At 71.5% G+C, this 48,193-nt stretch carries 53 protein-coding genes and 1 tRNA gene; 19 read left to right on the top strand and 35 right to left on the bottom strand.

Annotated features, from left to right (window positions below; translation table 11 throughout):
- Positions 1 to 2,161: DUF4153 domain-containing protein (locus ABD205_RS14825; protein ID WP_344046001.1), on the top strand; the 2,161-nt coding region annotated here is incomplete at its 5' end.
- A gap of 10 nt (positions 2,162 to 2,171) precedes the next feature.
- Entirely contained in the window at positions 2,172 to 2,543 is a 372-nt protein-coding gene (locus ABD205_RS14820) for an FKBP-type peptidyl-prolyl cis-trans isomerase (RefSeq protein WP_344045999.1), read from the top strand.
- A 64-nt stretch (positions 2,544 to 2,607) separates the two neighbouring features.
- Here ABD205_RS14820 and ABD205_RS14815 read toward each other — a convergent pair whose 3' ends face one another.
- Positions 2,608 to 2,820 carry an RNA-binding S4 domain-containing protein gene (locus ABD205_RS14815; RefSeq protein ID WP_425573060.1) on the bottom strand — a complete coding sequence of 71 codons (213 nt, stop codon included), beginning with the start codon at positions 2,818 to 2,820 and terminating at the stop codon, positions 2,608 to 2,610.
- 96 nt (positions 2,821 to 2,916) lie between these two features.
- On the bottom strand, positions 2,917 to 4,161 hold the full coding sequence (locus ABD205_RS14810) for a DUF445 domain-containing protein (protein ID WP_344046444.1): 1,245 nt from the start codon (positions 4,159 to 4,161) through the stop codon (positions 2,917 to 2,919).
- 76 nt (positions 4,162 to 4,237) lie between these two features.
- On the opposite strand from ABD205_RS14810, the gene ABD205_RS14805 reads away from it, so the two are divergent.
- Positions 4,238 to 4,633 carry an FAD synthase family protein gene (locus ABD205_RS14805; protein WP_344045997.1) on the top strand — a complete coding sequence of 132 codons (396 nt, stop codon included), beginning with the start codon at positions 4,238 to 4,240 and terminating at the stop codon, positions 4,631 to 4,633.
- Positions 4,634 to 4,679: 46 nt separating this feature from the next.
- On the opposite strand, the gene ABD205_RS14800 is transcribed toward ABD205_RS14805, so the two are convergent.
- Positions 4,680 to 5,024: a bifunctional 3-phenylpropionate/cinnamic acid dioxygenase ferredoxin subunit gene (locus ABD205_RS14800; RefSeq protein ID WP_344045996.1), complete on the bottom strand. Its 345-nt coding sequence runs from the start codon at positions 5,022 to 5,024 to the stop codon at positions 4,680 to 4,682.
- Between the two features lie 48 nt (positions 5,025 to 5,072).
- On the opposite strand from ABD205_RS14800, the gene purU reads away from it, so the two are divergent.
- Entirely contained in the window at positions 5,073 to 5,933 is an 861-nt protein-coding gene (gene purU, locus ABD205_RS14795; protein ID WP_344045995.1) for a formyltetrahydrofolate deformylase, read from the top strand.
- A 60-nt stretch (positions 5,934 to 5,993) separates the two neighbouring features.
- On the opposite strand, the gene ABD205_RS14790 is transcribed toward purU, so the two are convergent.
- The 7 genes from ABD205_RS14790 to ABD205_RS14760 all read right to left on the bottom strand — a co-directional run bounded on the left by ABD205_RS14790 (position 5,994) and on the right by ABD205_RS14760 (position 13,536).
- Positions 5,994 to 6,566: a GTP-binding protein gene (locus ABD205_RS14790; protein WP_425573056.1), complete on the bottom strand. Its 573-nt coding sequence runs from the start codon at positions 6,564 to 6,566 to the stop codon at positions 5,994 to 5,996.
- Positions 6,567 to 6,589: 23 nt separating this feature from the next.
- A complete protein-coding gene (locus ABD205_RS14785) occupies positions 6,590 to 6,949 on the bottom strand; it encodes a DUF742 domain-containing protein (RefSeq protein WP_344045993.1) in 360 nt (119 codons plus the stop codon).
- Positions 6,950 to 6,974: 25 nt separating this feature from the next.
- The gene (locus ABD205_RS14780; protein WP_091119210.1) at positions 6,975 to 7,379 is read right to left on the bottom strand and encodes a roadblock/LC7 domain-containing protein; all 405 of its coding nucleotides are present in this window, start codon (positions 7,377 to 7,379) and stop codon (positions 6,975 to 6,977) included.
- Positions 7,376 to 11,059, bottom strand: coding sequence for a sensor histidine kinase (locus ABD205_RS14775; RefSeq protein WP_344045991.1), 3,684 nt, complete (start codon positions 11,057 to 11,059; stop codon positions 7,376 to 7,378). Before ABD205_RS14775 ends, ABD205_RS14780 begins: the two co-directional genes overlap by 4 nt.
- Before the next feature lie 254 nt (positions 11,060 to 11,313).
- Complete coding sequence (gene fdhD / locus ABD205_RS14770) at positions 11,314 to 12,150, bottom strand: formate dehydrogenase accessory sulfurtransferase FdhD (protein WP_344045990.1); 837 nt, start codon at positions 12,148 to 12,150, stop codon at positions 11,314 to 11,316.
- Between the two features lie 10 nt (positions 12,151 to 12,160).
- Positions 12,161 to 12,397 carry a DUF6457 domain-containing protein gene (locus ABD205_RS14765; RefSeq protein WP_344045989.1) on the bottom strand — a complete coding sequence of 79 codons (237 nt, stop codon included), beginning with the start codon at positions 12,395 to 12,397 and terminating at the stop codon, positions 12,161 to 12,163.
- 8 nt (positions 12,398 to 12,405) lie between these two features.
- Positions 12,406 to 13,536 carry a molybdopterin molybdotransferase MoeA gene (locus tag ABD205_RS14760; RefSeq protein WP_344045987.1) on the bottom strand — a complete coding sequence of 377 codons (1,131 nt, stop codon included), beginning with the start codon at positions 13,534 to 13,536 and terminating at the stop codon, positions 12,406 to 12,408.
- Positions 13,537 to 13,581: 45 nt separating this feature from the next.
- On the opposite strand from ABD205_RS14760, the gene ABD205_RS14755 reads away from it, so the two are divergent.
- Positions 13,582 to 14,346, top strand: coding sequence for an MOSC domain-containing protein (locus ABD205_RS14755; RefSeq protein ID WP_344045985.1), 765 nt, complete (start codon positions 13,582 to 13,584; stop codon positions 14,344 to 14,346).
- Here ABD205_RS14755 and ABD205_RS14750 read toward each other — a convergent pair.
- Positions 14,343 to 14,900 (bottom strand): hemerythrin domain-containing protein, encoded by a 558-nt coding sequence (locus ABD205_RS14750; protein WP_344045983.1) that lies wholly within the window; start codon positions 14,898 to 14,900, stop codon positions 14,343 to 14,345. The two genes, ABD205_RS14755 and ABD205_RS14750, sit on opposite strands and share 4 nt — an antisense overlap.
- A 44-nt stretch (positions 14,901 to 14,944) precedes the next feature.
- Positions 14,945 to 16,534, bottom strand: a complete 1,590-nt coding sequence (locus ABD205_RS14745) for a phospholipase D-like domain-containing protein (RefSeq protein ID WP_344045981.1) — start codon at positions 16,532 to 16,534, stop codon at positions 14,945 to 14,947.
- Positions 16,535 to 16,605: 71 nt separating this feature from the next.
- Between ABD205_RS14745 and ABD205_RS14740 the strand changes: the two genes are divergently transcribed.
- Genes ABD205_RS14740 through ABD205_RS14720 form a run of 5 tightly spaced genes read left to right on the top strand, consistent with a single transcriptional unit; the run spans position 16,606 to position 21,827 of the window.
- Positions 16,606 to 16,899 carry a hypothetical protein gene (locus ABD205_RS14740; RefSeq protein ID WP_344045979.1) on the top strand — a complete coding sequence of 98 codons (294 nt, stop codon included), beginning with the start codon at positions 16,606 to 16,608 and terminating at the stop codon, positions 16,897 to 16,899.
- Positions 16,900 to 18,015, top strand: coding sequence for a cupin domain-containing protein (locus ABD205_RS14735; protein ID WP_344045977.1), 1,116 nt, complete (start codon positions 16,900 to 16,902; stop codon positions 18,013 to 18,015).
- On the top strand, positions 18,012 to 18,941 hold the full coding sequence (locus ABD205_RS14730) for a ferredoxin family protein (RefSeq protein ID WP_344045975.1): 930 nt from the start codon (positions 18,012 to 18,014) through the stop codon (positions 18,939 to 18,941). The genes ABD205_RS14735 and ABD205_RS14730 overlap by 4 nt, the downstream gene beginning before the upstream one ends.
- A 40-nt stretch (positions 18,942 to 18,981) precedes the next feature.
- Positions 18,982 to 20,403, top strand: coding sequence for a serine/threonine-protein kinase (locus ABD205_RS14725; RefSeq protein WP_344045973.1), 1,422 nt, complete (start codon positions 18,982 to 18,984; stop codon positions 20,401 to 20,403).
- A 44-nt stretch (positions 20,404 to 20,447) separates the two neighbouring features.
- A complete protein-coding gene (locus ABD205_RS14720; RefSeq protein WP_344045971.1) occupies positions 20,448 to 21,827 on the top strand; it encodes an FAD/NAD(P)-binding protein in 1,380 nt (459 codons plus the stop codon).
- 16 nt (positions 21,828 to 21,843) lie between these two features.
- Here ABD205_RS14720 and ABD205_RS14715 read toward each other — a convergent pair whose 3' ends face one another.
- Positions 21,844 to 25,191, bottom strand: a complete 3,348-nt coding sequence (locus ABD205_RS14715) for a SpoIIE family protein phosphatase (protein WP_344045969.1) — start codon at positions 25,189 to 25,191, stop codon at positions 21,844 to 21,846.
- A 6-nt stretch (positions 25,192 to 25,197) separates the two neighbouring features.
- Positions 25,198 to 25,578, bottom strand: coding sequence for an STAS domain-containing protein (locus ABD205_RS14710; protein WP_344045968.1), 381 nt, complete (start codon positions 25,576 to 25,578; stop codon positions 25,198 to 25,200).
- Positions 25,579 to 25,704: 126 nt separating this feature from the next.
- Between ABD205_RS14710 and ABD205_RS14705 the strand changes: the two genes are divergently transcribed.
- Positions 25,705 to 27,408, top strand: coding sequence for an alpha-amylase family protein (locus tag ABD205_RS14705; RefSeq protein ID WP_344045967.1), 1,704 nt, complete (start codon positions 25,705 to 25,707; stop codon positions 27,406 to 27,408).
- 9 nt (positions 27,409 to 27,417) lie between these two features.
- Here the strand turns inward: ABD205_RS14705 and ABD205_RS14700 are convergent, their stop codons facing one another.
- Together ABD205_RS14700 and ABD205_RS14695 are read right to left on the bottom strand one after the other, a co-directional pair.
- A complete protein-coding gene (locus tag ABD205_RS14700; RefSeq protein WP_344045966.1) occupies positions 27,418 to 28,215 on the bottom strand; it encodes an SGNH/GDSL hydrolase family protein in 798 nt (265 codons plus the stop codon).
- Positions 28,212 to 28,817, bottom strand: coding sequence for a hypothetical protein (locus ABD205_RS14695; RefSeq protein WP_344045965.1), 606 nt, complete (start codon positions 28,815 to 28,817; stop codon positions 28,212 to 28,214). Before ABD205_RS14695 ends, ABD205_RS14700 begins: the two co-directional genes overlap by 4 nt.
- A gap of 215 nt (positions 28,818 to 29,032) precedes the next feature.
- Between ABD205_RS14695 and ABD205_RS14690 the strand changes: the two genes are divergently transcribed.
- Positions 29,033 to 30,115: a ScyD/ScyE family protein gene (locus ABD205_RS14690; protein WP_344045963.1), complete on the top strand. Its 1,083-nt coding sequence runs from the start codon at positions 29,033 to 29,035 to the stop codon at positions 30,113 to 30,115.
- 68 nt (positions 30,116 to 30,183) lie between these two features.
- Here the strand turns inward: ABD205_RS14690 and ABD205_RS14685 are convergent, their stop codons facing one another.
- Positions 30,184 to 30,486 carry a hypothetical protein gene (locus ABD205_RS14685; protein WP_344045961.1) on the bottom strand — a complete coding sequence of 101 codons (303 nt, stop codon included), beginning with the start codon at positions 30,484 to 30,486 and terminating at the stop codon, positions 30,184 to 30,186.
- A gap of 75 nt (positions 30,487 to 30,561) precedes the next feature.
- On the opposite strand from ABD205_RS14685, the gene ABD205_RS14680 reads away from it, so the two are divergent.
- On the top strand, positions 30,562 to 31,221 hold the full coding sequence (locus ABD205_RS14680; protein WP_344045959.1) for a hypothetical protein: 660 nt from the start codon (positions 30,562 to 30,564) through the stop codon (positions 31,219 to 31,221).
- Positions 31,222 to 31,237: 16 nt separating this feature from the next.
- Here the strand turns inward: ABD205_RS14680 and ABD205_RS14675 are convergent, their stop codons facing one another.
- Genes ABD205_RS14675 through ABD205_RS14665 form a run of 3 tightly spaced genes read right to left on the bottom strand, consistent with a single transcriptional unit; the run spans position 31,238 to position 32,533 of the window.
- On the bottom strand, positions 31,238 to 31,624 hold the full coding sequence (locus ABD205_RS14675; RefSeq protein ID WP_344045957.1) for a VOC family protein: 387 nt from the start codon (positions 31,622 to 31,624) through the stop codon (positions 31,238 to 31,240).
- Between the two features lie 16 nt (positions 31,625 to 31,640).
- Positions 31,641 to 31,853, bottom strand: coding sequence for a hypothetical protein (locus tag ABD205_RS14670; protein ID WP_344045955.1), 213 nt, complete (start codon positions 31,851 to 31,853; stop codon positions 31,641 to 31,643).
- Entirely contained in the window at positions 31,850 to 32,533 is a 684-nt protein-coding gene (locus ABD205_RS14665; protein ID WP_344045953.1) for a DedA family protein, read from the bottom strand. Before ABD205_RS14665 ends, ABD205_RS14670 begins: the two co-directional genes overlap by 4 nt.
- 133 nt (positions 32,534 to 32,666) lie before the next feature.
- Between ABD205_RS14665 and ABD205_RS14660 the strand changes: the two genes are divergently transcribed.
- Both ABD205_RS14660 and ABD205_RS14655 read left to right on the top strand, forming a co-directional pair.
- Positions 32,667 to 32,740 (top strand) — tRNA-Met (locus ABD205_RS14660).
- Positions 32,741 to 33,005: 265 nt separating this feature from the next.
- Positions 33,006 to 33,425: a hypothetical protein gene (locus ABD205_RS14655; protein ID WP_344045951.1), complete on the top strand. Its 420-nt coding sequence runs from the start codon at positions 33,006 to 33,008 to the stop codon at positions 33,423 to 33,425.
- A gap of 84 nt (positions 33,426 to 33,509) precedes the next feature.
- On the opposite strand, the gene ABD205_RS14650 is transcribed toward ABD205_RS14655, so the two are convergent.
- From ABD205_RS14650 to ABD205_RS14630, 5 genes are all read right to left on the bottom strand, one after another.
- Positions 33,510 to 34,061 carry a hypothetical protein gene (locus ABD205_RS14650; RefSeq protein WP_344045949.1) on the bottom strand — a complete coding sequence of 184 codons (552 nt, stop codon included), beginning with the start codon at positions 34,059 to 34,061 and terminating at the stop codon, positions 33,510 to 33,512.
- Between the two features lie 146 nt (positions 34,062 to 34,207).
- Positions 34,208 to 34,693, bottom strand: coding sequence for a DUF6328 family protein (locus ABD205_RS14645; protein WP_344045947.1), 486 nt, complete (start codon positions 34,691 to 34,693; stop codon positions 34,208 to 34,210).
- Between the two features lie 36 nt (positions 34,694 to 34,729).
- A complete protein-coding gene (locus ABD205_RS14640) occupies positions 34,730 to 35,095 on the bottom strand; it encodes a hypothetical protein (RefSeq protein ID WP_344045945.1) in 366 nt (121 codons plus the stop codon).
- Positions 35,096 to 35,146: 51 nt separating this feature from the next.
- Positions 35,147 to 36,655, bottom strand: a complete 1,509-nt coding sequence (locus tag ABD205_RS14635) for an MFS transporter (protein WP_344045943.1) — start codon at positions 36,653 to 36,655, stop codon at positions 35,147 to 35,149.
- Positions 36,652 to 36,894, bottom strand: a complete 243-nt coding sequence (locus tag ABD205_RS14630) for a hypothetical protein (protein WP_344045941.1) — start codon at positions 36,892 to 36,894, stop codon at positions 36,652 to 36,654. Before ABD205_RS14630 ends, ABD205_RS14635 begins: the two co-directional genes overlap by 4 nt.
- Before the next feature lie 22 nt (positions 36,895 to 36,916).
- Here ABD205_RS14630 and ABD205_RS14625 point away from each other — a divergent pair, with 22 nt between their 5' ends.
- Positions 36,917 to 37,408, top strand: coding sequence for a hypothetical protein (locus tag ABD205_RS14625; RefSeq protein ID WP_344045939.1), 492 nt, complete (start codon positions 36,917 to 36,919; stop codon positions 37,406 to 37,408).
- Positions 37,409 to 37,422: 14 nt separating this feature from the next.
- Here the strand turns inward: ABD205_RS14625 and ABD205_RS14620 are convergent, their stop codons facing one another.
- The 8 genes from ABD205_RS14620 to ABD205_RS14585 form a co-directional block, all read right to left on the bottom strand.
- The gene (locus ABD205_RS14620) at positions 37,423 to 37,866 is read right to left on the bottom strand and encodes an SRPBCC family protein (RefSeq protein ID WP_344045937.1); all 444 of its coding nucleotides are present in this window, start codon (positions 37,864 to 37,866) and stop codon (positions 37,423 to 37,425) included.
- A 1-nt stretch (position 37,867) separates the two neighbouring features.
- Entirely contained in the window at positions 37,868 to 38,239 is a 372-nt protein-coding gene (locus ABD205_RS14615; protein ID WP_344045935.1) for an ArsR/SmtB family transcription factor, read from the bottom strand.
- Positions 38,236 to 38,709: an SRPBCC family protein gene (locus ABD205_RS14610; protein ID WP_344045933.1), complete on the bottom strand. Its 474-nt coding sequence runs from the start codon at positions 38,707 to 38,709 to the stop codon at positions 38,236 to 38,238. Before ABD205_RS14610 ends, ABD205_RS14615 begins: the two co-directional genes overlap by 4 nt.
- Before the next feature lie 87 nt (positions 38,710 to 38,796).
- Positions 38,797 to 41,697, bottom strand: coding sequence for a UPF0182 family membrane protein (locus tag ABD205_RS14605; protein WP_344045931.1), 2,901 nt, complete (start codon positions 41,695 to 41,697; stop codon positions 38,797 to 38,799).
- Positions 41,694 to 42,248: a PPA1309 family protein gene (locus tag ABD205_RS14600; RefSeq protein WP_344045929.1), complete on the bottom strand. Its 555-nt coding sequence runs from the start codon at positions 42,246 to 42,248 to the stop codon at positions 41,694 to 41,696. The genes ABD205_RS14605 and ABD205_RS14600 overlap by 4 nt, the downstream gene beginning before the upstream one ends.
- Positions 42,245 to 43,300, bottom strand: a complete 1,056-nt coding sequence (locus ABD205_RS14595; protein WP_344045927.1) for a YlbL family protein — start codon at positions 43,298 to 43,300, stop codon at positions 42,245 to 42,247. Before ABD205_RS14595 ends, ABD205_RS14600 begins: the two co-directional genes overlap by 4 nt.
- Before the next feature lie 61 nt (positions 43,301 to 43,361).
- Complete coding sequence (locus ABD205_RS14590; protein WP_344045925.1) at positions 43,362 to 43,595, bottom strand: hypothetical protein; 234 nt, start codon at positions 43,593 to 43,595, stop codon at positions 43,362 to 43,364.
- Between the two features lie 34 nt (positions 43,596 to 43,629).
- Complete coding sequence (locus ABD205_RS14585; RefSeq protein WP_344045923.1) at positions 43,630 to 44,070, bottom strand: molybdenum cofactor biosynthesis protein MoaE; 441 nt, start codon at positions 44,068 to 44,070, stop codon at positions 43,630 to 43,632.
- Between the two features lie 47 nt (positions 44,071 to 44,117).
- Here ABD205_RS14585 and ABD205_RS14580 point away from each other — a divergent pair, with 47 nt between their 5' ends.
- Both ABD205_RS14580 and ABD205_RS14575 read left to right on the top strand, forming a co-directional pair.
- Entirely contained in the window at positions 44,118 to 45,443 is a 1,326-nt protein-coding gene (locus tag ABD205_RS14580) for a zinc-dependent metalloprotease (RefSeq protein ID WP_344045921.1), read from the top strand.
- Positions 45,440 to 46,018 (top strand): NUDIX hydrolase, encoded by a 579-nt coding sequence (locus tag ABD205_RS14575; protein WP_344045919.1) that lies wholly within the window; start codon positions 45,440 to 45,442, stop codon positions 46,016 to 46,018. Before ABD205_RS14580 ends, ABD205_RS14575 begins: the two co-directional genes overlap by 4 nt.
- On the opposite strand, the gene ABD205_RS14570 is transcribed toward ABD205_RS14575, so the two are convergent.
- Both ABD205_RS14570 and ABD205_RS14565 read right to left on the bottom strand, forming a co-directional pair.
- Entirely contained in the window at positions 45,965 to 46,498 is a 534-nt protein-coding gene (locus tag ABD205_RS14570; RefSeq protein ID WP_344045917.1) for a M48 metallopeptidase family protein, read from the bottom strand. The two genes, ABD205_RS14575 and ABD205_RS14570, sit on opposite strands and share 54 nt — an antisense overlap.
- Before the next feature lie 9 nt (positions 46,499 to 46,507).
- On the bottom strand, positions 46,508 to 47,551 hold the full coding sequence (locus ABD205_RS14565) for a PHP domain-containing protein (protein ID WP_344045916.1): 1,044 nt from the start codon (positions 47,549 to 47,551) through the stop codon (positions 46,508 to 46,510).
- Positions 47,552 to 48,032: 481 nt separating this feature from the next.
- On the opposite strand from ABD205_RS14565, the gene ABD205_RS14560 reads away from it, so the two are divergent.
- Positions 48,033 to 48,191, top strand: a complete 159-nt coding sequence (locus ABD205_RS14560; RefSeq protein ID WP_091119258.1) for a DUF5679 domain-containing protein — start codon at positions 48,033 to 48,035, stop codon at positions 48,189 to 48,191.
- Positions 48,192 to 48,193 lie beyond the last annotated feature (2 nt).

The raw sequence follows: 48,193 nt of genomic DNA, 5'->3' as shown, positions 1-48,193 counted from the left end.
CGACGGTGTCGCCGACGCGACGAGGCTCGAGTCGGCGCTGGCGCAGACCGAGCGGCTCGGCGACCTCGTCGCCGACCTGCTCGACCTCGCTCGTGTCGACGCCGGCAAGGCACCGCTCTCGCCCCAGCCCGTCACACTCGGACCGCTGCTGGTCGATGCCGTCAGCGACGCGGAGACGGCGGCTGGGGCGCTCGGCCGCGACGTCACGTACGACGTCCGGGTGCCCGACGGTCTCCTCGTCCGCGCCGACCCGGACCGGCTGCACCAGCTCGTCGCGAACCTGCTCGACAACGCCTCGCGCCACAGCCCGGCCGGTGGCGTCGTCTCGGTCGCGGTGTCGACCGACCGTGTCGAAGCTGTCGACGGCGCGGGTTGGTATCGCCTCGAGGTGGCCGACTCCGGTCCCGGCATCGCGCCGGCCGACCGGGAGCGCGTGTTCGAGCCGTTCGGGACGCTCAGCACCGCGAGCGGGACGGGCGGCACCGGCCTCGGCCTCGCCATCGCGCGCTGGGTGACCGAGCTGCACGGCGGCTCGATCAGCTTCGTCGAACCCGAGCACGGAGTCTCCGGTGCACGGGTCCGCGTCGATCTCCCCCTCCGGCCGCCCGACCGTCCCGCCGACCGCCAGGAGGTCTCCATGACACAACCGCCACCGACCGACGTGGCCACGACGCCGGACCCACAGCTCGTGCCGGCACCTGCTCCGCCTGCTGGGACGCCGGTCCCGCCGCGGCCGCTGCTCGACGACATGTTCGGGTCGTTCTGGCCCGAGCACGCCGTCCCGGCGCGCCTGCCGATCCTCGGTGCCGCCGTCGCGGTGGGCCTGTTCGCCGCCCTCGTGCTGCCCTTCCGCGACCTGGGCGCGGGCACCGTGCTGGTGCTCCTCGCCGCGGGAGCGGTCGTCCTGGCCGGCGCCCGCGACCGGCGCGACCCGTTCACGCTGGGCTGCGCCCTCCTCTGCGCCCTGCTTGCGCTCACCGCGGCAGTGCGGGCCGCGGACTGGATCGTCCTCCTGAGCCTGCTGGCCGGCGCCGTCGTCTGCGCCTGCGGCCTCACCCGCGGCCGCACCTTGCCCGGCTTCGTCCTCTCCTGCGTCTCGTGGCCGCTCGCCGGGCTCCGGGGTCTCCCCTGGCTCGGGCGCACCGCGGCCCGGGTGACAGGTCTGGGTCACGGCGCCGCGCTGCTGCGCACGCTCGTCCTCTCCATCGCCGGTCTGCTCGTCTTCGGGCTGCTGCTCGCGTCCGCCGACGCCCTCCTGGCCGAATGGGTCGACGCCCTCCTGCCGAACCTGACGATCGACACGGTCGTGCTCCGGGCGTTCGTCACGGTCGCGGTCGGCGGCACCGTGCTGGCGGCGGCGTACCTCGCCCTCAACCCGCCGCACGTCGATCGTGTCGCCCCTGCGGCCCGGCCCGTGAAGCGGCGCTACGAGTGGCTCGCTCCCGTGCTCGTCGTCGACGCGGTCTTCGCCGCGTTCCTCCTCGCGCAGGCCGCCGCCTTCTTCGGTGGCCACGACTACGTGCAGCGCAGCACCGGGCTGACCTACGCCGAGTACGTCCACCAGGGCTTCGGCCAGCTCACCGTCGCCACCGCGCTCACCCTGCTGGTGATCGGCGTCGCCGCCCGCAAGGCGCCCCGCGCGACGGCGTCCGACCGGCTCTGGCTACGAGCCGCGCTGGGCGTGCTCTGCGTCGAGGTGCTCGTCGTCGTCTGGTCGGCGCTCTACCGGATGCACCTCTACCAGCAGGCCTACGGCTTCACCCGACTCCGGCTGCTGGTCGACGTCTTCGAGGGCTGGCTCGGCGTACTGATCCTGCTGATGGCCGTCGCCGGCGTCGGGCTGCGCGGCTCGTGGCTCCCCCGCGCCGCTCTGCTGACCGGTGTCGCCGCGCTCCTGGGTCTCTCCGCCCTCAACCCCGACGCTTGGATCGCGGAGCACAACCTGGACCGGTACGCCGACACGGGCAAGGTCGACTGGGCCTACCTCCGGCTCCTCTCCGACGACGCTGTTCCCACGCTCGCCGACCACGGCGGCGCGTGCGCGCTCGTCGACCGGCAGCCGTCCGACGACGACTGGCTCGAGTGGAACCTCGGGCGCGCTCGCGCGGCCGATCACGTGCCGCTGCGACAGGCCGTCGAGGGCTGTGTGTCACAGGACTAGGGTGAGCCGCATGACTGAGAAGCCCGAGATCGACTTCTTCGACCCCGAACCGCCCGCAGACCTCGTCGTCACCGACGTCACCGAGGGTGAGGGTCCCGAGGCGACCGCCGGTAACACCGTGACGGTCCACTACGTCGGCGTCGCGCACTCCACCGGCGAGGAGTTCGACGCCTCCTACAACCGCGGCGAGCCGCTCCGCTTCCGCCTCGGCGTCGGTCAGGTCATCTCCGGCTGGGACCAGGGCGTGCAGGGCATGAAGGTCGGCGGTCGTCGCCAGCTCGTCATCCCGCCGCACCTCGGGTACGGCGACCGCGGGGCGGGCGGCGTCATCAAGCCCGGAGAGACGCTGATCTTCGTCGTCGACCTGCTCGGCATCTCCTGACCCTTGTCGCCGGACGTCATACGACTTGGTGGCTCCTGCGGCCAGGTCGTATGACGTCCGATGCCTACCAGGGGAGGTCGTCGGTGAACGTGGCTTCGTCCGCGACCCGGGCCGCCTGACCGCGCAGCCGTACGACGTCCCCGACGTGCAGCTGCCGACCCCGGCGCGTCTCGCTCTCGCCGTTGACGAGCACGTCACCGGCGGCGATGACCTCCTTGGCCTCGCCCCCGTGCTCGACGAGGCCGGCCAGCTTGAGGAACTGACCGAGCCGGATCATGTCCTCGCGGATCGGGACGTCCTGAGGCTCCGGCTCCTGCGACTTCGACCTATTCCGTCCGAACACGGGCATCAGTGAACCACCTCGTCCGAGCCGTCATCTGACCAGCACCGTGACGGCGTGGATGAACACCCCGACGAGACCGCCGACGATGGTGCCGTTGATGCGGATGAACTGAAGGTCGCGGCCGACGTGCAGCTCGATCCGCCGGGCGGCCTCCTTGCCGTCCCAGCGCTGGATGGTGTGCGTGATGATCGCGGTGACCTCGGCGCCGTACCTGTCCACGGCGAAGACGGCTGCGTCCGCGGCGAGCCCGTCGAGGCGGTTGCGCAGCTCCTCGTCGTCGAGCAGTCGCTCGGCGAACGTGGACAGCTCCCGGCGGATCCGCTCCATGAGCGCGCCGTCGGGGTCCCGGAGCGACGACGTGAGCACCCGGCGCAGCGCGTTCCAGACCGAGATGCTGGAGGCGAGCACCTGCGGGTGGTCGAGAAGCCGCTCCTTGAGCCGCTCGGCCCGCTCCTGGGTCGGCGGGTCCTCCTGCAGGTTCGTCGCCAACGTGACGAGCATCGAGTCGAACGCGGCGCGGGCGCGGTGGTAGGGGTCCTCGCGGATGTCCTCGACCCAGCGCACCAGCTCCAGGTGGATACGCGAGGCGACCCGGTCGTTGAGCGCCGGCGGCGTCCACCATGGCGCCCGCTCCCCGAGGACGTCGGTGACGGTCTCCTCGTTGGCGAGCAGCCACGCATGCAGCTCGACCAGCGCGAGGTCGACCAGCCCGCGCTGCAGGTCGTCGTCGATCGCCTCCTCGAGGAGGCCGCCCAGCAGCGGCGCGATCGACTCCTCCCGCAGCCGCGGGAAGAGCGCCTCGCTGAACAGGGCCGCGACGTGCTCGTCGCGCACGCGGGACAGCGCGGTCGCCGCGATGAGCGACAGCTCGTCGACGACCCTGCGCGCGTTGTCCGGCTCGCTCAGCCACCGGCCGACCCGCCGTGAGACGTCTGCGACCTGCATCCGGTCGCGGATGACCTCCTCCTGCAGGAAGTTCTCTCCGACGAACTCCTCCAGGCCGCGGCCGAGCTCGTCCTTGCGCTTCGGGATCAGCGCGGTGTGCGGGATGGGCAGGCCCAGGGGGTGGCGGAAGATCGCGGTGACGGCGAACCAGTCCGCGATGGCACCGACCATCGACGCCTCCGCGCCCGAGTTGACGAACCCGAGGAACCCGTCCTGGCCGAGCGTGATCAGGTAGATCACCGCGGCCAGCAGGAGCAGGCCGAGGGCGACGCTGCGCATGCGCCGCAGCGCCGTGCGGCGTACGTCGTCGGCTACGGGGTCGCCCACCATGAGACTCACGGGGCCGATTGTGCCTGGCCACCCGATAATTCAGCCCCGTCACACCCCGCGTGGGACACTCCACCCCATGGTTCGCACGGTCATCACCTTCGGAACGTTCGACGTCTTCCATGTCGGACACCTCCGGATCATCGAGCGCGCGGCGTCGTACGGCGACCGCCTGGTGGTCGGTGTCTCGGCCGATGCGCTCAACCGCGTGAAGAAGAACCGTGAGCCGGTGTTCACCGAAGGCGAGCGTCTGGCGATCGTCGGCGCGCTCAAGGCCGTCGACGAGGTGTTCGTCGAGGAGAGCCTCGAGCTGAAGCGCCACTACATCGAGAAGTACTCCGCAGACGTCCTGGTCATGGGCGACGACTGGGCCGGCCGCTTCGACGAGCTCACCGACATCTGCGAGGTCGTCTACCTGCCGCGCACACCGGCGATCTCGACCACGGCCCTCATCGAGAAGATCTCGAACGGCTGAGGCTTGAGTGCCTCGTTCACCCCGCGGTGGCCGAGACGCTCAACGGTCAGAAGCTGACGCCCGGCGGGAGGTTCGGGCGCTCGTCGGAGAGCGACACGTGGACGACCCCGTCGACGATCTCCACCGCGTGCGTCCGGATGGGCATCGTCGCGGGCAGGATGTCGACCTTGCCGGTGCGCAGGTCGAACGCCGAGCCGTGCAACGGGCACTCGATCTCGCAGCCCTCGACCCAGCCCTCGGACAGGGACGCGTTCTGGTGGCTGCAGGTGTCGTCGACGGCGTACACCTCACCGTCGTCGGCGAGCACGACGCAGATCGGGACGTCGCCGTCCGGCTCGAAGCGGATCGGCTCGTCGGGCACGAGGTCGGACAGCGGGCATACCGGGATCACAGCCGAGACAGTAGCGGCCGCCTCCAGCACTCGTGACACACTCCCGATGTGTCCGACCGAGCGACGTACGTGCTCACCGTCGACTGTCCCGACGGGCCCGGGCTGATCCACGCGGTGTCGGGCTTCCTCTTCGAGCGGTCGGGCAACATCCTCGAGCTGCAGCAGTACGAGAACCACCAGGCGGGGCGATTCTTCCAGCGCATCGAGTTCGAGACCCTCGACGGTGCGGTGACGATCGACCGGCTGCGCGCGGAGTTCGCCACGGTGGCGGCGCGCTACGGCATGCACTGGCAGCTGCGGGCGGCGGCCGCACCGTGCCGGACGCTGATCATGGTGTCCAAGGACGGCCACTGCCTCAACGACCTGCTCTTCCGCTGGCGCAACGGAGCGCTCCAGATCGAGGTCCCGGCGATCGCCTCCAACCACCGCGACCTCGAGCCGCTCGCGACGTCGTACGGCGTCCCGTTCCACCACATCCCCGTCACGACGGCGACGAAGGCCGACGCCGAGGGGCGCCTGCTCGAGCTCGTCGAGCGGGAGCGGATCGACCTCGTGGTGCTCGCGCGCTACATGCAGGTGCTGTCGGACGGTCTCTGCGAGACGTTGGCGGGCCGGGCGATCAACATCCACCACTCGTTCCTGCCGAGCTTCAAGGGCGCCAAGCCCTACCACCAGGCCTTCGACCGCGGGGTGAAGCTCGTGGGCGCCACCGCGCACTACGTCACCGGCGAGCTCGACGAGGGACCCATCATCGAGCAGGACGTCGTCCGCGTCGACCACCGTGCCAGCACCGACGACATCGTCGCGGCCGGCCGCGACGTCGAGGCCCAGGTGCTCGCCCGCGCCGTGAAGTGGCATGCGCAGACGCGCATCCTGCTCAACGGGCACAAGACCGTCGTCTTCCGCTGACGCCAACGCCGAGTCGGCGCCTGTGCAGGGTGCACAAGCGCCGACTCGGCGTTGCTTGGACTAGTTGGAGCGGGCCGACACCAGGGCGAGGACGTGCTCGACGAGGGAGATCAGCGAGGTCTTCGTGGACTCCCGGTCGCGGGCGTCGCACGTGATGACCGGCACCTCGGCGCGCAGCGCGAGCGCCTCGCGGATCTGGTCGGCGGTGTAGCGGTTGTCGTCGAAGACGTTGTGGGCGACCACGAACGGCACGTTGCGCGACTCGAAGTAGTCGACCGCGCCGAACGAGTCAGCCAGCCGACGGGTGTCGATGAGCACGACAGCGCCGATGGCGCCCTGGGTCAGGTCGTCCCACATGAACCAGAAGCGGTTCTGACCCGGCGTACCGAACAGGTACAGGATGAGATCGGAGTCGAGGGAGACCCGGCCGAAGTCCATGGCGACGGTGGTCGTCGTCTTGTCCGGCACGGCCGAGAGGTCGTCGACTCCGGCGCTCGCAGAGGTCATCACGGCTTCGGTGGTGAGCGGCATGATCTCGGAGACCGAACCGACGAAGGTGGTCTTGCCGACGCCGAAGCCACCGGCGATGACGATCTTGGCCGACATGGTCGCCTGGCGGGTGTCGGGAATCACGGGCGTTTCCTCCAAGGGGGTGGTCAGAGGTTGCGGAGTCCGCTGAGGACCCGCTCCAACAGGGCGGCATCGGGACGGCTGTCGGAGTCGGCAGAGGCAAGGGTGTGCACCTGCACGACGCCACGATCGGCGAGATCCGAGATCAGCACCCGCACGACGCCGAGCGGGAGCTTGATGAGCGCAGCGACCTCGGCAACGGAGCGGCTCTCGGCGCACAGCTCGGCGATGGCCGACTCCTCGGGGCTGCGGAAGCTGCCCGTCTCGAGATCGGGGTCGGTCTTGACGAGCGCCTCCAGCGGGTAGTCCCGCTTGGGCTTGGTGCGTCCGCCGGTCAGGGCATACGGCCTGACCAGCGGAAGCGGCTCGGGGGAAGCGTTGCTCACTACTCTCACCTCACGTCATGGTCGGTCAGGCACCGTCGGCGCCGGTCCGGGTAGCGGGCGTCAGGGCGCTGGTGACTCGCGAGATGAGCAGCTGCATCTCGTAGCCGACCTGGCCCAGGTCGCAGTCAGGGCTCGCGAGTGCGGCGAGGCTGGAACCCTCACCGACCGCCATCAGGACGAGGTAGCCACCGTCCATCTCGATGACCATCTGCTGCACCTGGCCGGCCGCGAAGCACCGCGCCGCGCCCATGGTGAGGCTGGTCAGGCCCGACGTGATGGCCGCGAGCTGATCCGCCCTGTCAGGCGGAAAGTCGCGAGAGCTCGCCATCGGCATGCCGTCGGCCGACACCAGGATCGCGTGCGCGATGTCTGGCGTGCGCTGGGTGAGGCTGTCGACCAACCAGTCGAGTCCGGCGCTGACAGTCGTCACTGGTGCTCCTCGTTTGCTCGGTTCTCGGACGCGTCGTAGGCGCCCGGAACGGTGATCTCTTCGCTGATGCCCTCGGCCATCGACTCCGGGGTGTCGGTGGTGCGGGCACGGCTGACGCCCTGCTGGAAGCTGGACAGGCCGCGGGTACGGCGGCGCTCCAGTCGCGGCAGCGGGACGACGTTCTCGGCGAGCGGCGCCTGCACGGCCGGGACGGGGACCGGGGCCGGGACCGGCGCGGCTGAGCCGGGCACCAGGTTGCGACCGGGCACGCGCACCGGGAGACCGTCCGGGGTGACCGGCGACTCCACGTCGCTGCCGACCGATCCGGCGAGCTCGGCGGCGCGCCGCCAGCCCTCGTCACCCGGCGAGACCCAGCCCGTGTCGACCGGCGTGGCCTCTCCGGTCGCGGCGTCGGGCTGCGCACGACGCGCCTCGAGCGGGGTACGCCGGGTGAACCACTCCGACTGGAGCGTGGCGAAGATCGACGTGTCGTCGTCGTTGTCCCCGCTCTCCTGGGCCAGTGCATCCTCGGCCAGCGCATCCTCGGCCAGTGCTTCCTCGGCCAGTGCTTCCTCGGCCAGTGCCTCCTCGGCCGACGGCGCGCTCAGCACGTCGGCGGCCAGCTCGGCGATCAGCGGGTCGAGCACGGGACCGCGGGGCGCTTCGGCCACGGGCTCGGGCTCAGGCACGGGCTCCGGCTCGGGCTCCGCAGCGGCCGCGGGCATCGGCGCGGGCGTCGAGGACGACGCGGAGCCGAAGGCGTCGAACGGCTTCTGCTCGGACGGCATGTTGTTGCGCGGGATCCGTGTCGGCAGGCCGCTCGACGTGAGCGGCGGCGGCGCCGGGGGCTCCTCCGGGCGGACGGGCTGCTCGGCACGGGCCGTGGGCGCCGCGTCGACCGGCGAGCCGGCGTCCGCCGGAGCATCGCCCGGAGTCGCGTCGGCAGGCGCGCCGTTGCTCGGTGAGCCGCCCAGCGACGTCGCGCTGCTGAGCGCCGCGCCGCTGACGAATCCGTTGAGGGGCTTGAGAGTGCCGTTGGTGCTGTTGGCGATCGGCGAGCCGTTGCGCTTCGTGATCGACCCCAACGGGTTCTTGATCGCACCACCGACGCCCTCGGCGCGGCCGGTGAGGTAGGTGTTGAGCAGCTCCTCCGGGTCGCGCAGCGGCACGGTCGTGGCGAACCAGCTCTTGGCCGGCGGCTCCGAGGCGATCGGGGTCGTCGGAGGCGTGTAGCCCTCCGGGGGCCTGACCGAGGCCGGCACGGACGGAGCGGACGGAGCCGGCGGCTCAGCGGCCTCGACGGCGGCGACCGGCTCGTCGACCGGCTCGTCGACCGGCTCGTCGACCGGCTCGTCGACCGGCTCGTCGACCGACTCCGACACGGGCTCGTCGACCGGCTCGTCGACCGACTCGTCGACCGACTCCGACACGGGCTCGTCGACCTGCTCGTCGACCTGCTCGTCGGACGCCTCGGACACCTCGTCGACCGACTCGGTCACCGGCTCGTCAGACGCCTCGAAGACCGGCTCCGACAGCGGGTCCGACAGCGGGTCCGACAGCGGGTCCGACAGCGGGTCGGCCACGGCGTCGGCCGTCGGCGCGGCGACGGGTTCGTCCGTCAGCTCGGGAAGTCTGAGCTGCTCGGGCAGGCTCGGCGACACACCGAGCGTGGCCAGCGGCGCGAGCGGGGTGGACGGCGCCACCGGCGCGAGCGGGCGATCCCCGAGGGGGTCGACGGCGTCGAGCAGGAGGGCCGAACGCGTCTCGGGCTGGACCAGTACGGCGGTCGGCACCTCGACCCGGGCGACGACGCCGCGCGGGCTGTTGGTGCGCAGCTCCACCGAGAGGCCGTGACGGTCGGCGAGCCGCGACGCCACGACGAGGCCCATCATGCGGGCGACGTCGGCGTCGAGACCACCGGCGCTGCGGAGCTTCTCGTTGGCAGCGTCGAGCTCGGGCGGCGTCATGCCGATGCCGAGGTCGCGGATCTCGATGACGAGCGGGCTGACCGGCGACGTACGGCTGGAGCGGACGACGACGGCCGTGTCCGGCGGCGAGAAGTTGGTGGCGTTCTCGATGAGCTCTGCGAGGAGGTGGACGAGGTCGCCGGCAACGCTGCCGCGGAACTTGGCCGTCTCGCCAGACTCGATCTCGACCCGTGCGAACTGCTCGACCTCGGAGCTCGCGGCGCGGAGTACGTCGAGGACCGGCACCGGACCACGGGCGCCCTGTCCCGTGTCGCCGCCGGCGAGGACCATGAGGGACTCGTCGTTGCGGCGCATGCGGGTCGCGAGGTGGTCGAGGCGGAACAGGTTCGCGAGGTGCTCCGGGTCCTGCTCCCCCGACTCGAGCTCGTCGATGAGCCGGAGCTGACGCTCGACCAGGCTCTGCGAGCGGCGGGACAGGTTCACGAACATCTTGTTGACGTTCGCACGCATCTGGGTCTGCTCACCGGCGAGGCGGACCGCCTCGGTGTGGACGGCGTCGAACGCCGTCGCGACCTCGGCGATCTCGTCCTGGCTGCCCACGTGGATCGGGGTGACGCTCAGGTCGCCGACCTCGTCGGACTCCTCCAGCTCGCGCACCCGGTCCGGGAGCCCGTGCCGGGCGATGTCCAGCGCCCCGTCGCGGAGCCGGTTGAGCGGCCGCAGGATCGAGCGCGCCACCAGGACGGTGGCGAGCAGGGCGAGGAACAGCACGAGGAGGACCGTGACGGCGCTGACGAGTGCGACGCGCTGGGCCGACGCCTTGCGGGCGTCCACCGCGTTGGCGAGGTCGGTCGCGGCGGTCGAGATGACGCCGGCCATCTGGGCCAGGAAGTCACCGGACGCGGCGTTCCAGGTGGCGACGTTCATGTGGATGGTCTCGGGGTCGCCCGTGCTGAGCACGGACTCGACACCGGACTGCATCGCGGCGTGCGAGCCGAGGAGGTCGCCGCTACCACCGTTGATCGTGTCGAACTCGGTCTGCGTCCGCGGTGACGTGTTCGCGTAAAAGAAGTCGCTCGCCGCGTGCCACGACTCGGTCGCCGTCGCGAGCGCGGTCAGGTCGAACTGGCTGATCTCGTGCTCCGCCAGAGCCTTGGTGACGAGCGTCCGCTGGTCGGCGAGTGCCTCGGCAGCGGTCCGGACCTCGCCGAGGGCGGAGGCCTGCCGGTAGAGCTCGTGCGCCGAACCGAGGTCGGGCAGGCGGCCCGCCAGTCCGAGCAGCAGGTTCAGGGTGTTCGTGTACTCGGTCTGCGCGAGCAACCGGGTCCCCGGCGCCGCCAGCTCGCTGCGGAGCTCCGGGAGGGACTTCAGCTGGCCCGTGATCGAGGCGAGGTCCTGCTTGAGCTTCGGGTCGTGCGAGGCGTCGATCGACTGCAGGCGTACCCGCCAGGCCTTGACCGCCCCGTCAGTGGTCGCCCGGACCACACCCAGCTGCTTGGGCGACACCTTGTCGGAGGAGCCGCTGTCGCGCTCGACCTGGAGCTGGAGCGCGAGCCGGAAGCTGTCGGGCAGCGCGCTGGCGATGCTCGCGGCGCGGGTGGCAGCCGAGCTGTCGCGTATGGCGGTCGCCATGCGCAGGCCACCGAGGCCGAGCGCGGCGAGCGTCGGGATGAGCAGGACCGCAACGAGCCTGGTGCGAATTCCGCGCCAAGCCTTGCGACGAGTGACACGAGTGGTCGATGGCTCCGCCATGCTCCCTCACCTCTGGACGACGCCTTGCATTGCGTGAAGGGCTCTGGCGACTCCCCTGAGTACGCCGGCTCCCTGCGCCTTTCCGATGTCGCTGACGTGGCCCCAAACCACGCCTGCCCCACCTGGCTCGGCAGCGCCAAAGTACGGCAATTGACACGACCGCACTCGAAGATGCAGAAATTCAAGGAAATTCGCCTCAACTGGCGAAGCGGACCTTACTTTCGCGTGCTTTCGGCGCCGTCTATCGCCGCCGGTCAGCCCTGGCTGCGGATGCGGTCGGCCCTGCTGTAGACGACCATCGACGCCCCGCGCAGGAACCCGACGACCGTCAGCCCTGCGTCGTCCGCGAGCTCGACGGCGAGCGAGGACGGCGCGGAGACCGCGGCGAGCACCGGGATGCCCGCCATCGACGCCTTCTGCACCAGCTCGAAGCTGGCCCGGCCGGACACCATGAGCACCGTGCCCCGCAGGGGCAGCTTCTCGTGCTCGAGCGCCCAGCCGACCACCTTGTCGACGGCGTTGTGCCTGCCGACGTCCTCGCGGACGACGAGCAGCTCACCGGTGTGCCCGTCGAACAGCCCCGCCGCGTGCAGACCGCCGGTCCGCTCGAACACCTCCTGCGAGGCGCGCAGGGCGTCCGGCATCGGGGCGAGCACGGCTGGGTCGACGACGAGCGGGTCCCCCGTGACGTCGTACGACGACCGGGTGCGGACCGCGTCGATGCTGGCCTTGCCGCACACGCCGCAGGACGACGAGGTGTAGACGCTGCGTTCGAGACCGAACTCCGGCACCACCACCCCGGGCGCGAGCTGGATGTCGAGGACGTTGTAGGTGTTGACGCCCTCGTCCGTCACGCCCGCGCAGTAGCGCGCGGTGCTGACGTCGTCGCGCTGCCGGACCACGCCCTCGGACACGAGGAACCCGGCCGCGAGCTCGACGTCGTGTCCGGGCGTGCGCATCGTGACCGCGAGCGGGCGCCCGCCGAGCCGGATCTCGAGCGGCTCCTCGGCCGCCAGATGGTCCTCGCGCACGCGCGGCTCGCCGCCCACCTCGAGTCGTGTCACCTTGCGGCGTACGGCGCGCTTCCGCATGCGACCGAGGTTAACCCTGGGCCGATGTGGCGAGATCGCGCGTGGCCCGGATGGCCTCGGCGACAGCCTCCGGCGTGGCGCCGGCGCGGCCCGCGGCGAGGCCGATCACGAACGCCGACACCGGCGCCGCCTTGCGCTCCACGGCGTGCGCGACGTCGCCGGCGATCGCCAGGATCGCCTCGATGTCGATCTCGGTGTCGACGCCCAGCTCGGCGGCGAGCCGGGGCACCCATTCCTCGACGGTCATGTCTCTCCTCAGGTGGGCAACGGTTGCAGGAGGGCGGGCGTGCCGTCGGCAGGTACGACGGCCAGCGCGTCCGCCTGCGCCACGCCTCGCAGCATGCCGCTGCGGTCGTGGCCGAGCGCGACCGGGCCGCTCTCGGTGAGGCGGACAGGCACCAGACGCGTGTCGGATCGGTGCCGCGGCAGCTCGGCGCCGACCGTCGCCAGCACGGCCTGCTCCTCACCGCGCAGGCCGGCCAGCGTCGGCGCCGCGACCGTCAGGAACGCGACGAGTGCCGCGAACGGGTTGCCCGGGAGCGCCGCCACGAGCCGACCGTCGGCGAGCCGCCACAGCCCGGCGAGGCTGCCCGGCCGGCAGGCCACGCCGTCCACGACGGGCTGGGCTCCGAGCTCGGCCAGCAACGGCCGCACGTGGTCCTCGGGGCCGACCGACGAGGAGCCCGTGATCACGACGAGGTCCGCCTGCGCCGACATGAGCGCGGCGCGAAGGTCCGCAGCGCCGTCGGGCACCCGCTGCGGACCGGCGAGTGTGCCGCCGGCCCAGCGGACCCAGCCCGGCAGCGCCGGGCCGATGGCGTCGCGGACCTGTCCTGGGCCGTCGCCCAGCTCGTCGCCGGTGACCAGGGCTGCGACGCGCGGCGCGGGAGTGACGCTCAGCTCGGTGACCCCCACGGCCGCAGCGAGGGCCACCACCTGGGGAGTCACCACCACGCCGGCGGGCAGCAGCTTCTCGCCCGGCATGGCCTCCTCGCCGCGCAGTCGCACGTGCCGGCCCTCCTCGACCCGCCCGCTGACCAGGTCACCGTCGCGCTGGGCCTCCTCGTGCGGGAGGACGGATCGGGTCCCCTGCGGCAGCCGCGCCCCGGTGGCGACCTCACGTGCCTCGGCGGCACCGGCCGCGCCGATCGCTGCGCAGTCGCCCGGCTCCCCGGCCAGACTTCTTCCCACCACTCGCCACGGACCCGGTCCGGCGACGGCGTACCCGTCCATCGCGGCGTTGTCGAAGCGGGGCAGGTCGTCGGCGGAGATCAGCGGCGCGGCCAGTCGCAGCCCGAGCGCGTCCCCGACCGGCAACGCGGCCGGGCCGAGCGGCACCGCCGCGTCGTACGCCGCCTGCCGCGCCTCTTCCCAGCCCAGGACCATGCCGCCACCCTAGGAGCAGCCGGTCCGCGCGCTAGCGTCGGCACCGTGACACACCCCGCGCCGATCGAGCTGACGGTCGTCTCGGCCGGCTATGCGCCGGTCAAGGGCACCGCCCACCGGCCCTACGACGTCGTCGAGCTCGCCCCCAGCGGCGCCGTCGGCGACCGTGGCCTGTGCCTGGTCGACCTCGAGCAGCACCGCGTCCTCCGCACGATCCAGAACCCCCGGCTGCTGACCGTGCTGGCCCGGCGCGCGGGCGACCGCCTCGAGGTCACCGTGCCCGGCGCCGCCCCGCTCGCCGCACCGATCGAGCCGACGGGCGAGTCGGTGACGTGCGACTACTGGGGCCGTCCCGTGGAGCTGCGCGTCCTCGCCGGCCCCCACGCGGACCTGCTCGGCGACCACCTCGGCAAGCGGGTGACGCTGACCGCGGCCCCACCCGCGACGGTCGTCTACGACGGCGCCGGCGTCACGCTCGTCGGCACCGCTTCCTTGCGCGAGCTCGGCGAGCGCGCCGGGCTGGACCTGCTGGCCGAGTCGGCGCGCTTCCGGGCGACCCTCGTCGTCGAGACCGACGAGCCCTACGTCGAGGAGACGTGGCTCGGCCGCGACCTCGCGGCCGGCGACGCCCGGCTGCGGGCCGGCGTGCCGATCCCGCGCTGCGCCGTGATCGACCACTCCCCCACGACCGGCGAGAAGGACGTCCGCCTCCTGAAGACGCTCGCGTCCTACCGGCCGCTCAACGGCGCCGGCGAGCCGGTCTTCGGCATCTACGCCCAGGTCACGACCGCCGCCACCGTGAACTCCTAGGACTCCTCGTCGGAGTCGTCGAGCTTGCCCTCGCGCTCTGCCTTCGCGACGATCCGCCGCACGTTCTCGACGTCCCCGCACCCGGAGTCGATCAGCTCGTTGCGCCGGGCCGCCCACGTCGCCCCGAGGTCGGTGCGCACCTTCTCGCTCACCTCGGCGCGGGCCGGGCCGAGGATGGTGAGCTCCTCCTCGGCGACATGGTGGGCGATCAGGTTGCTCAGCTCCTCGACCGCGTCGGTGAACGCCTGCGAGTTCGTCCCCTTCAGCTCGAGCACCTTGAGGAGCGCCTCGTTGCCCTCCGCGTGCTCCTCCTCGCCGTGCTCGACGTCGTGCTTGTCGACGTCCTTCGCCTTGCGCCGCAGGACCGGGTAGACGAGCTCCTCCTCGGCCTCGCCGTGCCCGATGAGCACGTCGGCGAACGCCCGGCGGACCGCATCGCGGTCCTCGTTCTGGTCGCGCAGCTGCCGCAGCAGCCGCTCGAAGCGGCGGTGGTCGTCGATGATCAGGTCGATGACGTCCCCGGAGAGGGGACGGCCCACGTCGATGCTCGTCATGGCAGTGCGGTAGCCAGCCGTGGCCGGCGGCATGCCGGGACAGGTCAGTAGTCGGGGGTGCCGCGCAGTCCGGGCGGTCGGCCGTCCGGGTCGTGCACGACGGCCAGCGTGGGCCACGCGCCGGCGCGGGTCAGCGGCGAGAGCCGCGGGAGCGGGAGCGGGCGCAGCCGCCCGGGCGGCCGCTCCCCTGGCCGCCCGGCACGGTGCCACTCCTCCAGACGGGCGGCGGTGGCGGCGTACGCGTCGAACATCCCCGCCGGCTCGACGCAGTCGGCCATCACCTCGCCGAGCCCACGTGCCGCGACGTCGTCGAGCCGGTCGAGATGCTCGGCCGCGAGGGTGAGCCGCAGGTCGCGGGCGTAGTCGGCGTCGAGCACGACCGCCGACAGCTCGGAGTCGTGGGTCCAGGACCGGCGGCAGAAGTTGTCCGACCCGGTGCTGGCCCAGACGTCGTCGACCACGCACACCTTGGCGTGCACATAGACAGGTATGCCGGCGTGGTTCTCGATCCCGTACGCCGCCACGCGACCCGGCGCCGCCGCCATCAACCGCCCGAGCGCGCGGATCCGACCGAGCTCCTGGGCGCGGCGGTTGAGACCGGTGAGGTCGGGGACGAGCGGGATCACCACGATCAGCCGGAGCTCCGGCTCGGCGAGCAGCCGCGTCTCGAAGACGTCGGCGACGCCGTGCCCCCAGAAGTACTGGTCCTCGACGTAGACGATCCGCTCCGCACGCCCGATCGCCTTCCCGTAGCCCCGCGCCACGCTGCGCTCGCCGAACTTCGCGAACGAGTAGGCGCGGCTGTTCCGCAGGTTCGGGTACGTGCGCAGCAGCTGGACGGTGTGGTCGCCGGCCCGCGGGGGCGGCGGCTGCTGCTCCGGCAGCGGGTCGGGGGTCGTGTCGAGCCGTCGGAGCTTGTCGCCGAGACGGCGCCAGGGCGCCTTCGACAGTGGCTCCGGATCCTCCCACCGCTCCCGGAACGTGGTCTCCACGTCGTGCACGACCGGGCCCTGGAGAGCAACCTGTGCATCGTGCCAGGGCGGCGTGGCGCCGTACTCCTCGGTCAGGGACTGCGCCTGCGGGTCGCCGCGGTGCTCGGCGTCGTCGCGCCGGCTGTGCGCCAGGTCGATCCCGCCGACGAACGCGATGTCGCGGGTCGGGTCGTCCCGGTGGCGGACGACGACGAACTTCTGGTGGTGCGATCCGCCGGCACGCACGCGCATGTCGAGCAGCACCTCCGGACCGCGCCGCTGCAGCTGCTCGCCGAGGTGCCGGTTCTCCTTGGCGAAGAACCCGGTCTGGTCCATGTGCGAGCGCCACACCAGCCCGCGGACGTCGACCCCGCGCTCGTGCGCGCGACCGAGCACCTCGACGACCTCGCTCCCGGGCTCGCCCGAGAGACGCTCGTCCGCGTCGCCCTGCCAGTCGGTGAAGAGCACCAGGTCGCCGGGCCCCGTCGCCTCGAGGACCTCGCACAACGCCGGGAAGTACGTCGCGCCGTGGACCAGCGGCCTGACGAGGTTTCCCTCCGACCAGGCGACGTCGCCGTCGTGGCGCGCGTCCAACCGGGTCTGGGGGTTGCCCCGCTCCGGCTTCGTCAGCAACCAGTCGGCGGTGTCGACGCGAGCAGACATGGTCAGAGCATGCCGCACCCAGCCGAATCAGGTGGCCGACACATGCTGTACCGCCGCCCCGAACCGGGTACATGATCGTCTCGACGACCCTGAACTCTGGAGGAACGATGACCGAAGAGCCGCTCAGCGACGAGGACATGACGACCGCTACCCCGCTCGGGGACTCCGCCCCCGGCCTGGGCGGTGACAGCGATGGCACCGACGGCGGCGACACCGATGGCACCGACGGCGGCGACAGCGACGGCACCGACGGTGACGGGACCGACGGCGACGGCACCGACGGCGGTGACAGCGACGGCACCGACGGCGGTGACAGCGACGGGACAGACGGCACCGATGGTGACAGCGACGGCACCGACTCCTGAGTGAGCGCTCTCGACCTGCTGAGCGGTGACGCCCAGACCTTCCTCGCGAAGGTCTGGGCGTCCCGCATGCACCTGCACCGCACCGACCCCGACCGGCTGGTCGGCCTGCTCTCGCTCGACGACGCCGACCGGCTCCTCACCGACACCGCGATCCGGACGCCCGCGATCCGCGTGGCCCGGGACGGCTCGGTCCTGCCCGAGTCGTCGTACACCCGGTCCGCGACCATCGCAGGACGACAGCTCACGGGTCTCGTCGACGCCGGCAAGGCGCTCGCACTGTTCGCCGAGGGCGCGACCGTCGTCTTCCAGGGGCTGCACCGCTACCACCCGCCGCTGACCCGGCTCGTCGCCGAGCTGGAGCTGGAGCTCGGGCACCCGTGCCAGGCGAACGCCTACCTCACGCCGCCCGGCGCGCAGGGGTTCGCCGTGCACTCGGACAGCCACGACGTCTTCGTCTTCCAGACCGCCGGCTCCAAGCAGTGGGAGGTGCACGGCGCCGACGGGCCCGAGGAGGTGCTCCTCGAGCCCGGACTGTCGATGTACCTGCCCACCGGCACCCCGCACGCCGCCCGCGCTCAGGAGACGGTGTCGCTGCACGTCACCGTCGGCATCAACCAGCTCACCTGGCGGGGACTGGTCCAGCGCACCGTCTCCCCGCTGTTCTCGACCGTCGCCGACGAGCACCTGCCGGCCGGCTATCTGGACGACCCCGCGCTGCTTCGCGAAGGGCTGGCGGCCCGGCTCGCCACCCTCGCCGAGGAGGTACGCCGCCTCGACGCCGCAGCCGGCGCGGAGACCGAGATCCGCCGGTTCCTGACCTCGCGACCCCCGCGCCTCTCGGGCGGGCTGCACGACGTGCTCGGCGTCGGCGCCATCGACGCGACCAGCCGGCTGCGTCGCCGGGCCGGCCACCCCTGCGTGCTGCTCGACCGCGGTGACCGGGTCGAGGTGCTGCTCGGTGACCGCTCGATCACCGCTCCGGCACGGATCCGGCCGGCGCTCGAGGTCGTGCGGGTCTGCGAGGAGCTGACCCCGGCTGACCTGCCGCTGGACGCCCAGAGCAGTCTGGTGCTGTGTCGACGTTTGGTCAGGGAAGGGCTGCTGGAGCTCGCGTGACGACCTCCGTCCCAGGGGGCCAGGCTGCGGACCGCTGGCGTTGCGCCGCGGCGAGCCTCGAGCGCGACGAGCCCGTCGCCGGCACCGCCACTCACGTCCGGACCTGGCTGCTCGTCGAGCACGTCGGCCCCTGGGGCAGCACGGCGCTGCTCGACGCGCGCCTTCCCGACGGTGTGGGCGCCGAGCTCCGGCGGCGCGCCCAGGAGCATCGCGCGAAGATCCTGCTGATCCGCCGCTACAGCTCGAAGCCGTCCACCGGCGAAGGCATCCGGGTCTTCGCGGCGTACGCCGACCCGGTCGCGCCGCGACTGGAGTCGGGGGTCGTCGCGGACGCACGCGACGCGCTCGACCTCGACCTCGGCGCGTTCCGGGCCGGCGGCACGACCGGCCTGCCGCCGTACGACGGGGAGATCTACTGCGTCTGCACCAACGGTCGCCACGACACGTGCTGCGCGGAGCTCGGCAGGCCGGTCGCGAAGGCGCTCGCCCAGGCGCACCCGGAGGAGACGTGGGAGGTGTCCCACGTCGGCGGCGACCGCTTCGCCGGCAACATGGTGCTGCTCCCCCACGGTCTCTACTACGGCCGGCTCGACCCCGACAGCGCGCTGTCGGTCGTCGCGGCGCACCGGGCTGGCGACCTCAGCCTGGACCGCCTGCGCGGCCGGTCGTCGTACCCCATGGCGGCGCAGGCCGCCGAGATCGCGCTGCGCCACGAGCTGGGCCTGACCGGCATCGCCGCGGTGCGGGTCGCGGGGCTGTCCGTCGACGGCGACGTCACCCGGGTGGTGTTCGAGGCGGGCTCCAGCGGGTACGCGGTGAGTGTGCGCACCACTCGTTCCGCCGATGCCTCGGCGCGCCTGACCTGCAAGGCGGCGCGGGCCGAACCCGTGCCACGGCACGACGTGATCGGGATGGCCGAGCTGTGAGAAGTCGACGGCTCACCGCCCACTTGGCAGGCTGGGGCCTGTGGTGACAGTCGAATCCGAGCTCGTCGCAGGCCGCTACCAGCTGATCCGTGAGGTCGGCCGGGGCGGCATGGGCGCGGTCTGGCTCGCCCACGACGAGCTGCTCGGCCGCGACGTGGCGCTCAAGCGGCTCGGCCAGGTCCACGGACAGCAGAACCAGGTGCGCGCCCACCGCGAGGCCCAGCTCGCGGCTCGGCTGAGCCATCCCAACGTCGTGACCGTCTTCGACCTCGCCGAGGACCACGAGACCCGCTGGCTGGTCATGGAGTACGTCGAGGGCACCACGCTGTCCCGGCTCGCCGTCGAGAGCGGGGGGCTCCCCCACGAGCAGGTCACCGAGATCATCCGGCAGGCAGCGGAGGCTCTGCGGGTCGCCCACGAGGCCGGCATCGTCCACCGCGACGTGAAGCCGTCCAACCTCATCGTCGGCCCCGACGGCACCTCGACCAAGCTCACCGACTTCGGGATCGCCCGAGGCGCGGCCGACGACACGCTGACCGCGACCGGGATGCTCACAGGCTCGCCCGCCTACATCGCCCCCGAGGTCGCGTCCGGCGGCATGGCCACGCCTGCCAGCGATGTGTGGTCGCTCGGCGGCTCGCTCTTCCAGGCGCTGACCGGCCGTCCGCCGTACGACCTGGGCGACAACATCCTCGCCGGCCTGGTCAGGATCGTGCACGAGGAGCCACCACGGCTCGCGGACGGTTCCGGCGCGCTCGGGACCGTGCTGGCCGCCACGATGGTCAAGGAGCCCGAGCGCCGGTGGACCGCCGCCCAGATCTGCGCCTTCCTCGACACGGGTGAGACTGACGAGACGCGTCCGCTGCCGCCGCTGCCGGCGGCCCCGCTGATCGCGCCGCCTCCTCCGCCGCTGCCCGCCTACCAGTCGGCGCCGGCTGCCTCTCCCGCGCGAGCGCCGGCGCGCCGCCACCCGCTGCTGTGGCCCGCCGCGGCGGCCCTCGCGGTGCTGACGCTGGTGCTCGGGGCGTGGTTGCTCGGGCGATCGGGATCCGGCTCCTCCGGCGACCAGGCGCGCCCACCGGCGTCCTCGCCCGGCACGACCTCGGCGACGACGGGGCGGCCGTCGTCGGCCTCGTCGGCCGCCCCGAGCGGGCCGACCGCCGACGGGATGACCGGTTTCATCAACGACTACCTCGGCACGGTCACCACCGACCCGAGGGCGGCCTTCGCGATGCTGACGCCGGCGTTCCAGGAGGCCTCGGGCGGCTACTCGACGTACCACTCCTGGTGGGCGCCGATCCACGGCGCGTCGCTCAGCGACGTCCGGGCGGATCCCGGAGCCATGACCGTCAGCTACCACGTCGTGTACGACGGCCCGCACAGTCGCCCGTCCTCCGACGACGTGAAGCTGAAGCTCGTCTACGACTCGGGGCACTACCTCATCGACGGCGAGCCGAAGTAGCGTCGCAGCCAGTGAAACTCGATCGATCAAGTAGAGTTAGCGCCGTGACGACCGACGCCATCCCTGCCCGGACCGCCCATCGGGTCGCTGTGATCGGTGGCGGCGCGAGCGGCGTGCTCACCGCCATCAACCTGCTCGCGCGGTCCGACGACCCCCGGCTCGAGGTCGTCATCCACGAGGCGAGCGGTGTCGTCGGACGTGGCGTCGCCTACGGCACCAACGACCAGCGGCACCTGCTCAACGTCCGCGCCCGCCACATGAGCGCCCTCCCCGACGCACCCAGCGACCTGCTCGACTGGGCGCTGCGCACCGGCCGCAGCGACGACCCGCAGGGCTTCCTCCCCCGGGCCGACTTCGCGATCTACCTGCAGGACCGGCTGACCGACGTCGCCGACGACCGGCTGAGCATCCAGGCGGGCCGCGTCGTCGACATCGCCCCGACCGGGGCGGGCTTCGAGGTCGTCACCGAGCGCAGCCGCAGCGTCGCCGACGCGGTCGTGCTGTGCCACGGCAACCAGCCGCCGCGGCCGCTCCGCGTCGCTGACGGCGCCGTCCTGCCGGACGCGCCCTGGCACCTGGCGAACCCGTGGGACCTCGGCCGGCTGCGCACCCTCCCGGCCGATGCCCGGGTGCTCGTCGTCGGCACGGCGCTGACGGCGATCGACACCACGATCACGCTGCTCGAGGAGGGCGCCGGGCGCCGCGTGACGATGGTCAGCCGCAACGGCCAGCTGCCCAAGCCACACGTCGCGCAGCAGCACACCGCCTGGGTCACCAAGGTGCCCGACGGCCCGCTCACCGCCGACGGGCTCGCTGCCGCGGTCACCGCGGAGTGCGAGGCCGCTCGCCACCAGGGCGTCAACTGGCGCAACGTCGTCGACGGCCTCCGGCCGATCACGCAGGACGTCTGGCAGCGGCTCCCGATCGAGGAGAGGCGCCGCTTCCTCGCGGTCTACAACCGTGAGTGGGAGGTCCGGCGGCACCGGATGGCCCCCGAGGTGGCGCTGCGTCTCCAGCGCTACCGGTTCGAGGGTCGGCTGACCGTCGAGACCGGCACGCTGCACGCCGTCACGGACGGCGGTGAGCGATGTGCGGTCACCACGACGCCCGACGGGGCGTCGTACGACGTGGACGCGATCGTCAACTGCACCGGGCCGCTCCTCGACCTCGCCGCGACGACCGACCAGCTGCTCGCGACCCTGCGCGACCGCGGCCTGGTCTCGCCCGACCCGCTCGCGCTCGGCCTGGCGACCACCGTCGACGGCCGGGTCGTCGGCGCCGACGGCGTGGTCGACGGCCTGTTCACCGTCGGCCCCGCCCGCAAGGGCACGCTCTGGGAGTCGACGGCCATCCCCGAGATCCGTGCGCAGGCGGCGCAGGTCGCCGCGGCCCTGATCAGGCGCGACCAGACGGTGCCGGCCTGACCGGTGCCGGCCTGGCTCAGATCCGGCGCGCCGCCCAGACGACCTTGCCGTCCGCGATGCTGCGACTGCCCCACCGGTCGGCGACCGCATCGACGATGGTGAGCCCGCGGCCGCTCTCGGCGTCGCCGTCGACCTGACGCCGGCGCGGCCGCATCGGCGAGGAGTCGCTGACCTCGATCACGACCTCGCGTTCGACGTGCCGAAGCCGGAGCTCGTGCGGGCCGCGTGCGTGCCGCAGCGCGTTGGTCACCAGCTCACTGGTCAGCAGGACCAGGTCGGCGACGACCCGGCTGGGCACCTCCCAGGAGCGCAGCTGTGCGGCCACGGCCCGGCGAGCGGTCGCGACGGCGCCCAGGTCCCCGCTGACCGGCAGGCGCATCACGGCGCTGCCGGAGGAGTGCACCTTGACGACCGCGAGCGCGACGTCGTCGGTCGCCTCACCGGCGAGCAGCTCGAAGAGCGTGTCCGGCAGCTCCGCGACCGCATCGTCACGGTGCTCGACGAGGGCCAGCTCGAGCTCGTCGAGACGCCTGCCGAGGTCGGTGCCGCGTCGTTCGACGAGGCCGTCGGTGTACAGCGTGAGCATGGCGCCGACGGGCACGGAGACCTTGCGGGTCTCGAAGCCGAGATACCCCGAGCCGAGAGGCGGCCCGTCGATCAGCAGCCGGGACGCGGTCCCGTTCGGGTGCACCAGGATCGGCGGCAGGTGCCCGGCGTTGGCATAGCTGAGGGTCCGCTCGGTGTCGTCGTACACGCCGTAGACGCAGGTGACGATGCCGTACGGGGCGACGTCCTGCACGATGCCGTCGAGGTTCTCCATGACCTCTCCGGGAGTGAGGTCGAGCCGGGCGAAGGCACGGACCGCCGCCTTGATCTGGCCCATCACCGAGGCCGCCCGGACGCCGCGACCCATCACGTCGCCGATGACGATCCCGATGCGGCCGCCGCCCAGGTTGATGACGTCGTACCAGTCCCCGCCGACCTGCGTGCCCTCCACGCCGGGGCGGTAGAAGGTCGCGATCTCGAGCGACTCGATGCGCTCCTCGACGTCGGGCAGCAGGCTGTGCTGCAGCTCGTCGGCGATCGCGAGCTCGCGGGCGACGGTACGGCGGTCGGCCTCGGCCGCGACCCGCTGCAGCTGCAGCAGCCGGTGCTGGACCCGCACCCGGGCGAGCAGCTCGCGAGCGGCGAACGGCTTGACCAGATAGTCGTCGGCGCCCGCTTCGAGACCCTCCGCCATCCCGTCCTCGCCCGCGCGGGCCGACAACATGATGACGGGCACGGCGGCCAGCACCGCGTCCTGCTTCATCCGGGCGAGCAGCTCGAAGCCGTCGACGCGCGGCATCATCACGTCGGTGATCACGATGTCGATCGGCTGGTCCTGGAGCACCTGCAGTGCCTCGGCGCCGTCGTGTGCCGCGAGCGTCCTGTACCGGTCGCTCAGCAGGTCGGTGACGTAGGTCCGCATGTCCTCGTTGTCGTCGACGACGAGCACGGTCGCCCGCTCGCCGCCGGTAGCGGGCTCGGCCTGCCGACTCCCGCCGGTGTCGCCGTCGAGCCAGCTGAGCGTCTCCTCGAGGATCGACCACGCCCGGCCGGCGGTCTCCGCCGCGGGCGTCCGCGCGACCTCGTCGACGACCTGACCCGGCGGGAGGTGGTCGCGGCCCAGCGGGATGCTGACCGTGAAGGTGCTCCCCTCGCCGACCCGGCTCGCCACGCTCACCTCGCCCCCGTGCAGGTCTGCGAGCTGGGCGACGAGCGCGAGCCCGATGCCGGAGCCCTCGATGCTGCGCGACCTCGCGCCGCGCACCCGATGGAAGCGCTCGAACAGCCGCGGCAGCTCGGAGTCCGCGATGCCGCCGCCGGTGTCGGTCACGCGCAGCACGGCCCGGTCGCCGTCACCGTCGACCGTGACGGCGACCCCGCCGTCGAACGTGAACTTGAACGCGTTGGACAGCAGGTTGAGCACGATCTTGGCCCAGTGGCTGCGGTCGACGTACACCTCGCCCTCGAGGGTGCCGTCCACGGTCAGCCTCAGCCCAGCACGCTCCACGGCGCTCTCGAACATGCTGGCCAGCTCGGAGGTGTAGCGGAGCAGGTCGGTCGGCTGGAAGGTCGACTCGTCGTGCAGGGTGTCGAGACGCGAGAAGTCGAGCAGCGTGTTGACCAGGCCGAGCATCCGGTTGCCGTTGCGCGCGATGACCTCGACGCGCTTGCGCTGGGCGTCGTCGAGCGGGTGCCGCTCGTCGGTCAGGGCGTCCTCGGCCGGGCCGAGCAGCAGTGTGAGCGGGGTGCGCAGCTCGTGGCTCACGTTGGCGAGGAAGTCCGACTTCGCCTGGTCGAGCCGGGCCAGCGCCTCGGAGCGCTCCTTCTCCTGCTCCATCGCCGTGGCGTCGGTGATGGCCGCGGCGAAGTGGCCGGCGATCAGCTCGGCGAAGTCGAAGAAGGTCTGGTCGACGGGCCGGTGCCGGTTGGCGCCCAGGACGAGGAAGCCGTACGGCGTGGCGTGCAGCGGCCTCGGCAGCGGCACGAGCACCGCCTTCTCGGGCGGCACCGCCCACGCACCCGTGGGCAGGTCGTCGAAGCGACGGTCGATCCCGTCGATCGTCACGTGCTCGCCGCGCGCGAGCTCGCCGATCGGCCAGACCGGCTCCGGGTCGTCGGCGCCGATGCGGAGCGGCGCCGCCTGGTGGCCGGGCTCGATGCCTGCGGTCCCGGCCAGGGTGGCGTTGTGATCGGCGTCGAAGAGGTACGCCGCCACCCACGGGAGCGACTCGGGGTTCGACGCCAGATGGTCGCAGCCGGCCTGGACCGCGTCCGCGACCGTCTCGGCCGTGGATACCCGGATCCCGAGATCGCGCAGCGTGCTCATCCGGCGCTCGCTGACGACCTGCTCGGTCACCTCGGCGACGACGCAGAACAGGCCCTGGACCGTCCCGTCGTCACCGGACAGCGGGCTGTAGGAGAACGTGTGGTAGGTCTCCTCGACGTACCCGGAGCGCTCGAGGAAGAGCTGCAGCGCCTCGTCCCAGGTCGACTCGCCGGTCGACATGGCCCGCTCGATCCGCGGCCCGATGTCGGGCCAGATCTCCGACCACACCTCGTGGGCGGGCCGGCCCAGCGCCCAGGGGTACTTGCTGGCCAGCGTGTCGCGGCGGTAGGCGTCGTTGCAGAAGAACGTGAGCTCCGGGCCCCAGCCCATCCACATCGAGAACTTCGAGCTCAGCACCAGCTGCACGGTGCTGCGCAGGCTCGCGGGCCAGTCGTCCGGTTCACCCAGGGGCGTCGCCAGCCAGTCGACGTCGAGGAGGTCGCGACCGACCTGTCCTCCGGCTGCGAGCGTCTCGCGCATCGAGGTCGTCATGATCGCCTAACCGGCGAACTCGCGGTCGAGCGCTTCCTCGGCGGTCGGATGGATGGCCACGACCTTGTCGAGGCTGGTCAGTCGCAGGAGGCGGAGCACCAGCTCGTTGCTGCACGCGAGCACGAGCGCGCCACCGAGCACCTGCAGCCGGCGCCGGATCGAGACGACCGCACCGAGGCCTGCCGAGTCGAGGAAGACGTCACCCTCGAGCGACAGCACCTGGTTGACGTGACCGGCGTCGGCCAGCTCGAGCAGGCGCGAACGCAGCCGCTCGGCGGTCATGATGTCGATGTCGCCGGTCACCCTGATGACGCACGCGTTGTCCTCGAACGACACCTCGAAGGACAGACCCTCTTGCTCGGGGTGGTCGGGCGATGCAGGGGACACCGATGCTCCTCACGTGGACGGGATGCGGGGCCCCGTACCCCGACTGTCGTCATTCTGCACCCCGACGTGCAGAGATGTGGCGCACAGCGCCGGTTGACGAGACCCGCGTCGGGTTACGTGAAGGACATGGCGAACCATGTGAGCACCGGCGACCTGTGGTGGAAGAACGCCGTCATCTACTGCGTCGACGTCGAGACGTTCTACGACTCCAACGGCGACGGGATCGGCGATCTCATCGGGCTCGTCCAGCGGATCGACTACCTCGCCGAGCTCGGGGTCACCTGCCTGTGGCTGATGCCGTTCTACCCGACGCCCGGCCGCGACGACGGGTACGACGTCCAGGACCTGTTCGGCGTCGACAGCCGCCTGGGCACCCACGGGGACCTGGTCGAGCTCATCCGTGCGGCCAAGGACCGCGGCATCCGCGTGATCGCGGACCTGGTCGTCAACCACACCTCCGACCAGCACCCGTGGTTCAAGTCGGCGCGCAGGAGCAAGGACTCGCCGTACCGCGACTTCTACGTGTGGCGCTCGGACCCGCCGCCCGACACCTCGGACAAGGTCGTCTTCCCGGACAAGGAGGACAGCATCTGGCAGCTCGACGAGCGCACGGGCGAGTGGTATCTCCACCACTTCTACCGCTACCAGCCCGACCTGAACTTCGCGAACCCGGCGGTCCGCGACCAGATCGCGAAGTCGATCGGCTTCTGGCTCCAGCTCGGGCTCGACGGCTTCCGCGTGGACGCCGTGCCGTTCCTGATCGAGGACGTCGACACCGAGGCCGACCACGTGCCGGGCGACCCTCACGACTACCTCAAGGAGCTGCGCGCGTTCCTCGGCCGGCGCCGCGGCGATGCCATGCTGCTCGGCGAGGTCAACCTGCCGTTCGAGGAGCAGGCGGCCTACTTCGGCGGCGCCGGGGAGTCGGCGAGGGGCGACGAGCTCACGATGATGTTCGACTTCGTCAGCATGGAGGCGACCTACCTCTCCCTGGCGAGGCAGGACGCCGGTCCGCTCGCGAAGGCGCTCACCTCCCGACCGGTCATCCACCGCGACTGCCAGTGGGCGACGTTCGTGCGCAACCACGACGAGCTCACTCTCGACAAGCTGAGCGACGAGGAGCGACAGGAGGTCTTCGCGGCCTTCGGCCCGGAGCCGGAGATGCAGATCTACGGTCGCGGGCTCAAGCGCCGGCTCCCGCCCATGCTGGACGGTGACCCGCGTCGGATCCGGATGGTCTACAGCCTGCTCTTCAGCCTGCCCGGCACGCCGAGCATCTACTACGGCGAGGAGATCGGCATGGGCGAGGACCTGGCCGACGAGGGCCGGATGTCGGTGCGTACGCCGATGCAGTGGGAGGCCATCCGCAACGGCGGCTTCTCGACGGCACCGCCGCGCAAGCTCTTCCAGCGCGTCGTGCCCGGCGGCTACGGACCCGAGCACGTGAACGTCGCGAGCCAGAAGCGTGACCCCGACTCGCTCTGGCACTTCATGCGGACCCTGATCCAGACCTATCGCGAGTGCCCCGAGCTCGGCTGGGGCGAGTTCGCCGTGCTCGACCAGCCGTGTCCGGCGGTGCTCGCGCACCGGTGCCACTGGGAGGGCGCCTCGCTCGTCGCCGTGCACAACCTCTCGGCCGAGCCGCTGACGACCCGGGTCCAGCTGCTCCCGGACGACCTCGTCGCGGACTCCGGCGAGGCGATCTGGCTCGACGACCTGTTCGCCCACGAGGCGCACGACACCGACGCGAAGGGCGGTGTCGAGCTCACCCTCGCCGGCTACGGGCACGTCTGGCTGCGAGTGCGACGCGACTCGCGTCCGGCGGCCTGACCGGTCGCGCTAGCCGAGCTTGACCGGGCCCAGTGCCGAGTTCACCGCGGCCGTGTAGGCCTCGTAGCCGTCGACGGTCGGATGGAAGGCGCCGGGGTCGAACGGGCCCAGGACCCAGGCGTACGGCGAGTTGACCCCGTGGCCGACGAACCGCTTCGTGACGTCGACGAACTGGAAGCCGTGCCGCGTCGCAGCAGCCGAGATGGTGCTGTTGAGCAGGTCGGCGCCGTCGTTCAGCGCTGCCTGCTCGGCCGTCGAGGCACCGAGGTAGGCGCCGTACTCGGGTGAGAAGAGGCGCGGGTAGCCGGTCACCACGACGTGCGCGTTGGGGGCGGCGGCCGCGACCTGGGCGTAGACCGCGTCCAGCAGGCCCGGCAGTGCGGTCGTGATCCGGCTCCGGACCAATGCGACCGTGCCCGCGCACTGGGCGTCCGTGCCGCCGAGACAAGCGGTGACGGCCTGCGACCAGCCGATGTCGTTGCCGCCGACCGTGAGCGTGACCAGGTCGGTGTCGGCGTCGAGGGCAGTGAGCTGCCCGCCGCTCACCATCGAGGTCGTGGTGGCGCCGGCGCAGGCGACGAAGTCGTCGAGCGCGATCCGCTGGCGGCCGTCGAGCTGGACGGCGTACGCGGACTGCGAGCGGCCGCAGGCCCCGTACGGAGGCACGCCGTAGCCGGAGGCGTAGGAGTCGCCGAGCGCGTCGTACACGACGTGGGACGGCGGCGCGGCCGAGGCGTGGGCGCCCCCGACGAGCAGCGCGGACAGGACGAGGAGGGCGGACGACACGGTCCGGAGGCGGCGCATCATGATGTGACCGTAGTCACGCCGTCGACGCCGCGCCAGTGCAGTGCGTCCAGCAGCATCCGCTCGGCGTGGTCGGCGAAGCCCGCGGCCCGCCGGTCCCGTTCCTCCGCCACCTCGGTGCAGCTCGCGGCGAAGGCAGCGTCCCGTCGCCGGGCCAGCTCGAGCAGCTCGGCCGCGGCCAGGTCCGCATGCCGTCTCGCCGCCTTGCCCAGCTTGACGCGCCTCGCCCAGCGCTCCTTCGGGAGGGCGCTGCGGAGAACGCCGAGGAAGCGCTCCCCGGACCGGCGCGACTCCTTCTCCTCGTCCGGCACGAGCAGCCACGACCACGCGGGGGCGCTGGCGCCCCACTCGCCGTCGTCGATGCCGACCGACCGGGTGATGACCCAGCCGCCGCGACGGCCCGCGACGCGTCGTGCCACCGGCCCGGCGAGCACGACCTCGTCGAGCTCGAACTCGGTGACGAAGACGCCACGCGCACTGGTGCGGTCCGGCGCCACCACCTGCAGGCGGGTCCCGTCCAGGAACACGCTGACCAAACGTCCGGTGCGGGTGTCGACCGCCTGGACACTCCCGGCGATCTCCTCCGCCGACCTCGTACGCCTCATCCCGGCACCTCCTGCTCGATGCGGCCGATGCCCCGGAGCGTGGCGTGGGACGGTGCCCCGTGACATGAACCGACGGGTGAGTTACCCCGTCGGAGGGAGGGCCGCCGTTCGGCATACCCGATCCTGACGAATTCCTCGCGCGCGCCGCTGACGAACGACCGACGCCCCGGGAGGGTCTCCTGGTCCTTTACTTACGACTGCAAGGAGGCAGTTTGATGAGGAGACTCCAGACGATCGCGGGCGCTGCGGCGCTGACCCTGACGGCCGGCATGGCCGGGGTGCCGCACGCGGACGCGGCCACACCTCAGCGCACCCTCGCCAGCGGGTTGCTCAGTCCGCTGAGCCTTGCGGTCGACGGCAACGGCACGGCGTACGTCACCCAGAACTTCGCGGGAGTGCTCGCCAAGGTGCGACCGGGAAGGTCGCCGAAGGTGCTGTACCAGTCGAAGGGCGGCAACGAGGTCGGCGGCGTCTCGGTCCGCGACGGACGGGTGATCTTCACCGAGACCTCCAGCGACGCCCAGGGCAACCCTGCCGACTCCTGGATCAAGGTCCTCCGCCACAACGGCACGGCGCGCACGCTCGCCCACGTGCGGGGCTACGAGAACCGCAAGAACCCCGACGGCAAGGTCACCTACGGCGCCCGCGGGATCAGCCCCTCCTGCGCCAGCCAGTGGCCCGTCGACAAGGCCGGCCCGGCCGTCTACCAGGGCGCGAAGGACTCCCACCCGTACGCCACCTGGCAGACCCGTCAGCGCACCTACGTCGCCGACGCGGGCATGAACGCAGTCATCTCCGTCTCACCACGGGGGAAGATCCACACGGTCGCGGTGCTCCCGGCCGTGCCGGTGAAGATCACGGCCCAGCTCGCACAGGGCGCGGGGATCCCGGCGTGCGCCGTCGGGCTCACCTACTACGGCGAGCCGGTGCCGACGGACGTCCAGCAGGCCCCTGACGGATCGCTCTACGTGACCACCGAAGGTGGCGGTCTCGGCGAGATGATGCCGCTCGGCGCGCTGTACAGGATCCGTGGCAAGCACATCCAGATGGTCGCGGGCGGCCTGTTCGGTGCGGTCGGACTGGCCGTCAAGAACAACCGCACGATCTTCGTGGCGCAGCTGTTCGGCAACGAGATCTCGAAGGTCACCCGCTCCGGCAAGGTCAGCACCTTCTCCAAGGTGAACATGCCGGCCGCTCTCGACCGGTCGCTCGGGCACCTCTACGCCACGACCGACGTGCTCGTCGGTGCGCAGCCGGGTGGCACACCGGGCGGCAAGGTGGTCCGCTTCCGCCACTGAGGTCCCGCGTCAGCGGGTCGGCGAGGGCGCCGTCGTACGGCGGCCCCCTCGTCGGCCCGCGACGTCGTTCACCGAGCGTCCTCGCGCAGGGCCTGCCGATCGACCTCCCTGGTCGGCGGGAAGAGCAGCGACACGAGGTAGCTGCGGCTGGTGGACGGGCCGAGCTCTCGGATGTCCTCGGCCCGCTGGGCGTCGGCGGCGACGGTCGCGGCCATGGCGTCCGGGAACGGACCGATGACCGTCACCGTCTCCCAGGAGGAGTCGCTGATCAGCACGACGTGCGGCCGGTCGAGATCGTGCATCGCGTCCTGCACCAGCAGCTCGCGGATGAGTCTGATCGCATCGCCGGGCTGCGAAGATCGGCTGTCCATATGGAAGAGACGCCGGACGCGCGGTTTCATGACGGCGTCCGTCGCCGTAGTGAGCCGTGACATAGCGTTCTCCCCATGGCCGACATGCCCCTCCCCGACGCCGACGATCTCGTCGCCGCCCAGCTCAGCCCGTGCGTCGGCGGGCTGGTCCGCACCTGGACCGAGTCCGGGACCCGGCTGTGGTCGGTGCCGGACGACGCCGCGCTCGCCGCCGTGCAGGGCACCGGGGTCCTCGCGCGGGCGCCGCGCGCGGAGGGCCGGTTCCGCGAGACGGCACTCCTGCACGAGGAGAGCGCGACGCTCTTCCTGCAGACGAGCTCGCCCGACGGCGTCACGACCTCCGTCCAGCTCGCGCCGGCCGGACCGGCGCGACCGGAGGCCCGCGAGGACTTCGCCCGGGTGATCAACCAGGCGGTCCGGCACGTCGCGGCGACGTTCGAGTACCTCGTCATCGAGGTCGGCGGCTGGGACGCACCGCTCGAGCCGTACGCGTTCTTCGCCCTCCACGTCGACGACGACGGCCGGCAGCTGTCCACCGTCGAGGTCTCCCCCGTCCCCCGCGGCAGCGAGCTGTGGCAGCCGCACATCCAGCCGGGGGCGCCGGGCGCCGTCGTCAGTGCTCCCGTGTCGGCCGAGGCGATCGACGGCGCGACGTTCTACCTGGCCGACGCGGTGTCCGGGCTGGACCTGCTGCCGTGGGACGTCGCGTTCACGTTCGGCGTGCGCGAGGCATAGCCCTCCCCGCCGAGGGCTACTCGGTCGACGGAGGCGGCGTCGAGAGCTGAGCCACGTGCAGCAGCACGCCGCTCGGGTCCCAGACGTGGGTCACCGTCGCCCAGCCCTCGTCCGCCGGGGGCTCGGCACGGGCGTCGCCGTACTCCCCCGCGGCCACGACGTCCGCCACGTGGGCGAACCAGTCGGCCGCGTTCGCGACCTCGACGGTGATCATCGAGTTCTCCGCCCACGCGCGGTCGTAGTGGTCCTGCAGCATCAGCCGATGGCCACCGAGCTCCAGCAGGCTCAGGCTCTCGTCGGACCAGACCTCGCGCCACCCGAGGGCCAGGTAGAAGGCCCGCGACCGCGCGAAGTCCCGCGCCGGCACGAAGTGCCGCACGTCGGAGACGGTCAGGTCCGCCATGGCCGCGACGCTACGGCTACTTGGACGGCTGCGGCACCTTCACGTTCGAGCAGTCGACCTTCGGGTTCGCGCCCATGTAGTTGAGCGGCCCCGCGACGATGGTGAGCGCCGTGTCACCGAAGTCCTTGCAGCTCACATCGCGGTCGTTGCCGAAGTAGCCGCGCTGGAACGCGGCGAGCACGCCGATCACTAGCCAGACGAGCACGATGATGCCGATGAGACCTCTCATGCCGAGGTCGTACCCAGTCGGCGATGCAACGATGAGCCCCCGCGCCTCAGCGCAGGCACGATCGAGCGGAGCCGCGCGACCGCGCGCTGAGCGACCCGCAGGCGTACGCCGACCAGGACCGCGACCACGAGCGCGGTCATCGCGCCACCGATGCCGGTGACCAGGTGCTCCACGGTGTGCCAGTTGCTGCCTGCCAGATCACCGGCGACCACCACGAGGCCACCCCACGCCACCGCGCCGAGCACGTTGAAGACCGCGAACCGTCGGAAGGGCATCCGACCCATGCCCGCCAGTCCCGGGATCAGCACCCGCAGGGCGACGGTGAACCTGCCGAGCAGCACCGCGAGGCCTCCACGGCGACCGAGCGCGTTCTCGGCACGGTCGAGGTGCTCGGCCTTGACGAACCGGCCCATCGTCGAGTCGAGGATCCGCCGGCCCCAGCGGCGCCCGACGACGTACCCCACGGCGTCGCCGGCGACCGCGCCCGCCACGCCCGCGGCCAGGACCCCCGCCAACGGCACGTGGCCCTGCCCCGCCGCAACGCCACCGAGCAGCAGCGCCAGCTCCCCGGGGAAGACGAACCCGAGGAACGCCGACGACTCGAGCGCAGGCAGGGCGAAGACGACGAGCAGCGTCAGCCACACGGGCGTCGACAGCAGGTGGGCGACGATCGCAGACATCCGGGCCTCCTCCGCGGGCAGGCGCCCACGTCTTGCAGCCACGGTAGGAACGTGCGGATGAAGCCCGCGTGAACCGCCACCCGGAGCCCGATTTGGGCATCCGAGGCCTCGCATGTAATGTTCTGTTTACCGACGCGGGGTGGAGCAGCTCGGTAGCTCGCTGGGCTCATAACCCAGAGGTCACAGGTTCAAATCCTGTCCCCGCTACAAGTACGAAGTGGCCCTCACAGTGACTGTGAGGGCCACTTCTGTTTGCACACGAGGTTCCGACCCCACGTGAGCGCCGAGACAGTCCGGCATGGCGTGGGCGTTGTCGCATCAGCCTGAGGCCAGGTACGTCGAAATGAGCCCGTCAGAGTCGTTCCTCACAGAGCGATGACAGCCGAACGACGCCTGGCGCACGGTGTCGAGCTGAAGTCTCCAGTGGTCGGCCCGGCCGGGCGGACGCTCATTCGAGTCAAGGGAGACCTCCGTGATGAACAGGACCAAGAAGACCGTCGCCGCCGCTGCTCTGTTGCTTGCCGGATTCGGCGGTGGGGCTGCCATGGCGATCGGCGGATCGGCCACTGCTGCCACCGGCTCAGGGGGCACGACCAGCTCGAACGCGCCCTCGACCGCGCCGTCGAGCGCGCCGGCGAGCAAGGGTCACGCCGGTGAGACGCCGCTGACCGGCACGACCGCGGCCAAGGTCAAGGCCGCGGCGCTCGCGAAGTATCCGGGAGCCACCATCGTCCGCCTCGAGACCGACTCAGACGGGGTCTACGAGGCCCACGTGACGACGAAGGCCGGTGACGACGTGATCGTGCAGGTGGGCAAGGACTTCACCGTCACCGGCACCCAGACCGGCGGCGGCCACGGCGACAACGACGGAGACGGGCCCGCTGCCGGCTGACACGTCCGCTGGACCAGACGACGGGGTGCCCCGTACGCCGACGGGGCACCCCTGTCTCGCTTTCTCTGTGGCGCGGGTGCTGCGTCAGTCCGCCGAGCTGAACCACGGGTGGTGCAGGTCGTAGAAGGTGGCGTCCTTCATGGCGTACTCCATCTCGGCACGTACTTCCACAGGCGGCTCCATGCCCTCGCCCTTGCGCGCGCTGGCCTCGTCGGTGAACGCGACCGTCTCGGTGAAGGTGCCGTCCGGCTCGATGGCGAGGGTCGCGCCGATGATCTCCGGCCGCATCTCGTGCAGCGATGTGGGATCGGACGTCATCATCGCCCGAAGGCGCTCGGGATCGTCGACCTTGCCGCGGATCACCTGCACGAAGCCGGCGTCGTCGGAACCGCCGCCCATCAGCAGGGTCACGTCCTCGCAGTCGTGATAGCTGACCTCCCCGTCCATGAGCGCCATCATCTGCTCGGCCCAGGCGCCCTGCTCGGGACGTGCCGAGTTCGTCATCGCCTTCTGCCGGCTCTCGAACCGGACCACGGCGACGAACATGCCGTCATCGGTGAAGCCGTACGTGCCGCCGAGCCAGCCGTCGGCGCCAGGGGCGAGCTCCTCGCGCCATCTGTCCGCCAGCGCCCGCATCTCATCCTGGCGAGTGCATCTTCCTTGAACGATCTGAATGAACACAGTGGCCTCCTGTTCTGGGGCCGCCTCCCGGAGAGGTGGTCTCCTTTCGGTCGTCTCGACGTTAGATCCACCCGTCCCCACGGTCCATAGCCCTCGAGCACTCAGCGAGATCCGGTGGGCGGACGGGCGCGCATCGGCACGACGAGCCAGAGCAGGGCGTAGCCGAAGAAGGCCAGCAGCGAGGCCACGACGCCCGCCGCGGTCCCGGCCGCGAGGTCGAAGGACAGGAACACGACGCCGCACATCGACAGCGCGGCGAGGACGAGTCCGGCGCGCGCGATCCGGTTCGCCTTCTCCACCAACCAGGGACGCAGTCCGCGTCGGAACAGGATGCGGTGGTACGCGATCGGGGCCAGGACCGCGCCGGTGGCGGCCACGGCGATGGTCAGCACGACCAGGTACGCCGCCTTCTCGACGTGGTCGAGCCTGTCGAACCGGTCGGTGTACGGCAGGGCGAGGAGGAAGCCGATGAGGACCTGGACCCCGACCTGGATCGCTCGAAGCTCCTGCACGAGCTCGGTCCAGTTGCGGTTGATCGTCTGGTCGGGCAGCTCGTCTCCCGGCGGCGTCGGCTCCGGCGTCGTCATCCCACCCCTTTCCTGACCTGCAGAAGTGCGCCGTGGTCAGCTCCCGGCGATGGGCTCGTCGGCCACGACCGGCGCCTCGGGGACCGATGGGACCGTGGGGACCGCGGGGACCGCGGGGACCAGCACCCCGATCGGCTCGAACTCCTCGACCCGCGGCTCCGGTCCGTCGCCCGGCAGCCCCGCCCGCTCCATCGCCGTCGGCATGACGTCGGCGTTGAAGGCGTCGGCGTGCTCACGCGACTCCCACACCTCGACGATGTCGAAGCCCTCCTCGGTCGCGTAGGCGAGGTGCACGACCAGGCCCTCGCCGGCACCCTGCTCCTCGGCGACGCTCATCACGGCGCGGTGGACCGCGTGATAGGTGTCGCTCGGAGCCGAGACGTGTGTGGTGATTCCGTACATCGCAACCTCCCGTTCGCTACTCCCGATCTGATGCCCCCGCGGGTGTACGCGTCAACGCCCCCCGTGAGGTTCTGGCGTGCCGTCCCCGGCGGTCGCGGCCGTCGTGGGCAGCGTGTGGAAACCGGAGGCGGCAGCGGCCGCCGCGTCGGAGAGCGTCCCGCGAGCCGCCCTGGCGCGCCGCCCCATCACCACCGCCATCAGCACGCCCGCCGCGCTGATGACGGCCATCACCCAGGACGTCGCGGCAAGGCCGGATGCGAGCGCGTCCGAGTCGGCATGTCCGCCGCTGATCCGGTCGGCGGTCACCTGGCCGTACACGGTCGCCGCGACGGCCGTGGCCACAGCGGCGCCGACGTAGCGCGCCATGTTCGAGACGCCGGACGCCTCGCCGACCTGGTTGGCCGGCACGGAGGCGGTGGCCGCTGCCGAGGCTGGGCCGTTGGACATCCCCATGCCCACCGCGATCGCGATCAGCGGGAGCACGAACGCGCCGTAGGTCCACGACGCGTGGGCGAAGCCGATGACGGCGAACCCCGCAGCGCTGATCAGGAAGCCCAGACCGACGACCTGACGTCCGCCCAGTCGTGCCGCCCAGCGCGGCACGAGGGGTGCGGCGACGACGAGGCCGACCGTCGCCGGCAGGGTCGCGACGCCCGCCTCGAGCGCAGTGAAACCCAGACCGTTGGCATCCTGGAAGTAGAGGCTGAGGACGTACATCAGCGCGTTGATGGTGCCGGCTCCGATCAGGATCGCGACCGTGGAGCCCACGAGGACGCGGTTGCGCAGGAGCTGGAGGTCGAGCAGCGGTACGGCGCTCCGGCGCTCCGTGAGCACGAACCCGTAGCCGGCGGCGATCGAGACCAGCAGCATGCCGATCGTGGCCAGTGACGTCCAGCCCCAGTCGGAGCCCTTGCTCACGGCGAGGATGAACGGTGCGAGCGTGAGCGCGATGAGCCCGGCCCCGGCGTAGTCGATCGAACGCGACCTGCCGGGGTCACGGGACTCGGCCACGGTGAAGTAGGTGAGGACCATGCATGCGGCCGCGACGATGGCGTCGACCCAGAACAGGCCCTGCCACCCCGTGGTGCCGACCAGGAAGCCACCCAGGAGCGGACCGGCGGCCGCCCCGACGGCCGCCGCGGCACCCCACAGCGACACCGCCCTCACCTGCGCCTGCCCGGTGTTCGCGACCGTGAGGAGGCTCAGCCCGCACGCCAGGATGGTCGATCCCGCAGCGCCCTGGATCAGCCGCCCGGCGATGACCATGCCGCCGCTGGAAGCGAGGGCGATCAGCACGCAGGAGCCCACGAAGAGCAGCAGGCCGAGCTGGAAGATCCGCTTGCGGCCGAAGACGTCCCCCAACGCCCCCGAGGTGATGATGACCGCGGCACCCACCAGGGAGTAGCCGGTCACCGCCCACTGCAGCGTTTCCACGGACGTGCCGGTGTCCTCGCTGATCGCCGGGAGCAGGATGCTGACCGCCGACGTGTTCGCGTTGACGACGAGCGTGGAGATGCAGGTGGCGGCCAGCACCCCGCCGGCTCGGGACGACGTGCTCATGTGCTCTCCTCATCGTTCGCCGGGGGCTCGGCCTCGGGCTGCTCGATCTGCTCGGTCTGCTCCTCGGCCTGCGCCTGCGCCGTTCGGCGTCTCAGCGCCCGGGCGAGCAGGAACCACACCAGCGCTGCGAGCGCGAGCGCGCCGGCGAGGAGCCACCAGAACCCGGCCGGCACACCGTCGTCGGTCGCATCGGCCTGGGACCCGGGCTGCGACCCGGCGGACGACGGCGGCGTCGACACAGGAGTCGAGGCAGGGGCGGAGGTGCCCTCGCTGGGGCTCGTCGTGACGGTCCTGGTCACCGTCGGCGTCGGCGCCACCGGCGGACGGCTCGTGCCGCTCGAGGGTGTGCTCGAGGGTGTGCTCGAAGGGGCGCCCGATGCGCTCGCCGTGGGAGCGCTCGACGGCCCTACCGCCGGCTCGCTCGGCTGGTCGCTGGGCTGGTCGCTGGGCTGCTCGCTGGGCTGGTCGCTCGGCTGCTCGCTGGGTTGCTCGCTCGGCCGGCCCGTGCGGGTCGGACTCGGCAAGGTCCGGGTCGGGCTCGGCAGGGTCCGGGTCGGCGATGCCGTCGGAGAGAAGGTGGGCGACACCGACGGCCGGCCGGACGAGTCGCCGCCACAGCCGGCCGCGAGTCCGACGAGCAGGACGCAGGCGAGTCCGCCACCTGCGTTGCGAACCGTCATGCGCGCACCTCCTGCGGGCCCCACGTCGATCGTGGCGACCCGCAGGGCGTACGACCTCACCGCAACCGGGTGAGCGCGCCGATCGGCTCAGTCAGGGAACGCGACGTGCACGTCCCTCGGCGCGGGCGCCCCCACGCCGGTCTCCAGAAGCGACTTGAGGCTCATCAGGTACGTCGCCCACTTGGTGCTGCAGTGATGCATGAACTCGACCGGCTCGGCCCAGCCCTGGTGCTCGAACATGACGACCGTCCAGTCGTCGTCCGTGCGCAGCCGCCAGTCGATCGTCGTGCCCACCCACTCGTCGGGACCGTCGACGACCTCCCACCTGACGTGCTCCGACGGAGTCGTCTCCAACACCTTCATATCGAAGCCTCCCGGCGGGAAGCGGAACGCGATGACGCCGCCCTCGGCCGCATCTCCGGTCGTGTCGGTCGTCCACCACCCGGCCAGGCCGTCGGTGGTCGTCAGCGCGTCGTACACCTTCTCGGGCGAGGTCCTCGCGACCGCGACCCTGTGCAGGATGTCCACCATCTCACTTCTCCTTCGTGTCTGTGTCTGATGTGTCTGATCGGTCCGAGGCCGCCTGGAGCGCCTCGGCGAGGCGCTTGATCCGCCGCAGTCGGCCGTCCCAGGCGGTGCTGACCGCGTTGAGCTGGGCCAGCGCACGAGCGAACTGCTCGTCGTCGATCCGGTAGTGCCGCTCCCGGCCCGACGTTTCCCCGTGCACCAGCCCGGCCCGGTCGAGCACGGTCAGGTGCTTGGCGACCGCCTGCCGACTGACCGGCAGGTGCTCGCTGAGCGACGTCGCGGTCCCGGTGCCGGTGGCGAGCAGCAGGTCGAGCATCTGGCGCCGGGTCGGGTCGCCGATGGCCGACCACAGCTCGTCGTCCACCGGGGCGCTCATGACCGCGCCGCCCCGGACCGACGGGCCTGCTCGGCGGCGTACGAGACGAGCCGTGGCAGGAAGTGGTCCCAGCCCTGGACGTGGTCCTGATACTGCGCCTCGAGCACGGCGGCCTCCCAGCCGCGCTCGCGGAACCCGGTCTCGCGGAAGCGCACCAGCGTGCCCTCGCCCTGCGCGACCAGCTCGAAGGTGACGAGCAGCGAGTTGCCCTCGACGGCGTCCTCGCCGGCCGGATGCGTCCAGCGGAACGAGAAGCGCGTCGGAGGGTCGACGTCGACGACCGTGAGCGCCTCGACCTGACCGCCGTCCGGGCTCGCGAACAGGATCTCCCCCGTCGACCCGACCACCGTCTCGTAGCGCGCCTCGTCGGGCCACCACTCCTGGACGTGGTCGGGGTCGCTCACGACGCGGAAGACGATCTCCGGTGACGCGTCCACGTAGAGCTCACGCTCGATGGTTCCCAGCTCCATGCTTCCTCCTGCAACGATTGGTTGCATGTGACGCTACGCGTCACGAGAGGAATGCGCAACCATCGATTGCGCGAATAGGAGCGGCGATCAGCCGAGCAGCTCGACCGCCTGCGCGATCTTGGCCTGGGCCTGCTTCAGCAGCTCCTCACGCTTGGCGAAGTCCCCCGCCTTGCCGGCGGCCTCCGCCTGCGTGAAGAGCGTCTGCGCATCGTCGAGCAGGGCCTTGGCCCGCGCCTCCGCGTTGCCCGCGGACGGGCTCGGCGTGTTCGACGGGGGCGACGTCGGGGTCGGCGTCGGGGTCGGCGACGGCGTGCTCGTGGACTTCAGCGCCGACGTGATCGCATCCTGCACCGTCTTGCCGAAGCCCATGTGGCTGCCGTACTTCACGAGCACGTAGGCGAGCACCGGGTACGGCGACGACGTCGCCTGCTGGGCATAGACCGGCATCAGGTAGATCAGCCCGTGCGTGCTCGTGGGGATCGTGAGGAGGTTGCCGTACGACAGCAGCGAGCCGGTCCGGTAGGGCTGCAGCGCCTCAGAGATCGACGCGTCGTTCTTGAGGTCCTGCACGACCTGCTGCGGACCCTGCGTGACCTGGTCGGGCCGCTCCAGCACCTGGATCTTCCCGTAGTCCTTCGACGTCGCGTCGGAGTTCACCGTCATCACCGCCGAGAGGTTGGTGCGCTTCGTCGGCGTGAAGGTCGTCGAGAGCGACCAGACCTCCTTGTCGGAGCCGGGTGCGTCCATGTACATCCGGTACGGCGCCATCAGGTGTGCCGACGTCTCGGGGTCCGTCGGCACCTGCCACCAGTCCGACCCCTGCTGGAAGGCACGTGCGTCGGTGACGTGGTACTTGGCCAGCTGGTAGCGCTGCACCTTGAAGAGGTCCTCGGGGTAACGCAGGTGCGGTGCCAGGTCGGCCGGGATCGCCGAGCGCGGCAGCACCGTGCCCGGGAACACCTTCGACCATGCCTTGAGGATCGGGTCGGACTCGTCCCACGCGTAGAGGTGGACGGAGCCGTCGTAGGCATCCACGGTGGCCTTCACCGCGTTGCGCATGTAGTTGATCTGGTCCGTCGGCAGCGTGCGCAGGCCCGTGTCCTGCTGCAGCACGTCGTCGGTCATGTCCTTGAAGGAGTCCTTCTCGGCGCCCGGGTAGCGATCGGTCGTCGTGTAGCCGTCCAGCACCCACTGGATCCGGCCGTCGACGACGACCGGGTAGGCGTCGTCGTCGAGGGTCAGCCACGGTGCGACCTTCTCGACCCGCTCGCGCGGGGTGCGGTCGTAGAGGACCTTCGAGTTCTCGTTCATCCGGCCGGAGAGCAGGAAGCTCGAGGAGCCGAACTTGATGCCGTACAGGAGCCTGCGGAACGTCGAGCCGACCGCCACGCCGCCAGTGCCGTCGTACGTCGTGTGGGTCTCACTGCTCTGGCCGTCGCCGAGGTCGAGCTCGACGGGGGAAGCGCCCGAGCTGCGACCGACGACGGCGTACGACGTGGACTTCTCGCCGAAGTAGACGCGCTCCTCCACCTTGCCGCCGTTGGCGTCGACGACGTCGTTCTGGTTCGCCTGATAGCCCTGCGCCCACTGGATGTCGGGGCTCTCGGTGCTGTCGCTCTTGTCCCGCTGGTTGGCGTAGGCAGCGATGACGCCGTACCCGTGCGTGTAGGTGGTGTGCAGGTTGGTCCAGGTCCGGTCCTTCGGGTCGATGCCGCTCTCGTCGAGCTCGCGGACCCCGAGCACCAGCGCCCGGTTCTTGCCGGCGATCGTGTAGCGGTCGACGTCGAGCGGCTGGGCGACGCCGTAGTAGCCGCGCACCTGCTGGCTGTTCTGGAACAGGTCGTGCACCAGCTGCGGGTCGACGATCGGGGCCGACGCCACCTGCTTGTCCAGGTCGCTGGCCAGCGGGGTGGCAGCCGCGGCCGTGTTCGGCTGGGCGTTGTAGTTCTGGACGGTCACCGACGCGTCGTCGATGGCGTAGGCCTGCCGCGTGGCGGCGATGTTCTTCGCCAGGTAGGGCGTCTCCTTGTCCGGCGACGGTCGCACCTGGAACCCCTGCACGATCGCGGGCCAGATCAGGCCGAGCAGGATCGCGGAGATCACGAGCAGCGCGGCGCCGACGCCGGGCAGCAGCCAGGTGCGTCGCCAGATGTTGACCAGGAACAGCACGGTGCAGATGACGGCGATGCCGGCCAGGATCGCCTTCGCCGGGAGCACGGCGTGGTCGTCGGTGAAGGAGATGCCGGTCATCTTCGCGCCGGCGCTGTGGACGAGGTCGTATCTGTCGAGCCAGTAGTCGATCGCCTTGGCCAGCACGAAGACGGCGATCAGGGCCGAGAGCTGCACCTGCGCCGGCCCGGAGACCCGGTCGTTGCGTGCCTGGAGGCGGATCCCGCCGTACAGGTAGTGGACGAGGAGGGAGAGCAGGAGAGCGATGACGGAGGCGGCCATGACGAAGTTGACGACGAGGTGCCACCACGGCAGGTCGAAGACGTAGAAGCCGATGTCCTTGCCGAAGTACGGGTCCTTCGTGCCGAAGTCGCCGCCGTTGCGCCACAGCAGGTAGGTGCGCCACTTGCCGGCGCCGGACGCGCCCGCGAAGACGCCGGCGATGACCGAGACCCCGACCAGCAGCCAGGTGCGGATCGGGGTGACGGCGTCGCGGTAGCGCTCCAGGCCGTTGTCGCCCGTCGGTCCGTGGAAGAGCGGGCGATGGCGGTACGCGAGCACGATCGTGCCGGCCACCGTGCCGCCCATCACCAGCCCGAAGCCGAAGAACAGCCCGGTCCTGACCCAGAAGAGCCGGCTGAACACGCTGCCGTAGCCGAGCTGGTCGAACCACAGGCGGTCGGTCCAGAGGGACGCGAACGTCGTCAGCAGGAAGAACAGCACCGCGAGCGCGACGGCAGTGATGATCAGCGCCCGCGTGCGGCCGGAGCTGGTCCGGGTCGGCGCGTGGCGGGGGTCGTCGTCGAACAGCTCGCTCACTGCGGCTCCACCTCCGGGTCGTCCTCCAGCGTGCCACGCAGCAGTTCGACCAGCTGCGGCACGAGGTCGTCGCCCGCGACCACCGACTCGGGCTCGTCGTGGGCCCGCAGCCTGAGGGCGCAGTACGACGCCCCGGCGCGCGTGACGCCGACGACCATGCGTACCTCCTGCCGGTCGGGGTGGTTGCGCGCGAACTCCTCCGCCGCCGACGGCTCCTCGGGGATGTCGTCGTCGATGCCCGGAGGGAGCACCAGCCGCTCCACGACCGCCGCGCAGCCGACCACCTCGCCCGGCCACGTGATGGAGGGCAGCACCTCCTCGAGCGGACGCGTGATCTGCTCCTGCTCGACCGGGGTCATGCTGCCGGCGGCCGAGGCGTCGTCGAGGCCCATCAGCGCCGCAAGCTCCGGCTCCTGCGCCGCGAGCGCCCCGGTGTCGACGAGGGCGTACAGCGTGGCGGGCCGGTCCCAGCCCTGCTCGCTGGCGTGCGTCTCCAGCTCGAGCACCGCCGCGGCGAGAGCCGGGTCGGTGTCACTGATGTCGAGGTTCATGCCGCTCCTCCGCAGCTGGGCAGCTTCGCGTCGTGATCCTTCACCCAGGACTCCACCGATGTCAGCGCATCGTGCATCGTCGTCACCTTCACCAGCCGGACGTCGCCCTTCGCTGCGCCGACGGCCTCGCTGCAGTTGTCCTTCGGGACGAGGAAGAGCTTGGCACCGTCACGGTCGGAGGCGGCGATCTTCTGCTGGATGCCGCCGATCGGCCCGACGGAGCCGTCCGGCTCGATCTCGCCGGTCCCGGCGATCTTCTGGCCTCCGGTGAGCGAGCCCGGCGTCAGGGTGTCGTAGATGCCGAGCGAGAACATCAGTCCCGCGCTGGGACCGCCGATGTCGGGGTCGATGTTGACCTTGACGTCGAACGGGAAGACGTAGTCGACGCCCAGGCTGACCCCGATCTTCTGGCTCCCGCCCTGCTCGACGGGCGTCACGCTGACGTGACGCTCCTGGCCGTCCCGCTTCACGACGAGGTCGACGGACTTGCCTGCGGGCGTCTTCTGGATCCGCGCGATGGCGTCGTCGGTGTTCTTGGTCGTGACCGCCAGACCGTCCACACTGACCACGATGTCGCCGACCTGCAGCTTCCCGTCGGCCGGAGCCCCCTTGCTCACCTCGGCGATCTTCACGACCTCCGGCACGGGCTGACCCAGCTCGTCGAGCGCGACCGCAGTCGCGGTGTCCTGCGACGTGGTCATCTGGACAGCGCCCTCCTGCTTGCTCTGGGTGTCGGTCGTGCCCTTCTGGTAGACCGCGTCCCAGGGATAGACCGCGTCCTTCTTGCTGACCCAGGCGGCGAGCAGCTCCGGCAGGTGCACGTCGGTGTCCGGCCGTGTCACCGACACGGTCGTCATCCGCAGCTGACCGTTGTCGTCGTAGGACTGGTGGCCCTCGATCTGGATGATCGGCTTGCCGCCGGCCTTGCCGAGCACGTCGAGCGTGAGGCCGGGGCGGTAGACGACGTAGGGAAGCGGGCTGAGCCAGGCGACGGCCAGCAGCGCGAGGACCAGCGGCACGGCGACGAGGCCCGCCAGCGTCCGCTGGCTCATCGATGAGGACCCCTTCACGGCGACAACCCTCCCATGGTCGGCCAAGAGGTCGCTGAGAGACTCAGGAGGCGCGCTTGTCGCGCGGCGCGCGGACGGCGACGCCCGTCGACCGCTCACGTGGCTGAGGGCGTACGACGACCCGGACCCGCGGCTCGCGGCCGAGTGCCTCGCCCATCCGGCGTACGGCGGTCTCGCGGTCGACCTCGCCCCTGCCGTCGCGCCCCCACCAGCCGACCCACAGCATCGCGAGCACGGTCACGACGGCGGGTGGCACGAGCCAGAGCAGGATCTCCACGCCCCCAGGCTATTTCAGCGCAGCGCTCGGGGAGCTATGGCGCGCCGACCCACTCGTCGGTGCCGTCGGTGAAGCGCTGGTGCTTCCAGATCGGCACCTCGTCCTTGAGCGTGTCGATCAGCGCCCTGCTCGCGGCGAACGCGTCTCCCCGGTGGCCCGACGTGGTCGCCACGACGACGGCGATGTCGCCGATCGCGAGGTCGCCGGTGCGGTGGACCGCCGCGACGCCGTTGACCTGGAACTGCTCCGCCACGCGCTCGCAGACCTCCACCAGCCGGTCGAGCGCGCTGGGGTGGGCGTCGTAGGTCAGGCCGGTCACGCCCTTGCCGTGGTCGTGGTCGCGGACGCGCCCGACGAAGAGGGTCAGACCCCCGGATGCATCGTCGTCGAGGACCTTCACGACCTCGTCGACGTCGAGCGGGGTGTCGCGGATCTCGGCGAGCCGGACGGCCCGGCCGGCGGGTGAGGAGCTCACACGGATCACCTTAGGCCGTGGTGGTGTGGACGCGTACCGTTGGACGCATGGCTGAGACCCCTGGTGACCCCGGCGACAACCCGTTCAAGGGCACCCCCTTCGAGGCGTTCTTCACCGGCGGTGCCGGCGTGCCCGACCTCTCCTCCCTCTTTGCGCAGATGCAGTCGCTGATGCAGCCGTACGACGGGCCGCTCAACTGGGACGTGGCCCTCGACCTGGCCCGCAAGACCGCCGCGCAGACCCCCGACCCGACCCCCACCGACCGGCAGAAGGCGGCCGTGGCCGACGCGCTCCGGCTGGCCGACCACTGGATCGACGGCACCACGTCGTTCCCCTCGGGCATCACGACCTCGCAGGCCTGGAGCCGCGCCGAGTGGCTGGTGAACACCATCGACGTCTGGAAGGTGCTCGTCGAGCCGGTGGCCGCATCGTCGGTCAACGCGATGAGCGGCCAGCTGCCCGAGGAGATGCAGGCGATGGCCGGCCCGATGATGGGCTTCCTGGGCAAGGCCGTCGGCGCGCTGCTCGCCAACCAGACCGGCTCCGGTCTCGGGGGCCTCGCCGGCGAGGTGCTCTCGGTGTCCGACATCGGCGTGCCGCTCGCCGCTCCTGGGCGCGCCGCCCTGCTGCCGACCAACATCGCGTCGTTCGCCGAGGGCCTGGCCGACGTGTCCGAGGACGACGTGCTGCTCTACCTCGCACTGCGCGAGGCGGCGCACCAGCGGCTCTTCGCCGGCGTGCCGTGGCTGCGCGACCACGTCATCGGCGCCGTCACCGACTACGCGCGCGGCGTCGAGGTGAACCTCGGCACCATCCAGCAGCAGGTCGAGGAGCAGATGCGCGGCGTCAACCCCTCCGACCCGCAGTCGCTGCAGCAGCTGTTCGAGAACGGCTCGCTGTTCGAGCTGCCCGACTCCCCCGCGCAGAAGGCGGCGCTCGAGCGGCTCGAGATCGTGCTCGCGCTGGTCGAGGGCTGGGTCGACGAGATCGTCACCGAGGCCGCCAACGAGCGGATGCCGGCCGCCGCGAAGCTGCAGGAGGCGTTCCGTCGCCGCCGTGCCGCCGGCGGCCCGGCGGAGGAGACCTTCGCGACGCTCGTGGGCCTGGAGCTGCGCCCCCGCCGGCTGCGCGAGGCCGCCACGCTGTGGGGCTCGCTGCGCGCGCGGCAGGGCGCTGAGGCGCGCGACGGCGTGTGGATGTCGCCCGCCCTGCTGCCGACCGCCGCCGACCTCGACGACCCGCTCGGCTTCCGCGAGGGCGCCGACACACCCGACGCGCTCTCCGAGGACGAGTTCGACGCCGAGCTGCGCAAGCTGCTGGGCGGCCCCGCGGACGACGCGGGCGACGCCGGCCCCACGAGCGACACCGAGTGAGTCTGCCGCCCGCGGATCTGCGTGGCGACGCGCTGGCACTGCTCGGCTCCTGGGACGCTCCGAACCCGGCCCAGGAGTCGTTGCGCCAGCAGTACGTCGACTATCTGACCGCCCACCCTTCCGGGGTGTTCCGCGAGGACCGCCCGCACCACATCACCGCGTCGACGCTGGTGCTGTCAGCCGACGCCTCGTCGGTGCTGCTCACGCTCCACGCCAAGGCGCAGCGCTGGTTCCAGTTCGGCGGCCACCTCGAACCCGGCGACCGCTCGGTCCTCGACGCGGCCTCACGAGAGGTGCGCGAGGAGTCGGGACTGCTGCTGGCGCTCGACCCGGCGCCGGTGCAGCTCAGCGACCACGAGGTGCCGTTCTGCGGCGCGGTCGACCCGTCGGGCGCCGCCGTCCATCATCTCGACGTGCGGTTCCTGGCGATCGCGGCAGCGGACGCCGTGCACGCCGTGTCGGAGGAGTCGCTGGACGTGCGGTGGTGGCCGGCCGACGCTCTTCCCGATCCGCAGGAGGACCTAGTCGAGCTCGTCGCCCACGCCCGGCGGCGGCTCGAGCTTGGCGGCGGCTGACCAGCCGAGCAGGTAGCCCTTGGCCCGCTCCGACTGCGGGAACCGGTCGACCCAGCCCCAGAAGCGCGCGTTGTGGGACGGCTCGAAGAGGTGCGCCAGCTCGTGCACCAGCACGTAGTCGATCACCCACGAGGGCATCCCCTGCAGCCGGGCGCTCAGCCGGATCGTCCGGTCCCCCGGCGTGCAGGAGCCCCACCGGGCGCTCTGGTTGTCGACCCAGCGGACCGACTCGGGGATCGCGATGCCGCCGAAGTAGCGGTCGCTGAGCGAGAGCGCGCGCTTGAGCAGGTCGTCGTCGCTCGGCTTGAGGCGACGCTCCTGCTTCTCGAGCCGCGCGACCATCGACTCCACCCATTCGGCCTCCTCCTTCTTGGAGAGCGAGGCCGGGATGAGCACGATGATGCGGTCACCCTCGCGATAGGCGGAGACCGTACGCCGGCGACGCTTGCTGCGCCGTACCTCGACGTTGTCCCGCTCCATGCTCGGACACTAGCGCCGAGCCCACTCCAAGAGTCGCTCTCGGGGCCAGGTGTTGACGATCCGATCCGCGTCGATGCCGGCCGCCTCGGCGCGCTCGCATCCGTACACCTGGAAGTCGAGCTGACCCGGAGCGTGCGCGTCGGAGTCGATGGAGAACAGGCAGCCGATGTCGCGCGCCTGCTCGAGGAGCTTCGTCGGTGGGTCGCGCCGCTCCGGGCGGCTGTTGATCTCGATCGCGACGCCGTGCTCGGCCGCCGCCTCGAAGACCGCGCGCGCGTCGAAACGGCTGCCGGGTCGCGTGCCGCGGTTGCCGGTGATGAGGCGACCGGTGCAGTGGCCGAGGACGTTGGTGAACGGGTTCTCGATCGCGGCGACCATCCGTCTCGTCATGTCGGCGGCGTCCATCTTGAGCTTGGAGTGCACGCTGGCGACACGCAGGTCGAGACTGCCGAGCATCTGGTCCGTCTGGTCGAGGGAGCCGTCGTCGAGGATGTCGACCTCGATCCCCTTCAGCAGGCGGAAGCCGTTAGACCCGAGGTGCTCGTTGACCGCGTCGACCACCGCCAGCTGCCGCTGGAGCCGATCCGCGCTGAGACCGTGTGCCACGGTGAGTCGCGGAGAGTGGTCGGTGAGCACGAGGTAGTCGTGGCCGAGCTCGATCGCGGTGAACGCCATCTCCTCGATCGGCGACCCGCCGTCGGACCAGTCGGAGTGCGAGTGCAGGTCTCCGCGGAGCGCCGCGCGCAGCGCCTCCCCGCCGCGCACGAGCGGACCGCCGTACTCCTCCTCCAGGCGCGCCAGTCGTTCGGGCACCTCTCCGGCCACGACCTGCGCGACGACCTTCGCCGTGCTCGCGCCGACGCCGGCCAGCTCGGTGAGCGTGCCGGCCGCTGCCCGTGCGGCGATCTCGTCGTCGCCGAGCGGGAGGAGGCTGGCGGCGGCGGTGCGGAACGCCCTTACCTTGTAGGAGTCCTCCCGTCCGCGCTCGAGCAGGAACGCGATGCGCCGAAGCGTCGCCACGGGGCCCTGAGGGGTCGACACGCCGGAGTTCACCCGGACTATTTTTCCTCCACACCTGGTGGAGATGCATTCTCGCTGGTCACAGCGGCGATCCGGTCAGCAGCGGCGACGCGTTCCACACGATGTCCCGAGGTTCTCCACGACCTCGACCCCGGTTATCCGCAGGCTCTCCACAGACCCCTCCACAGGGTGCGGATCCCGCGCGTTGACCGACCGCCGCAGCACTCCTAGGTTTCTCGCCAGACGAGACCCCCGGCGCCGCCGGACGCCCTTCGCAAGGGGAAGGCGAAGGACGATTCAGGCACCGGGGGTCTCCTCATGTCCGCCCCGCCCGGCCGAGCGGGAGACCTGAGCCGCGACACGCCGAGCGCGCCGAGCGCGCTCCAGTGCGGTTTCGGGGAGCCGCGTGCCGTAGGGTCGAGGCGTTTCCGCGGCGTGCCGCCGCGGGATCCCGGCGGGCTTCCCTGACAACCCCCGTCGCGACGACCAACGTGAGATATAGAAGGAGGCCGTCATGGCGGAGTCCTGGAGCGGCGAGTTCTACTGCGTGAAGTGCAAGGAGAAGCGCGAGGCCACCGGCGAGGTCAAGGTGAACGACAAGGGCACCAAGATGGCCAAGGCCGTCTGCCCCGTGTGCGGCACCAACCTCAACCGCATCCTCGGCAAGGCCTGAAC

Origin of the sequence: Nocardioides panacihumi, from assembly GCF_039530925.1 — a bacterium.
In the GTDB taxonomy this organism is placed as follows: Bacteria; Actinomycetota; Actinomycetes; order Propionibacteriales; family Nocardioidaceae; genus Nocardioides; species Nocardioides panacihumi.
This window is presented reverse-complemented; position numbering and strand designations above follow the sequence as displayed.

Excerpts from the sequence above, each read along its gene's own strand:
- ABD205_RS14820 (WP_344045999.1), top strand. The coding sequence starts at position 2,172 with ATGACTGAGAAGCCCGAGATCGACTTCTTCGACCCCGAACCGCCCGCA.
- ABD205_RS14815 (WP_425573060.1), bottom strand. The coding sequence starts at position 2,820 with ATGATCCGGCTCGGTCAGTTCCTCAAGCTGGCCGGCCTCGTCGAGCAC.
- ABD205_RS14810 (WP_344046444.1), bottom strand. The coding sequence starts at position 4,161 with ATGGTGGGCGACCCCGTAGCCGACGACGTACGCCGCACGGCGCTGCGG.
- ABD205_RS14805 (WP_344045997.1), top strand. The coding sequence starts at position 4,238 with ATGGTTCGCACGGTCATCACCTTCGGAACGTTCGACGTCTTCCATGTC.
- ABD205_RS14775 (WP_344045991.1), bottom strand. The coding sequence starts at position 11,059 with ATGGCGGAGCCATCGACCACTCGTGTCACTCGTCGCAAGGCTTGGCGC.
- fdhD (WP_344045990.1), bottom strand. The coding sequence starts at position 12,150 with ATGCGGAAGCGCGCCGTACGCCGCAAGGTGACACGACTCGAGGTGGGC.
- ABD205_RS14765 (WP_344045989.1), bottom strand. The coding sequence starts at position 12,397 with ATGACCGTCGAGGAATGGGTGCCCCGGCTCGCCGCCGAGCTGGGCGTC.
- ABD205_RS14760 (WP_344045987.1), bottom strand. The coding sequence starts at position 13,536 with ATGGTCCTGGGCTGGGAAGAGGCGCGGCAGGCGGCGTACGACGCGGCG.
- ABD205_RS14750 (WP_344045983.1), bottom strand. The coding sequence starts at position 14,900 with ATGACGAGCATCGACGTGGGCCGTCCCCTCTCCGGGGACGTCATCGAC.
- ABD205_RS14745 (WP_344045981.1), bottom strand. The coding sequence starts at position 16,534 with ATGTCTGCTCGCGTCGACACCGCCGACTGGTTGCTGACGAAGCCGGAG.
- ABD205_RS14740 (WP_344045979.1), top strand. The coding sequence starts at position 16,606 with ATGATCGTCTCGACGACCCTGAACTCTGGAGGAACGATGACCGAAGAG.
- ABD205_RS14715 (WP_344045969.1), bottom strand. The coding sequence starts at position 25,191 with ATGACGACCTCGATGCGCGAGACGCTCGCAGCCGGAGGACAGGTCGGT.
- ABD205_RS14705 (WP_344045967.1), top strand. The coding sequence starts at position 25,705 with ATGGCGAACCATGTGAGCACCGGCGACCTGTGGTGGAAGAACGCCGTC.
- ABD205_RS14700 (WP_344045966.1), bottom strand. The coding sequence starts at position 28,215 with ATGATGCGCCGCCTCCGGACCGTGTCGTCCGCCCTCCTCGTCCTGTCC.
- ABD205_RS14695 (WP_344045965.1), bottom strand. The coding sequence starts at position 28,817 with ATGAGGCGTACGAGGTCGGCGGAGGAGATCGCCGGGAGTGTCCAGGCG.
- ABD205_RS14690 (WP_344045963.1), top strand. The coding sequence starts at position 29,033 with ATGAGGAGACTCCAGACGATCGCGGGCGCTGCGGCGCTGACCCTGACG.
- ABD205_RS14685 (WP_344045961.1), bottom strand. The coding sequence starts at position 30,486 with ATGGACAGCCGATCTTCGCAGCCCGGCGATGCGATCAGACTCATCCGC.
- ABD205_RS14680 (WP_344045959.1), top strand. The coding sequence starts at position 30,562 with ATGGCCGACATGCCCCTCCCCGACGCCGACGATCTCGTCGCCGCCCAG.
- ABD205_RS14675 (WP_344045957.1), bottom strand. The coding sequence starts at position 31,624 with ATGGCGGACCTGACCGTCTCCGACGTGCGGCACTTCGTGCCGGCGCGG.
- ABD205_RS14670 (WP_344045955.1), bottom strand. The coding sequence starts at position 31,853 with ATGAGAGGTCTCATCGGCATCATCGTGCTCGTCTGGCTAGTGATCGGC.
- ABD205_RS14665 (WP_344045953.1), bottom strand. The coding sequence starts at position 32,533 with ATGTCTGCGATCGTCGCCCACCTGCTGTCGACGCCCGTGTGGCTGACG.
- ABD205_RS14650 (WP_344045949.1), bottom strand. The coding sequence starts at position 34,061 with ATGCGGGCGCTGGCGGACAGATGGCGCGAGGAGCTCGCCCCTGGCGCC.
- ABD205_RS14645 (WP_344045947.1), bottom strand. The coding sequence starts at position 34,693 with ATGACGACGCCGGAGCCGACGCCGCCGGGAGACGAGCTGCCCGACCAG.
- ABD205_RS14640 (WP_344045945.1), bottom strand. The coding sequence starts at position 35,095 with ATGTACGGAATCACCACACACGTCTCGGCTCCGAGCGACACCTATCAC.
- ABD205_RS14635 (WP_344045943.1), bottom strand. The coding sequence starts at position 36,655 with ATGAGCACGTCGTCCCGAGCCGGCGGGGTGCTGGCCGCCACCTGCATC.
- ABD205_RS14620 (WP_344045937.1), bottom strand. The coding sequence starts at position 37,866 with ATGGTGGACATCCTGCACAGGGTCGCGGTCGCGAGGACCTCGCCCGAG.
- ABD205_RS14615 (WP_344045935.1), bottom strand. The coding sequence starts at position 38,239 with ATGAGCGCCCCGGTGGACGACGAGCTGTGGTCGGCCATCGGCGACCCG.
- ABD205_RS14610 (WP_344045933.1), bottom strand. The coding sequence starts at position 38,709 with ATGGAGCTGGGAACCATCGAGCGTGAGCTCTACGTGGACGCGTCACCG.
- ABD205_RS14600 (WP_344045929.1), bottom strand. The coding sequence starts at position 42,248 with ATGAACCTCGACATCAGTGACACCGACCCGGCTCTCGCCGCGGCGGTG.
- ABD205_RS14595 (WP_344045927.1), bottom strand. The coding sequence starts at position 43,300 with ATGAGCCAGCGGACGCTGGCGGGCCTCGTCGCCGTGCCGCTGGTCCTC.
- ABD205_RS14580 (WP_344045921.1), top strand. The coding sequence starts at position 44,118 with ATGGCTGAGACCCCTGGTGACCCCGGCGACAACCCGTTCAAGGGCACC.
- ABD205_RS14570 (WP_344045917.1), bottom strand. The coding sequence starts at position 46,498 with ATGGAGCGGGACAACGTCGAGGTACGGCGCAGCAAGCGTCGCCGGCGT.
- ABD205_RS14560 (WP_091119258.1), top strand. The coding sequence starts at position 48,033 with ATGGCGGAGTCCTGGAGCGGCGAGTTCTACTGCGTGAAGTGCAAGGAG.